This is a genomic window from Pseudomonas sp. BF-R-24 (genome assembly GCF_019947335.1).
Classification (GTDB): Bacteria; Pseudomonadota; Gammaproteobacteria; order Pseudomonadales; family Pseudomonadaceae; genus Aquipseudomonas; species Aquipseudomonas jessenii.
Genome location: NZ_JAGYGG010000037.1, coordinates 1 through 53,572, shown reverse-complemented (window position 1 = coordinate 53,572; position 53,572 = coordinate 1). Strand labels below are relative to the sequence as shown.

The following is a 53,572-nucleotide window of genomic DNA, read 5'->3' as shown; positions in this document are numbered from 1 at the left end:
TACTGTGCTGCCGCCATTCCCCTTGGCGCCGGTTTTCGCTACCCTTCAGACTTTGATCGGTACAGACAAGCTCGCGCGTCGGGTTTCAGCCTCCATTTACGGCATCACAAGCCCTGATCCAGCGTTGCCGCCTCTCGCTCCCGCCCTGCCGGAGCACGTCGCGACCTGCCGCTTGGGGTTTACTGAATTCGCATCCGCAGGCTCGCTCCCGGCAAAACGCCCTCTGGACGTACCGACCGCTCATCGCTTTAGGAATGCTGCATGTCCACCCCCACAGTTCGCGAACAATTCCTTGTTATCAGTGCCCTCGGCGCCAACCCCATGGAGCTGACCAACGTCCTGTGCCGCGCCAGCCATGAAAACCGCTGCGCCGTTGTCACCTCTCGCCTGACCCGCCATGGCGAATGCAGTGCCCTGGTGCTGGAAATCTCCGGTAGCTGGGATGCCCTGGCACGCCTGGAAGGCAGCCTGCCGGTATTGGCCAAGCGGCATGCGTTCACGGTCAACGTGGTGCGCAGCGCGGCCCTGGAAAACCGCCCTCAGGCCCTGCCGTACGTCGCTTATGTCAGCTCGGCCTACCGCTCGGACATCATCAACGAGCTGTGCCAGTTCTTCATGGACCACAATGTCGAGCTGGAAAACCTGACCTGCGACACTTATCAGGCTCCGCAGACCGGCGGCACCATGCTCAACGCCACGTTTACCGTGACCTTGCCGGCCGGCGTGCAAATCAGCTGGCTGCGCGATCAGTTCCTGGATTTTGCCGACGCGCTGAACCTCGATGCCCTGATCGAACCCTGGCGCCCACAGAACCCAATGTAAGGAAGCTTTCATGGCCGTTGCCATCGACCAACCGGTTGCCGATTTCCAAGCCCCCGCCACCAGCGGGCAAACCGTCAGCCTCGCCGGCCTGAAAGGCAAGCAGGTAGTGATCTACTTCTACCCCAAGGACAGCACCCCGGGCTGCACGACCGAGGGGCAGGGCTTTCGTGATCAATACGCTGCGTTCAAGGCCGCCAATACCGAAGTGTTCGGCGTGTCTCGCGACAGCCTCAAATCCCACGAGAACTTCAAGTGCAAACAGGAATTCCCCTTTGAGCTGATCAGCGACAAGGACGAAGCCATCTGCCAACTGTTCGACGTGATCAAGCTGAAAAAGCTCTACGGCAAGGAATACATGGGCGTGGATCGCAGCACGTTCCTGATCGACGCCAACGGCGTGCTGCGCCAGGAATGGCGCGGCGTGAAGGTGCCGGGGCATGTTGATGCGGTTCTGGCGGCTGCCCAGGCCTTGAATAAAGCCTGACTTCCGGGCGTTCTTTCGGACGCCATCGCGAGCAGGCTCGCTCCCACATTGGTTTTGTGTTCAACCCCGTGGGAGCGAGCCTGCTCGCGAAGAGGCCATCAGCCTCACTGAACAATCAAACCCGCCCCTTAAAGCAGCGGCGCCACCTCCGGCTCCTTGCGCGGCCAGGCATCCAGCACGGCCTTGAACAGCGTCGCCAGGGGAATCGCGAAGAACACCCCCCAGAACCCCCACAACCCGCCAAACAACAGCACTGCGCAGATGATTGCCACCGGGTGCAGGTTGACCGCCTCCGAGAACAACAATGGCACCAGCACGTTGCCATCCAGCGTCTGAATGATCCCGTAGACCGCCATCAAGTATATGAACTGATCGCTCCAGCCCCACTGGAACAGCGCAATCAGAAACACGGGCACGGTCACCACCACGGCGCCGACATAAGGCACCACCACCGAAATCCCCACCAGCAGTGCCAGCAGCGCCGCGTAATTGAGTTCCAGGACAACAAAGGCGATGTAGGTCACGCCACCGCAAATGAAGATTTCGATGACCTTGCCGCGAATGTAATTGGCGATCTGCCGGTTCATTTCATGGGCGACCCGGGTGATCAATGCCCGCTCACGGGGCAGGTAACCGCGCACCCACTGGCCGATCATGGCCCGATCCTTGAGGAAGAAAAACACCAGGATCGGCACCAGCACCAGATAGATCATGATGTTCACCAGCAATGGCAGGCTCGACAGCGAGAACGTCAGTGCCCACTGACCAAACTTGCCGATTTCGCCCCGCGCCGCTTCGATGGCCTGCAGTACCTGCTCATCGGACACCAGATGCGGATAGCGTTCGGGCAGCAGCAGCAACAGCGACTGCCACTTGGCGAGCATGCCGGGCAACTCGTTGAACAACGTGATCAGTTGATGCCAGAGCAATGGCACGACAACCACGATAAACACCAGCAACAGCCCCATGAACAATGCAAAGACCAACCCCACCGCGACCCCGCCCGGCACCCGCAGGCGCTCGAGGGTCACCACCAGCCCCTGCATCAGGTACGCCAGCACCATCCCGGCGAGCACCGGCGCCAGCATACCGCCCAGGGTCAGCACGGCGGTGAACGCCAGAAACAGCAGGACAGCCAGCACCACCGCTTCTTCATCGGAGAAATAGCGCTGAATCCAGTCGCGCAACACTTTGAACATCAATAATCCTTAGGAGTAAACGCAGCCGAATTCAGGCTTTTTTCAACCAGTAGCGGTAAACACCCGCCTCATCTTCTTCACGAAGCAGGGTATGACCGGCCAATCGGGCAAAGGTGCGAAAGTCGCGTTGCGAACCCGCATCGGTGGCGATGACCTTGAGCACCGCGCCACTGGCCAGCCGGTTGAGCTCCATCTTGGCCTTGAGCAACGGCAACGGGCAATTCAGGCCGCTGGCGTCCAGTTCAACGTCATGCTCTACAGCGTCGGTCATTGCATCACTCCGGGTCAGGTGGTTGTGTTGCCTAGAATATCTGGTCGCAACGCCGGTGTCCGGCTACAGTAAGGTCTTTGTCGACTAAGGCTTTGTGCATGACTTTTTTGCGCCCCACCCTGCTGACGCTCGCTTGCCTGCTCGCCTCACCGGGCTTTGCCGACGACCTGCCGTCACTCGGCGACGCCAGTTCTGCCATTGTCTCGCCGCAACAGGAATACCAGCTCGGCCGCGCCTGGCTGGCAATGTTGCGCAGCCAGGTTTCGCAACTCAACGATCCGCAGCTCAAGAATTACGTGGAATCCAGCGTTTACCGACTGGTCGAGACCAGCCAGGTCACTGACCGACGCCTGGAATTCATCCTGATCAACAGCCCGCAGCTCAACGCCTTTGCAGCGCCGGGCGGGATCGTCGGGGTGAACGGAGGTTTGTTCCTCAACGCCCAGACCGAGGGCGAATACGCTTCGGTACTGGCGCACGAATTGGCTCACTTGTCGCAGCGCCACTTTGCCCGGGGCGTCGAAGCGCAGCAACGCATGCAAGTACCGATGATGGCTGCATTGCTGGCGGGTATCGTGCTGGCAGCCGCCGGTGGCGGTGACGCCGGGATCGCGGCCATTGCCGGCACACAGGCCGCAGCCATCCAGGAACAGCGGCGATTCTCCCGCCAGAACGAGCAGGAAGCCGACCGTATCGGCATCCTCAATCTGGAAAAGGCCGGTTACGATCCCCGCTCGATGCCAACCATGTTCGAACGACTGGGGCGTCAGTACCGCTACGATGCCAAGCCACCGGAATTTCTGCTGACCCACCCGGTCACCGAATCGCGTATCGCCGACACCCGCAACCGCGCCGAACAGTTTCCAAAGGGCGGTATCGAAGACAGCATGCGCTACCAACTGATCCGCGCACGCGTACAGCTGATCTATGAAGAAACCCCGGGGCTTGGCGCCAAGCGCTTCCGCGCCCAGCTCGACGAGAACCCGAAAAACGACGTGGCACGCTACGGCCTGGCGATCGCCCAGATCAAGGGCGGCCAACTGAACGAAGCACGGGAAAACCTCAAGCAGTTGCTGGCCAAGTCACCCAACGAAATCATCTACAACCTGGCTCAGGTCGATCTGGATATCACCAATAATCGCCTGGCGGATGCCCAGTCCCGGGTTGACCGGTTGATGGGCCAATACTCTGGCAACTACCCGCTGAACCAGATTCGCGTCGACCTGCTGCTCAAGCAAAACCGTACTGCGGATGCGGAGAAAGCCCTCGAAAGCCTGCTCAAATCCCGCCCGGATGACCCGGACGTGTGGTATCAGGTTGCCGAAACGCGCGGCCTGTCGGGCAATATCATCGGCCTGCATCAGGCTCGCGCCGAATACTTTGCGCTGGTCGGGGACTACAAACAGGCCATTCAGCAACTGGACTTCGCCAAGCGCAGGGCTGGCAGCAACTTCCCGCTGTCTTCGCGGATCGACGCGCGGCAACGCGAGCTGATGGAACAAGAGCGCATGATCAAGGACATGATGGGCTGACACCCCGACGACAAAAGGTCCGGACACAAAAAAACCGCCTCTTTCGAGCCGGTTTTTTATGCAACCAACAACCGGGTTATTCAGCCAGCTTGAAGGTGATGAAGCTCGCACGCCCCTGACGCAGTACCCGCATCGACACCGAACGGTTCTTTGGCAGCGCCTTGGCGATGTCCGCGAACTCCTTGGTGGAACCGATGGCCTGGTTGTTCAGATGGGTGATCACATCACCCGGCTGCAAGCCGATCATGGCAGCAGGGCCGTCCTGTACTTCCTTGATCAGCACACCACCCTTGAGGTCGTAGGTTTTCTTCTGCTCGTCAGTCAGCTCGACCACGGAAACACCCAGGCGATTGCTGCTGCGCTCGATGCTGGATTTTGGCAGCGCATCCAGCTCCTTGCCTTCTTCCGGAATCGCGCCGACCGTCAATTCGACATTCTTGCGCTTGCCGTCACGAATCACTTCCAGATCGGCCTTGTTGCCAGCCTTCAACGCGCCAACCAGATGCGGCAGGTCGGCCGACATGACGATTGGCTGACCGTTCATGCTCAGGATCACGTCGCCAACTTGCAGACCGCCCTTGGCAGCCGGACCATCGTCCTGGATTTGGGCAACCAGCGCACCGGCCGGCTTCTCCAGGCCGAACGACTCGGCCAGGTCCTTGCTCACTTCCTGAATCACGACGCCCAGCCAGCCACGGCTGACCTTGCCACCGGATTTCAGCTGATTGGAAACATCCATGGCCACGTCGATCGGGATTGCAAACGACACGCCCATGAAGCCACCGGAGCGGGTATAGATCTGCGAGTTGATCCCGACCACCTCACCGTTGAGGTTGAACAGCGGACCACCGGAGTTACCCGGGTTGATCGGCACGTCGGTCTGGATGAACGGCACATAGTTTTCGTTCGGCAGGCTGCGACCGACGGCGCTGACGATGCCTTGGGTCACCGTGTGGTCAAAGCCGAATGGCGAACCAATCGCGACAACCCATTGGCCAGCCTTCAGGTCCTGGGATTTACCAAGCTTGAGCACTGGCAGATCCTTGCCTTCGATTTTCAGCAGCGCCACGTCGGAACGTGGATCGGTACCGATCAGCTTGGCTTTCATTTCGCTGCGATCGGCCAGGCGGACGAGGATTTCGTCAGCATCGGCGATCACGTGATTATTGGTCAGGATATAGCCATCGGAAGAGATGATGAAACCCGAACCCAGGGAGGTTGCCTCGCGCTGACGGTCACGAGGTGAGCGCGATTGTGGCGGCATGCCCCGTTCGAAGAATTCGCGCAGCATCGGTGGCAAGCCTTCGAGGTCGGGCATCTGCTGGTTGACTTTGCGATCCGGCAGCTTTTGCGTGGTACTGATGTTTACGACCGCAGGCGAGGCCTGTTCGACCAGTTGCGTAAAATCAGGCAATTCGACCGCTTGGGCGGTGACCGCCTGACCGAGCACCAGCACGGTGGCAATAATGGAAAGGTAGGACTTCAAGCGTGGTATCGACATACGGCTCCCGTTACGACGAGCATGGTTAAGCGATATGGAGCAAGGAACACCGGGAACAATACGCCGGTATTTTTGTTCCGGGAACAACAAACAAGGCCAGAGCCGAGGGGCTCTGACCTATAAAAAATTTACGGGATTTTTGCAAACTGAAATGCTCACGAAACATTTCAAATTCAGCTCACTGCTTGGTTGCAGCGGCGTCGGTGCGCATTGAAAGCGCTATCCGTTCAGCAGTACCGACCGGTATCTCGCCAACGACAGTCACCATCATGTCGCCCTGTGCCGTGGCCAAGCGCCGGGAAACCGCAACGGTCGGTCCCAACTGAGTACGGGTGTCGGTGACTGTTGCGCCATTCAACGGCTCGAGGAATACCGAAAAGCGCGTCAGGCCATCGTCATACATCAGGCTATTGACCTGGGTCTTGGTCTGCGGATCCTTGCGAGCGGTGCTGCTGGTCAGCTCGAAGCCGGGCGGCAACCAGTCGGAACGCCAGACCTGGGCAGCCTTGACGGCAGAGGCCTTGTCACTTTCGAGATTGACTGGCTTGCAATCATTACTGGCCTGCAGGTCTTGTTCGGAAGGGACGTCAGCGGTATCCATTTGCGTGAACTGGAAGCGCTCCAACAACCGCCCCTTGTCGTCCAGTAGCAAGGACTTCAGAGGCAGGCCGGTCTCCTTGTCCAGATGCAGTTCAAAACCGTAGCGGTGCTGATCACGGGGTGTCAGCGATACGATCACCGCCGAACGCCCGGCGACACGCGACTTGCCGATGACGGCCAGGTCATACCAATTCTTGAGCTTTTGAGGATCGAGTGCACGGGCGGCGGAGTTCGGGGAGTCCCCAAGCCCTGCTATCAGTGTGCCGCTGACGCATTGGGTTTGCCCATCAATGCGAACGACTTCCTGAGCGGAACCGTCGAGCTGGATCAAACGCTCGCGGACCTTTCCATCCTGGACGCGGTGCCAGATGTTATGGGTAGAAAAACTACCGTTACGCTCGTAGACGAAAGTACCCTGAAAGCTTTGCTGTTGCTCTGCCTGGCCCAGGCGGGTCAACCAGTCCTGGGCTTCACCGGCTTGGGCTGGAACGATGAACCAGCCGCTGAGCAGAAGCGAAAGTAGAGGTATGGCGCGCATGATCCTCCTTAACGGTTTTCCAGACTTGCGGCACGAGCGTAAGGCAGAGCGCTCTCAGTGCCTTTCAATGCAGCCTGTTGTGCGTGTTGGCGCAAGTAACCTGGCAGACGCTGATCGTGCCAGCCTGGCTGACCTTGCAGTACGCCGTTGGCCATTGGGCCAGTAGCATCCGAACTCTCATTGTAGCCTGCCAAAACGGCTGGGCCTTTTACTTGTGGAGCAGCCAGTCCGGGTTGAGCGGATTGCTGGGCCAGTTCGACACCGGCGATCTCATCCTGGTTGTACAGACGCACACCGGCCAGCACCGCCAGGGTCACCGAGGCAGCGACCGCCAGACGACCCAGGCTGCGCCATGGACCACGGGAAGCTTTTGCCGGTACGGCTTCGTCAGCCAGGGCAGCAGAAACAGCCGCGGCGATGTCCAGGCGTGGAAGCAGCAGATCCTTGTGCATCACTGCCCGAGCGATCTGATAACGAGCCCAGGTTTCACGGGTTTCAACATCGTCACAGGCATTCAATACCCGACGCAATTCCAATTCGTCCGCTTCGTTATCCATCACTGCGGACAGCGATTCCTGCAGGGCTTCACGACTCATGGCGTTCCTCTCTTGGCTGTCGCCGCTGTCTTTAGTTTTCCTGCAACAACGGCTGCAGGGCTTTGTCGATGGCCTCCCGGGCGCGGAAAATCCGGGAGCGCACGGTGCCTACCGGACATTGCATGACACTCGCAATGTCCTCGTAACTCAGACCATCAAACTCACGTAAAGTTAAAGCCGTACGCAAATCTTCCGGCAGTTGCTGAATGGTTCGATGGACGGTGCCTTCGATCTCATCCCGCAGCAAAGCCCGTTCTGGCGACTCGAGATCCTTGAGGCCATGATCGCCATCGTAGAACTCTGCATCCTCGGAACTGACATCGCTATCCGGCGGCCGACGGCCGCGTGAAACCAGATAGTTTTTCGCCGTGTTGATGGCGATGCGGTAAAGCCACGTATAAAACGCGCTGTCTCCGCGAAAATTTCCAAGTGCACGGTATGCCTTGATAAAGGCTTCTTGTGCCACATCCTGGGCTTCATGGGTGTCGTGCACGAAACGCACGATCAACCCGAGAATTTTGTGCTGGTATTTCAGCACTAGCAGATCGAAAGCACGCTTGTCGCCGCGCTGAACGCGTTCGACCAGTTGCTGATCCTCTTCCTGGGTTAGCATGAACACTCCTCGATGAGCTCGGAGGAGGCTTGCAGAAGTAAACCACCAGACTTGCAAACATAGACTCGGGCTTTTCGCAAAAGTTCTCCCCCTCCAGGCAAGTTTCCTGCGGGCTCTGATTTGGCACGCACGAAAAGCGCAGCACGAGTTGACCCGGCTGCGCGGATAATCTTGTCATCGGATTCTTCAGCAAGGATCGAACTGCAATCCGGCACTGAAGCCGACACTGTCCCTTGTTTCAGGCAACCGTCTATTGATCTTGGCCCTTTGGCAAAAGTTCCAATTATTTATAGCCGTACCAACCCGACATTGTGCAACCGTGAAGGGAAAAAGACTGTTAAATCGGCGATACAGTCATTCTCGCGCCCAACGGGCAGAAAAACATCCGACGAAGCGACCGATGTTTTGCGTCACGGTAGTTTCACAATGCCATGCTAGCTCGGGTATTGTGCCGCTCCCCCCCTCTATATACTAGTGGGCAGTGCGGCTGCATTGACTCGAAAGTCCAGCTGCACCACCCCCGACCCGGGTCGCTTTGAGCGGAATCCTGAAATGAGCCAACAGTTTCAACACGATGTTCTGGTAATTGGCAGCGGTGCTGCCGGCTTGAGCCTTGCGCTGACCTTGCCCGGTCATTTGCGCATTGCCGTTCTGAGCAAGGGCAACCTCGCCAATGGCTCGACTTTCTGGGCCCAGGGCGGCGTTGCGGCCGTGCTGGACGACACCGATACCGTTGAATCCCATGTCGATGACACCCTCAATGCCGGCGGCGGCTTGTGTCATGAGGACGCCGTGCGCTTTACCGTCGAGCACAGCAGGGAAGCGATTCAATGGCTGATCGACCAGGGCGTGCCCTTTACCCGCGATGAACAATCGAGTAACGAAGACGGCGGGTTCGAGTTCCACCTCACCCGCGAGGGCGGTCACAGCCATCGGCGCATCATCCACGCCGCCGATGCCACCGGCGCTGCCATTTTCACCACCCTGCTCGACCAGGCCCGGAAACGACCGAACATCGAACTGCTGGAGCAGCGGGTTGCGGTTGACCTTATTACCGAGAAACGCCTGGGACTCGAAGGTGATCGCTGCCTCGGCGCCTATGTGCTCAATCGCGGCACCGGCGAAGTCGACACCTACGGCGCCCGCTTTGTGATCCTCGCCTCCGGTGGTGCGGCCAAGGTTTACCTCTACACCAGTAACCCTGACGGCGCCTGCGGCGATGGCATCGCCATGGCCTGGCGCTCGGGCTGCCGGGTGGCGAATCTGGAATTCAACCAGTTCCACCCTACTTGCCTGTATCACCCGCAAGCCAAGAGTTTCCTGGTCACCGAAGCCCTGCGAGGCGAAGGTGCCCACCTGAAGCTGCCCAACGGCGAGCGCTTCATGCAGCGCTTCGATCCACGGGCCGAGTTGGCCCCACGAGACATCGTCGCCCGGGCCATCGACCATGAAATGAAGCGCCTGGGCATCGACTGCGTCTATCTGGACATCAGCCACAAACCCGAAGCCTTCATCAAGACGCACTTCCCGACGGTGTACGAACGCTGCCTGGAATTTTCCATCGACATCACCAAACAACCGATCCCGGTGGTCCCGGCGGCGCACTACACCTGCGGCGGCGTGATGGTCGATCAACAGGGTCGCACCGATGTGCCGGGGCTGTATGCCATCGGCGAAACCAGTTTCACCGGCCTGCACGGCGCCAACCGCATGGCCAGCAACTCGCTGCTGGAATGTTTCGTCTATGCCCGCTCGGCGGCCGCGGACATTCTCGAACAGTTGCCCCGGGTTCCGATGCCAACGCCCCTTCCCGCCTGGGATGCGAGCCAGGTCACCGATTCCGATGAAGACGTGATCATTGCGCACAACTGGGATGAGCTGCGGCGATTCATGTGGGACTACGTTGGCATCGTGCGCACCAACAAGCGTCTGCAACGGGCGCAACATCGCGTGCAGCTGTTGCTGGATGAGATCGACGAGTTCTACAGCAACTACAAGGTCAGCCGGGACTTGATCGAGCTGCGCAACCTGGCCCAGGTTGCCGAACTGATGATTCTGTCAGCCATGGAACGCAAGGAAAGCCGTGGCCTGCATTACACCCTCGACTACCCGGACATGTTGCCGGTCGCGCTGGACACTATTCTGGTACCGCCCACCTACGTCGGCTGAATTTGAGCCGCACCCGCAGGCGTCGGTGCACATCCGCCGCCTGCGCATCCCGGGGTACGCAAATGGCCCTGACCCGGCGCTCGCCCCGTAATCGAAAACGCAGTACCACCACCAACGGCAGCGCCAGGCTGTCCGGACTTAGTTGCACGGGCTGCCAGCCCTTGGCACGACTCCACAACTGCCAGCCATCGGCATCGCGCCGCAAGCCGCAAAATGCCTGCGGGTGCGTCAGCAGGATCTGCCGGGGCAACAGCCAGGCTCCGTGAGCCACGCACAGCACGACGCCGAGCAAGCTGGCCCAGACCGGAATCGACAGTAAAAACAACGAACCCAACGCGAACAGCTGGGCCAGAAGATATGCCGCCAGCAACTGCCGTGAGGCATGCCAGCGGCATTCGAACCCATTACTTGGGCTGGACACGATCCAGGATCATGCGAACCATGCGTTGCAGCTCAGGATCTTCCGATTCGCTGCGTTCCATGAACCAGCCGAACATGTCCTGATCTTCGCATTCGAGCAACCTGACATAGCAGGCGCGATCAACCTCGTTGAGGTGCCGATAAACCTCTTTCACAAACGGCACCAGCAACACATCAAGCTCAAGCATGCCGCGGCGGCTGTGCCAGTAGAGGCGGTTCAGTTCAACATCTTCGACCATGGAGCGCTCCTCAAATAGGCCGCAAGTATACAGGCCCGCGCCCCGTCGAACAGTCGGCTTTGGTCGGCCACCGTCGAGCCTTTGTTAACTACCCATTTCGAAGGCGGCCCCTTATGATGTCCATCAGACTTTTTACCCTGCGATGACCCATGGCCGATTCTGCTTTTTTCTGCACCCTTTCTCATGAAGGTGTTCTCGCGGTCCGCGGCGCGGACGCCAGCAAATTCCTGCAAGGCCAACTGACCTGCAACCTCAACTACCTGAGCGATTCCCGGGCCAGCCTTGGTGCCCGCTGCACGCAAAAAGGCCGGATGCAATCGAGTTTCCGCATCCTGCTCGAAGGTGACGGCGTGGTCCTGGCCATGGCGACCGAATTGCTCGAACCGCAACTGGCGGACCTGAAAAAATACGCGGTGTTTTCCAAGTCGAAACTGACCGACGAAAGTGCCGCCTGGGTCCGCTTCGGCGTTGACCATGGCGACGCCGCACTGGTCAGCCTCGGCCTGGACCTGCCGGCAGAAACCGACAGCGTCGTGCGCAACGATGGGCTGATCGCCATCCGCGTCTCGCCTGAACGTGCCGAACTGTGGGTTGCCGCCGGTCAAGCCGATGCGGTCAAAGGCAAGCTTTCGGCTGTGCTGAGCGAAGGCGATCTGAATCAATGGCTGCTGGGCCAGGTCCGCGCCGGGATCGGCCAGGTCATGCCCGGCACCCGCGAGCTGTTCATCCCCCAGATGCTCAACCTGCAAGCGGTCGGTGGCGTGAGTTTCAAGAAAGGTTGCTACACCGGGCAGGAAATCGTCGCGCGGATGCAGTACCTGGGCAAACTCAAGCGCCGCCTGTATCGCCTGCAACTGGCTGCCGGCGAACTGCCTGAACCGGGTACCCCGCTGTTTTCCCCGACCCACGGCAGCGCCATCGGCGAAGTGGTGCTGGCGGCCCGCGCCGGACAGAACATTGAACTCCTGGCTGTGTTGCAAGCCGAAGCAGCAGAAAGTGGAGACATCCACCTGGGCGCGCTCGAAGGGCCGTCCTTGCAGCTGCTCGACCTGCCTTATGAACTGGACCGCGACCGCGAAATCCAGCAATAACGGCAGTACTTGGCGCGACACCTAGAGAGACTAAATGAGCAAGCTGGCGGAAAAGGTCCAACAGGATTTGGTTGAGGCCATCAATAACGATGACCTGGTTCTGCCAACGTTACCGGAAGTGGCCCTGCAGATTCGCAAGGCCGCGGAAAACCCGGAAGTCAGCGTCAGTACCCTGAGCAAAGTGATCGGCCGTGATACCGCGCTGTCGGCACGCCTGATCAAAGTGGTCAACAGCCCACTGTTGCGCGCAACCCAGGAAGTGACTGATCTGCATACCGCGATCACCCGCCTGGGCATCAACTACAGCTGTAACCTGGCGATCGGCCTGGTCATGGAGCAGATTTTCCATGCCCGCTCCGACGTGGTGGAACAGAAGATGCGCGATGTCTGGCGTAAAAGCCTGGAAATTGCCGGCGTCAGCTACGCCTTGTGCCGCAGTTGCACCCGACTAAAGCCCGATCAGGCGGCCCTTGGCGGCCTGGTGCACCAGATCGGCGTGCTGCCGATCCTGACCTACGCCGAAGATCACTACGAGCTGCTGTCCGACCCGGTCAGTCTCAACCATGTGATCGACCGGATTCATCCGCTAATCGGCGAAAAACTGCTCAGGGTCTGGGAATTTCCCGACATGCTGGTGCAAGTGCCGCGGCTATACCTGAACTTCAAGCGCCAGTCTGCGCAGGTCGACTATGTGGATCTGGTACAGGTGGCCAGCCTGTATTGCCTGCAGGACACCGATCACCCGCTCGCCAGTACCGATGCGTTGAACGTACCGGCCTACAAGGCACTTGGAATCGATTTTGACGACAAGGCGATGTGCGCCGATCTGGAAGAAACACGCACGATGTTTTACTGATCAAAGACCGCGTTGCCCCCTTCGCGAGCAAGCCCGCTCCCACATTGAACCGAGTCGCCGCTGATCCAATGTGGGAGCGGGCTTGCTCGCGAAGGGGCCTGAACAGACGCTGCATCAATCCCCCGCAACAAAACTCACCCGCACCTTCAACCCCGCCCGCTCGCCATCGTGCAGGCTGATCTGGGCCAGATGCGCGCGGCAGATCTCACCGACAATCGCCAACCCCAATCCGGAACCGGCCACTTGCTGATTGCGGCGATAAAAGCGCTCGAATACCCGATCGCGTTCTTCAAGAGGTATGCCGGGGCCATCATCTTCGACTTCCAGCACGGCGGGCGCCGAGACCCGCAGAATCACGTTGCCACCCGGCGGCGTGTGGGCCAGTGCGTTATCCACCAGATTGCTCAGCAGCTCGTTCAATAACGTCGGCTCACCCCGCAGCCAGACCGGCTCATCCGCCTCCAGCGCCAGCGCGATACCACGCTTGTGGGCCAACGGCGCCATGGCCATGCCCAGCTCCCGTGCCAACTGACTCAGGTCGAGTAACTGCGCGCCGCCCTCGGCAATTGCCCGGGCGCCATTTTCGACCCGCGCCAGGGAAAGCAACTGATTGGCCAGATGAGTCAATCGATCAGTGCCCTGGGCGGCGGTCTCCAGCGTGCTGCGCCAGATATCGGGCTCGGCCGAGCGCAGGCCCAGCTCCAGGCGCGCCTTGAGTGCCGCCAGCGGCGTGCGCAGTTCGTGGGCGGCATCGGCGATGAATTGCGCCTGTTTCTCGAACTGACCACGCAAGCGCTCGGTAAAGTGATTGAGTGCGCGCACCAGCGGCCACAATTCGCGCTGCACTTCCACCAAAGGCAAGGGGCGCAGATCGTCCGGCTGGCGCTCTTCCACCGCCGTGCGCAAGCGCTCCAGCGGGCGCAACGCAGCACTCACCGCGAACCACACCAGCATCAACGCACCGATTGCCAGCATGCCCAGGCGCAGCAAAGTATCCGCCGCCAGACTGCGGGCCATGCTGACGCGCGCCTCATCGGTTTCCGCCACGCGAATTTCCGCCATGCCATTCATGTTCGGCTCGCTCACGGGCTTGAGCAGGCTCACCACGCGCACGTTCTGCCCGCGGTACTGGGCGTTGTAGAAACGTGCGAGCGCCGGATAGTCATCGGTGCGCGGCGTTCCCGGCGGTGGCGCGGGCAGGTTTTCGTAACCGGAAATCAGCTTCTGATTGATGTCGTTGACCAGGTAGAAAATTCGCCCGGCACTGTCGTAGGCAAAGGTATCGAGGGCCACATAGGGCACGTCGGCACTCAGGGTGCCGTCGCGCTGAGAGACGCCGGCAGCGATGGTTCGCGCCGACGCCAGCAGGGTCCGGTCATAGGCCGTGTCGGCGGCTTCACGACCGTTCCAGTAGGCGCTCAAACCACTGGCCAGCATCAACACAACCAGCAACAGCGCCAGGTTCCACAGCAACCGCCAGCGCAGGCTGCTGGGCTTATGCATCGCGGCTTTCCAGCAAGTAACCGAGGCCGCGGAAAGTCACGATGGCAACCGGCTGGCCGTCGAGCTTCTTGCGCAGGCGGTGCACGTAGATTTCGATCGCATCGGGGCTGGCCTCTTCATCGAGACCGAACACTTGCGACGCCAGTTGCTCCTTGCTCATCACCCGACCGGGGCGCGCGATCAGGGCTTCGAGCACGGCCTGTTCGCGGGAGGTCAGGGTCAGCAACTCTTCACCGAGGGTGAAGCGCCGGGTTTCCAGGTCATAGGCCAGCACACCACAACGCTGAATGCGTTCACCGCCCAGCACACTGCGGCGCAACAAGGCTTTGACCCGGGCTTCGAGCTCCGTCAGCTCGAACGGCTTGGCCAGGTAGTCGTCGGCGCCCAGGTTCAGGCCGTGGACCCGATCCTTGACGTCGCTGCGGGCGGTCAGCATCAACACCGGCAGGTTCTTGCCCCGCGCCCGCAAACGCGCCAGCACTTCAAAACCATCCATGCGCGGCAAGCCGACGTCGAGGATCGCCATGGCGTATTCCTCGCTGCCCAGCGCCAGGTCGGCTGCCACGCCATCGTGCAGAACGTCCACGGTCAGCCCGGTGCTCTTGAGCGCCTGGGCGACACTTTCGGCGAGCTGCAAATGGTCTTCGACGAGCAGAACACGCATGGATCTTTACCTCATTCCGGGATGGTCAACGCCATTCTCTGGCGCGAAGTTTACAGCCGCAACCGCCGCTGTGAAGCCCGAAAACCGTGAAAGTCAGCTGAAAGGTTAGCGAAAGGTTAGCCCGTTACAGTCCAGCCACGGACAGTTTCGACTGCCGTCGCTGCAGCCACACAGCGATACGAAAAACGCCTCGAAGCGTTTTCGACAAATAAGAACAATAAACGGAGTAAGTCATCCATGCAGTCCCTGCAGACCCAGGCTATCGCGCCTGCCCGCCTCTCCCGTTTCAGCCACACTGCGCTTGCCAGCGCTGCCGCCCTTGCCGGCTTTTCGCCGTTGAGCCAGGCCGCATTCTTCGAAGACAGCTCGGCCACTTTCGAAACCCGCAACATGTACTTCAATCGCGACTTTCGCGACGGCACCAGCGCCCAACAGTCCAAGCGTGACGAGTGGGCCCAGGGGTTCATGCTCAATCTGAAATCAGGCTACACCGACGGCACCGTGGGGTTCGGTGTCGATGCGCTGGGCATGATGGGGGTCAAGCTCGATTCGAGCCCGGACCGTACCGGTACCGGCCTGCTGCCGACCGACGATGGGCGCGCCGTCGACGAATACTCCAAGCTCGGCCTGACCGGCAAAATGAAAATCTCCGCCAGCGAGCTGAAAGTCGGCACCCTGATCCCGGAACTGCCGATCCTCAAGCCCAATGACGGGCGCATCCTGCCGCAGACCTTCGAGGGCGGCATGCTGACCTCCAAAGAGCTCAAGAACCTGACTTTCACCGGCGGGCGTCTGGATAAAGCCAAGGACCGCGACAGCACCGATTTCGAGGACATAGCCCTCAACAACAAGAACGGCCGTTTCGCTGGCACCGTGGCCGGCAAGCACTTTGATTTTGGCGGCCTGGACTACAAGCTCACCGACAAGATCACCGGCAGCTACCACTTCGCGCAACTCGATGAAGTCTACAACCAGCATTTCCTCGGTTTGATCGCTTCGCAGCCATTTGGCCCCGGCACTTTTGGCACCGACCTGCGGTTTGCCATCAGTGATGACCAGGGCGAGGCCCGCGGCGGCAAGATCGACAACAAGTCCCTCAACGGCCTGGTGAGTTACGCCTTGAGCGGCCACAAGTTCAGCGCGGGCTACCAGCACATGTCCGGCGACAGCGCATTCCCGTATGTGGATGGCGCCGACCCGTACCTGGTGAACTTCGTGCAGATCAACGACTTTGCCGGCGCCGAAGAACGCTCCTGGCAAGCGCGTTATGACTTCGACTTCGTCACCCTCGGCGTCCCCGGTCTGACCTTCATGAGCCGTTACGTGAGCGGTGACAACATCAAGCTCAAGAACGGTGACGAAGGCAAAGAGTGGGAACGCAACTCCGAGATTAAATATGTTGTACAAAGCGGCGCGCTCAAGGATGTCGCCGTGCGCCTGCGCAATGCCACCTACCGCTCCAACTACTCTGCTCGCGATGCCGATGAAGTGCGTCTGCTGGTGAGCTATAGCGTTGCCCTTTGGTAATTCAGTGCGTCCATAACAACAACTCCCAAGGAGACTTGAATGAACCTGTCAATGCGTAAAATTGCCCTCGCGGCCAGCGTACTGCTGTTTACCGGCCATGCGCTTGCCGAACCCAAACGCCCGGAATGCATCGCCCCGGCCTCGCCCGGCGGTGGTTTCGACCTGACCTGCAAACTGGCGCAAAGCGCGCTGATCAACGAAAAACTGCTGACCAAACCGATGCGCGTGACCTACATGCCCGGCGGCGTTGGCGCAGTGGCCTACAACGCAGTGGTCGCCCAACGTCCGGCCGATGCCGGCACCCTGGTGGCCTGGTCCAGTGGTTCGCTGCTGAACCTGGCCCAGGGCAAGTTCGGTCGTTTCGATGAAAGCCACGTGCGCTGGCTGGCTGCCGTTGGCACCAGCTATGGCGCCATCGCGGTGAAAAGCGATTCGCCCTACAAGACCCTCGACGATCTGGTCCAGGCACTGAAGAAAGATCCGAGCAAAGTGGTGATCGGCTCCGGCGGCACCGTCGGCAGCCAGGACTGGATGCAAACCGCGCTGATCGCCAAGGCCGCCGGGATCAACCCCCGTGACCTGCGTTACGTTGCCCTCGAAGGTGGCGGCGAGATTGCTACCGCCCTGCTTGGCGGCCACATCCAGGTCGGCAGCACCGACATCTCCGACTCCATGCCGCACATCCAGAGCGGCGACATGCGCCTGCTGGCGGTGTTCTCCGACAAGCGCCTGGACGAGCCGGAAATGAAGGACATTCCGACAGCCCGCGAGCAAGGCTACGACATCGTCTGGCCGGTGGTTCGCGGCTTCTACCTCGGGCCAAAAGTCAGCGATGAAGACTATGCCTGGTGGAAGGACTCCTTCGACAAGCTGCTGGCCTCCCCCGAGTTCGCCAAGCTGCGCGACCAGCGTGAACTGTTCCCGTTCGCCATGACCGGCCCGGAACTGGACACCTACGTGAAGAAGCAGGTTGCGGACTACAAAGTGCTGGCCAAAGAGTTCGGCCTGATCCAGTGATCGCCTCTGTCTAGCGGCCGCGGCTCCGTTTGGCGGAGTCGCGGCACAGGAGTTCCCCATGCTCTTACAACGCATTTTTGCTTCGGTGCTGTTGCTGGCCTGCCTCAGCCTGGTGGCGATGGCCTGGCCCTACCAGGCACCTTTTTCCTACGAACCGATCGGCCCGCGAGCCTTCCCCCTGCTGATGCTGGGACTGATGGGCCTGGCGCTGGTGTACATGGTGTATCGCCCTTCGCCGATCAAGCACACCGATGAAGAGCCACCGCTGGATCGCCAAACCCTGACCAAAATTGGTGTTTGCGTACTGTTGCTGCTGGTCTTCGCCGGGCTGTTCGAACCGCTGGGCTTCATTCTCAGCAGCATGCTGGTTGGCATACCGATGGCTCGCCTGTACGGCGGACGCTGGCTGCCGGGCGCGATAATCATCAGCCTGATGAGCGTCGGTCTGTACCTGCTGTTCGACAAAGTCATGGACGTGCCACTGCCTCTGGGCCTGCTCGACGTTCTGGAGAACTGATATGGATACGCTTGGTTATTTGAGTCACGGCTTCGGCGTCGCACTAACCCCTTACAACCTGGTGACCGCCCTCAGCGGCACGCTGATCGGCACCGTCGTCGGCCTGCTGCCGGGGCTGGGGCCGATCAACGGCGTGGCATTGCTGATCCCGATTGCGTTCGCACTGGGCCTGCCGCCGGAGTCGGCATTGATCCTGCTGGCGGCGGTGTATCTGGGTTGCGAATACGGCGGCCGGATCAGTTCGATCCTGCTGAACATTCCCGGCGAAGCCTCCACTGTGATGACGACCCTCGACGGCTACCCGATGGCCCGTCAAGGCCTGGCCGGTGTTGCCCTGTCGCTGTCGGCCTGGAGTTCGTTCATCGGCGCTTTCATTGCCACCTGCGGGATGGTGGTGTTCGCGCCGATACTGGCGAAATGGGCGATTGCCTTCGGCCCGGCGGAATACTTCGTGCTGATGGTGTTTGCGATTGTCTGTCTCGGCGGCATGGCCGGCGACCGCCCGCTCAAGACCTTCATCGCCGCGCTGATCGGGCTGTTTCTGTCGACGGTCGGCATTGATGCCAACAGCGGCGTGTACCGCTTCACCGGCGATAACATCCACCTCACCGACGGCATTCAATTCGTAGTGCTGGTGCTGGGCCTGTTCTCCATCAGTGAAATCCTGTTGCTGCTGGAAAAAACCCACCGTGGCCAGGAAGCCTTCCAGGCGACCGGGCGCATGCTGTTCAACTTCAAGGAAGCCGCTTCGGTGTTCTGGGTGAACATGCGTTGTGGCGTGCTCGGCTTCATCATGGGCGTACTGCCGGGTGCCGGAGCGACGCTGGCCAGTGCGGTGGCCTACATGACCGAGAAACGCATTGCCGGCCCAAGCGGCAAATTCGGCCAGGGCGACAAACGCGGTCTTGCGGCCCCGGAAACCGCCATCGGTGCCGAAGCCTGCGGCGCGTTGGTGCCGATGCTGACCCTCGGTGTTCCCGGCTCGGGCACCACGGCGGTGATGATCGGTGCGCTGTCGCTGTACAACATCACGCCCGGCCCCCTGCTGTTCCAACAGCAACCGGACATCGTCTGGGGCCTGATTGCGTCATTGTTTATCGCCAACATCATGCTGGTGATCCTCAATATCCCGATGATCCGCATCTTCACCAAAATCCTCGCCGTACCGAACTGGGCGCTGGTGCCGATGATTGCGATCATCACCGCTATCGGCGTGTACGCGGTGCATGCCACCACCTTCGACCTCTTCCTGATGATCGGTATCGGCATCTTCGGCTACATCCTGCGCAAGCTCGACTTCCCGCTGTCGCCGGTCCTACTGGGTTTCATCCTTGGCGGCTTGATGGAGCAGAACCTGCGTCGGGCGCTGTCGATCTCCAACGGTTCGCTGGACATCCTCTGGTCGAGCGGCATCACCGTCGGTGTCTGGGGGTTGATCGTGGTCATGCTGCTGGTGCCGATTGTGCGCATCTGGCGTAAACGCTCAGTGGCGCAACGCGTTGTCGCCGATGTCTGATCGGTCCCCCTTCAAACTCTGGTGGGGAACCCCGCTGGTCGGCCTGCTTGGCGGTTATCTCGCCAGCCAGGTCGGCTGGCCTTTGCCGTGGATGGTCGGCTCGTTGCTGGCGATCATCCTCGTGCGCTGCCTGACACCCTGGCAATTGGCCGAAATCCCTGGCGGACGCAAGTGCGGCCAGTGGATCGTCGGTATCGGCATCGGTCTGCACTTCACCCCGGTGGTGATGGAGCAGGTGCTGAGTCATTTCGGTTTGATTTTCTTTGGTGCGTTGGTCACCAGCCTGTCCGCCGTGGTCGGCGTGTGGCTGATGCGCCGTACCGGAGAAGATCGCGCCACGGCGTTCTTTTCCAGCATGCCCGGCGGTTCCGGGGAGATGGTCAACCTCGGCGCCCGCAATGGGGCGGTACTCAGCCGTGTGGCGGCGGGGCAGAGTTTGCGGGTGTTGGTCGTGGTGCTGTGCGTACCGGCAGCCTTCAAGTATTTGTTGGGGGACGGTGCGCCGACTTTCCACGCTGGCAGCATCGATTGGCGCTGGCTGGCGGTGTTGTTTCCCGCTGGCGCGTTGGCGGCCTGGATCTGGGAGCGCCTGCGTCAACCCAACCCCTGGCTGTTCGGGCCGTTGCTGGTCAGTGCGGCCGTCAGCATCGGCTGGGACCTGCACATCGGCTTGCCCGACGGCGGTAGCCAGATTGGCCAATGGTTGATCGGCAGCGGTCTGGGCTGTCACTTCAACCGGCAGTTTTTCCGGCGTGCGCCGTCGTTCATGGGGCGCACCCTGATCGGCACGGTGTTGACCATGCTGATCGCCACGGCGGCGGCATTGGGTTTGAGTGCGCTGACCCATCTGGATCTGCGTTCACTGACCTTGGGCATGATGCCCGGCGGGATTGCCGAGATGAGCCTGACAGCGGAAACCCTGCAACTGTCGGTGCCGCTGGTGACGGCGATGCAGGTGATGCGGCTGTTGTTTGTGTTGTTTCTGGCGGAGCCGTTGTTCAAGTACTGGAACCGGGGTCCGGATTCAGTCTGATAGACCGAGTTGCCTTCATCGCGAGCAAGCTCGCTCCCACAGGGTTCGCGTGATCCTTGTGGGAGCGAGCTTGCTCGCGATGGGGCCCTCTTGCTCAGCCCATCAAACCGGCGGCAACCGCCACTCGATCGGCGTCTCGCCATTCTGTTCCAGAAATTTATTGGTCCGGCTGAAGTGCCCGCAACCGAGAAAGCCGCGATAGGCCGACAGCGGTGACGGATGCACCGAGGTCAACACCAGATGCTTAGTCGCATCGATCAGCTTCTGCTTGCTCTGGGCATGGGCGCCCCACAGCATGAACACCAGGTGCGGTTGCTGCTGGCTGACCACTTCAATGACCCGATCGGTGAAAAACTGCCAGCCCTTGTCCTTGTGCGCATTGGCGTTGGCACGCTCGACGGTCATGGTGGTGTTGAGCATCAGCACGCCCTGATCGGCCCAGCTTTGCAAGTAGCCATGGTTGGGAATGTCGATGTTCAGGTCGCGTTTGAGCTCTTTGTAAATGTTCACCAGCGACGGCGGCGCCGGCACGCCCGGTTGCACCGAGAAGCACAAGCCATGGGCCTGGCCCGGGCCGTGATAAGGGTCCTGCCCGAGGATCACTACCTTGACCTTGTCCAGCGGCGTGGAATTGAGCGCGTTGAAAATCATCGGCCCCGGCGGATAGATCTCCTTACCGGCCGCCCGCTCCTGTTGCAGGAAGTTTCGCAACTCTGCCATGTAGGGCTGGTCGAATTCGGCACGCAGTGCCTCCTTCCAGCCCGGTTCGAGTTTGATACGGTCGTCAGCAGTCATGGTTACATCCGGAAAAAACAATGGGGCGAACCCTAGGAAAGCGCATCACGCTTGTCAATTGATCTGACGCAGATCCGGCACTTTCCCACACAGCGATCATACTTAACCCTCAAATTCCCGATCGAGGTCACGATGAATCTGCACTTCGAAGAACTCACCGGCACCGACGGCGCGCGCATCGGCATCGCCAGCCTGGATGCCGAAAAGTCCCTGAACGCCCTGTCCCTGCCGATGATAAACGCCCTGCGCGACCGAATGGGGGCCTGGGCCAAGGACCCGCAGATCGTCTGCGTTCTGTTGCGCGGCAATGGTGCCAAGGCCTTTTGCGCCGGCGGCGAAGTGCGCAGCCTGGTGGAAGCCTGTCGCGTCCATCCGGGCGAAGTACCGCCACTGGCCGCGCAGTTCTTTGCTGCGGAATATCGCCTGGACTTCAAACTTCATACCTACCCGAAACCGCTGATCTGCTGGGGCCACGGCTATGTGCTCGGCGGTGGCATGGGACTGTTGCAAGGGGCAGGCATTCGCATCGTCACGCCGAGCAGCCGCTTGGCCATGCCGGAGATCAGCATCGGCCTGTACCCGGACGTTGGCGCCAGTTGGTTTCTGTCGCGCCTGCCCGGCAAGCTCGGGTTGTTCCTGGGCCTGACCGGTGCGCACATGAACGGCCGCGATGCCATTGACCTGGACCTGGCCGATCGTTTCCTGCTCGATGAGCAGCAGCCGGAATTGATCGAAGGCCTGTTGCAATTGAACTGGCAGGAACAGACGCCCATGCAGCTCAACAGCCTGCTCAAGGCCTTGCAGCAGGAAGCCGTGGCGCAGATGCCCGAAGCCCAGTGGCTGCCGCGCCGCCAGCAGATCGACGAACTGCTGGATGTCAGCGACGTGCGTTGCGCCTGGAAGGCCATCAGCGCCTTGCGCGATCACACCGACCTGTTGCTGAGCCGCGCCGCCAGGACCCTGAGCGAAGGCGCTCCGCTGACCGCTCGTCTGGTGTGGGAGCAGATCATTCGAGCCCGACACCTGTCATTGGCCGAAGTCTTCCAGATGGAATACACCCTGAGCCTCAACTGCTGTCGGCATCCGGAATTCAGCGAAGGCGTACGTGCCCGGCTGATCGACAAGGACCAGAAGCCGCACTGGCACTGGCCGGACATCAACAACGTGCCGGACGCGGTGGTAGAGGCGCATTTTCACAAGGCTTGGGAAGGTCGGCATCCGCTGGCGGATTTGTCCGAATACTGAAAACTGCACACAACACTGTGGGAGCGGCGGTGCGACGATTCGACTTGCTCGCGAAAGCGTCATCTCAGCAACATTGATGTTGACTGACACTCCGCCTTCGCGAGCAAGCTCGCTCCCACATTCAGAGTTGTGTTTTGTACAAAGCTATCGGTGGCCGCCCCGCCCGCTGCGATAGCCTCGACCGTTACCGCGATAGTCGTTGTTCCAGTTCCCGCGGTTACGGCCGTCCCAGCCATGGTTGTGATGCGTGCGGTAGTCGCCACGCGACGGCTGATAGTAACGAGGGGCCGACTGGTAATGGCGCGATGGTTGATACATCCGCGGCTGCGAGTAATAGCGCGACGGTTGATAGATCCGTGGCTGTGAGTAATAGCGCGGTGTCGGCTGGTAATACCGCGCTGGCGGCACGTAGTACCGGGGCGGCGGTGTGTAGTAACCGCCACCATTGGAGTAGTAGGAACTCCCCCCGGCGTAATAGGTTGGCGATGGCGAGGTATAGACCTCGGAACTGTAGTAACTGCCTCCTTCATCGTAATAAGGCACGCACCCACCAAGGGACAATCCCAACACAGCTAACAGAAGAATTCGACAGAGCATGGCGGCCTCCTGGACCGCGGGTAAGCCACACCAGCGACGCTGGCAGGCGACAGACAAATGTTCGGTGACTGTCGAAAGATCAGACACCGAATTCGGAATCTGGTGCGCCCTCGAAACAAGTGGAAACATCTGGCCGATGAAAGGTTTTTCATCCATTCGCGCCCTGATTAACGGTGGCCACCTCGATGTCCACCGCCATGATGTCCGCCGCCGTGGCCACGGTAGTAACCATGCCCACCGTAGTAATAGGCGCGATAACCACCGTAATAACGCGGACCGTAGTAACCGTAGTAATAGGGCGAGTAGTAGCCGGGGTAGTAATAAGGTCCCCCGTAGACGTCGGCAGGACCGGCGTAGTAGTAGCAGCCAGACAATCCAAGACCCAGTACCGCACCTAACAATAATCGACGCAACATGGCGGCCTCCGTAAAGACCTGTAACAGCAGTCGGCACGCTCCGACTTACACCTGTTTTGACTGGCAATCCCCTGCCAAGTGCGACGTCACACCCACCGTCTGATCAGCGGCGGACAGGTTCCAATGCGGTGCACACGAGCACCATCAAAGTGCCGCCTCATTCACGCTGGCGGCGGGCGTAACCCTTCGTGGAATGTGGGAACGACCATTCGCGGCACACATAGAGCAGTTATTTCCCCGCAGTGCCATTAGAATGCGACCATCGGATGACTGCCAATGGAACTGCCATGCCGCTTCGCTCGCCGCTGTACTCTCAACGTTCGTTGGTGCTCACGCTGGTCGCGTTGCTGGGCGCAGGTTTCCTCGCCACCTCCTTCCTCAGTTACTACGCCTCCCGGGCCTCGATCCGCGACAACATCGTCAACACCGAACTGCCGCTGACATCGGATACGGTCTACTCGGAAATCCAGAAAGACCTTGTCAGGCCGATCCTGATTTCCTCGATGATGGCCCGCGACACCTTCATGCGCGACTGGGTGGTCAATGGTGAACAGGACTCCGACCAGATGACCCGTTACCTCAACGAGGTCATGACCCACTACGGCGCCTACACCGCGTTCTTCGTCTCCAACACCAGCCTGACCTACTACCACGCCAAGGGTGTGCTCAAGCAGGTCAAGACCACCGAGCCCCGCGATGCCTGGTACTTTCGCGTGCGGGACATGAAGGATCCGTACGAGATCAACGTCGACCCGGATCTCGCCAACAAGGACAACCTGACCTTCTTCATCAACTACAAGGTCTACGACTACAACAGCCGATTCATCGGCGCGGCCGGGGTTGGCCTGACCGTCGACGCCGTGATCAAGCTGATCGACAAGTACCAGCAGCGTTATCAACGCAGTGTGTATTTCGTCGACAACTTCGGGCGCCTGGTACTCACCGGCGCCGAAGGGGGGCCGCAGGGCGCGCACATCGGGCAGAAACTCAGTGAACTCGACAGCATGAAAGACCTGGTCAGCCGGCTGCCCAAACCCCACAGCGGCAGCTATGAATACTCCGTGCAGGGCCAGGGGCATTTCCTCAACGTGCGGTTTATCCCGGAGCTGAACTGGTACCTGTTCGTCGACAAACGCGAAGACAGCGCCCTCGGTGAAATCCGCCAGTCGCTGTACCTCAACCTGCTGATCTGCCTGCTGGTCACCTTGATCGTGCTGGCCCTGCTCAACCGGGTGATCAAACGCTATCAGGACAAGATCCAGGCCCAGGCCATCCTCGACAGCCTGACCGAACTGCCCAACCGTCGCGGCTTCGACCTGCTGGCCGCGCAGGCCATGCACGAAGCCCGGCGCGAGCCCAAGCCGCTGACCGCTTTGCTGCTGGACCTGGACCACTTCAAGGCGCTGAACGACACCTACGGCCACCTGGCCGGCGACCAGGTACTGATCGGTTTCGCCCGGGATCTGGAAAGTTGCCTGCGGCACTCCGACATCGTCTGCCGCTGGGGTGGTGAAGAGTTCATCGTGCTGCTCAAGGACACCGACGGTAAGACAGGTCTGATGATTGCCGAGAAAATTCGTCAGCACGTAGAGGAACAGCGCTATGCCTACAACAGTCAGGCCTTGCATGTGACCGTCAGCATCGGCATCACCACCCAGCAGCCCGATGATACCTTGCACAGCCTGCTGTCACGGGCGGATCATGCGATGTATCGGGCCAAGCAAACTGGCCGTAACCGAACCTGCGTGGAAAAACCTCACTTCAGCTATGAACCAGCCTGACTTCTGCCCGGCCTGCGGTGCACCCAACGACTGCACCCTGGCCGACCCGCGAACCGCCGACCGCGCCTGCTGGTGCTACGGCGTCAGCATCGACCCGGCTGTGCTCCAGGCGCTGCCGGTGGAACTGCGCGACGCCTCGTGCCTGTGCCCGCGCTGCGCTGAGGTCGAGGCGCAGTTGCAAGCAGCGTCCGGGTCGATCAAGTAAGATGCGCGCCCCTGTCCTTACCGATCCTTAAGTCATGCGTGTCGACCGTTTCCTCAGCAACCTGCCGTGCTTCAACCGTAAGCAGGTACGCCTGTTGCTGGTGGAAAAACGCGTCAGGGTTGACGGAAAAGTCGTCAGCGACCCGCACAGCGAAGTCCGCGAATTCAGCCGCGTCGAAGTCGACAACGAGGTGCTGCAAGTCGGTAAACCCCTGCGCCATTTCATGTTGCACAAGCCCGCCGGATGCGTCAGCGCCACCCGGGATCCGCAGCACCCGACCGTGCTCGATTTGATCCATGAACCGGACAAGGACGAACTGCACATCGCCGGACGCCTGGACTTCAACACCACCGGCCTGATGCTGATCACCAACGACGGCAGCTGGTCGCGGCGCCTGACCCAACCGCAGACCAAACTGCCCAAGGTCTATTACGTCGAAACCGAGCAGGACATCGGCCCCGAATACGCGATCAAATTCAACGAAGGGCTGTACTTCGCCTTCGAAGACCTCACCACGCAACCCGCCGGGCTAGAGCTGCTCGGGCCAAAATGCGCACGCCTGAGCATCGTCGAGGGCCGCTATCACCAGGTCAAGCGCATGTTCGGCCACTTCGACAACAAGGTGATGCGCCTGCATCGCGAACGCATGGGGTCACTGGTGCTCGACGACACCTTGAAACCGGGCGAATACCGCCCGCTGACCGACGAAGAGATCGGATCGATCTAAGCGCGCGACCGCTCAGCAGAAAGTTGTCGAACAATTTACCAACGGCACTTGCGCAATGATGTGACCCCTGCTTGAATCAGGACGTCGGCCGAAATGTGACCGACGAGTCACCCCATACTTCTAAGAAACTTTTTGCCGGTAGGAACCCAAGGGTTCCGGCCTCATCCGGCAGACTGCCCGCCAATAACAATACCCGTCGACCGGACTGCAATGGATCGACATGGGCCTCTCAAATTCCAGGCGTATGCCTACCTGTCACAAAGCTCGTGCAATCTCATTTGCGCGCATACCCGCTTGCCAGGAGTCTTATGACATGAGGCCAGAAATCGCTGTGCTGGATATACAGGGTCAGTATCGGGTTTACACGGAGTTCTATCGCGCAGACGCCGCAGAGAAGACCATTATCTTGGTCAACGGCTCGATGGCCACGACTGCGTCGTTTGCACAAACCGTGAAAAACCTCCATCCGCAGTTCAACGTCGTCTGCTACGACCAGCCCTACGCGGGCCGGTCAAAAGCCCACAACCTGCATGAAAAAATGCTCACCAAGGAAATCGAAGGACAGATCCTGCTTGAGCTGATCGACCACTTCGCCGCCGAGCACGTGCTGTCGTTTTCCTGGGGCGGTGCCGCGACCATGATGGCATTGTCGCAACGGCCACGGCGCATCGAAAAAGCCGTGATCAGCTCGTTCTCCCCGGTGATCAACGCGCACATGCTCGACTACCTCGAGCGCGGCGTCGAACACCTCGGCAACCTGGATCGCGACCGGGTCGGGCACCTGGTGAACGACACCATCGGCAAACACCTGCCGTCGTTGTTCAAGCGCTTCAACTATCGCCACGTCAGCTCTCTGGCCGAACATGAGTACGGGCAGATGCACTTCCACATCAGCGACGTGCTGCACAGCGATCGCCAGTGCTACCTGCACGCGGCGAAGAAAATCGACGTGCCGGTGCTGTTCCTAAACGGCGAATGGGACGAATACACCGCCGCCGACGACGCCCGGTTGTTCGCCGGCCACGTGCAACACAGCACGTTCAGCACCATTCAGGCCACTGGCCACTTTCTCGACATGGAGCACAAAGCCGCCTGCCGAGACAGCCGCAACGCACTGATGGGCTTCCTGAAACCAGCGCAACTCGAAAGCCGACCGCGTTACCACAACGTCCAGGAACACCATGCATTGGCAGGCTGAAGTAGCGTCATCGCGAGCAAGCCCCGCCCTGCTGCGTTAAACGTATTGCGCAGGCGCGAGGCTTGCCCGCGATCGACCGTCATGCGGTCCGGGCTTTTTTGTCACTTCTGCGTTAAACCCGCTCCACGTAAAGAAAAACTTCAAATCCGCAGCCGTATCTGGTACAAAGTCAGCGCTCTGAGCGGGTGTCGTATAATGGCATTACTCCAGCTTCCCAAGCTGATAACGAGGGTTCGATTCCCTTCACCCGCTCCAATCGAATTTTGATCTCACGTCAGGGTGGTTTTGACGGGGGATGCAGAGACAGAAAAAACCGGCCTTGATGGCCGGTTTTTTTGTGTCCGGGATTTGGTGGATTTTGCTTCTTCAGCCATTCCGCCATTTTCCCTGATCGATTAGCAAGTGCCCTTGGGCGATAGCGTCTATCCTGAGACCTGTTAGCGTTTTTTTCGAAAAGCACGGATTTGTTATCAAATTCAATCCGATATTAGTGTTTTCACCGTTTCGAAATTAGCGTTTTCGCATAAGATCAAGGTTCTGTTAGCGTTTTTCTTGCCCCAGTAAAGGATTTCGTCAATGCAAGTCGGTTTCAAGACCCTCGCGACCCGTTACGACATCGCACTGGCACAGCCTCTGCGCGTCGAATCCATGATCGGCACTGTACGTGTCAATCGCGAAACCGACGGCAATGTGGAGAACCGATACCCGACAAGCTATCGGCCCGCAGACGATTTCGCAGGACATTTCGAATTCGGCCTCAAGTACGAAGAGATTCACCTCGAGTTCTTCGCCCGCCTGTTTGCAGCCATAGGCCCGCAGCCTGTCGAAGAGTGGTGTCGACGGGAGCCTTTCGGTCAATACGCCCGCCGCACGGGGTTCCTCTACGAGTGGCTGACAGGCGAACGCCTGGATGTGCCTGACGTGACCAATGGCGGCTATGTTGATGTACTTTCGCCCCAAGATTATCTGACTCGTCGCGAAGCTCTGCGAACTCGTCGTTGGCGCATCAACAACAACCTGCCGGGGACGGCTGAGTTCTGCCCCTTGGTTCGTCGTACGGTGCCAGTGCGAGAAGCTCTGCAATTCAATCTGCGCGAAGCATTGGGTGAATTGGATCAGGCCTTTGGTGCCGACATCCTGATGCGTACGGCCAGTTGGCTGACGTTCAAGGAATCGCGCGCGAGTTTTCTCATCGAAAAGGAAGCCGACCAGGCGGATCGCATCCAGCGGTTTGCCCATGTCATTGCCCAGTACTGCGGTCATATCAAAGACCCGTTGAGCAACGACAGCCTGCATTCCCTGCAAGCTGGCATTCTTGGACACGACGCCATCGGACTGGGCTTGCGGCGCTCTCCCGTATTTGTGGGGCAAGCCACGATGCGCGAGGACATCGTGCATTACATTGCCCCCCATTTCGCAGACCTCGTTCAGCTCTTGGCAGGCCTCAACGAGTTTGAGGTCGCAACCCGTGGCGCTGAGTCAGTGGCACGTGCCGCAGTGTTGGCATTTGGCTTCGTGTACATCCATCCCATGCGCGACGGAAATGGCCGGATTCACCGCTTCCTGATCAACGACACCCTGGTTCGGGACAAGGCTGTGCCCGACGGCGTGATATTGCCGGTCTCTGCCACAATCACAAGCTCGATCGACTTCAGGGCCGGCTACGATCGTACGCTCGAAGTATTCTCGCGACCGTTCATGCGACGTTACGCGACGGCCCATCGGTTCGGCGAACTCGTGACCTACGAGGACGGTACTCGCAGCAACTTCATCTTCGATGAATATGAGGACGCGCGTTTTGCCTGGCGCTATCCCGATCTGACCGAACACGTCCTGTACACCGCACGCGTTATCGAGCACACGATTAAAAAGGAAATGGCGGATGAAGCCAGAGTACTGGTGATCTTTCAGCGAGCGCAGGAACAGTTGAAAGAGGTATTGGAAATGCCAGACCAGGACGCGAATCGCATCATTCGCTCTATCAAGGAGAATGGCTGGACGGTGTCGGGCAAGCTGAAGAAAGGGTATCCGCAACTTGAAGATGAGCGCGTGGCAGAGCGCGTTGTGGAGGCTGTGCGTTCTGCGTTTGAGGATTGAGAGATGGGAGGTGGATTAAGTAAAAAAAGGCACTTTTAGCCGTTTTTTGTACCCGGAATTTGGTCGAATCATGACCGATCCAGCTCTACGTTGATAAACAAATCCGTCACCTTTTCCCGGGGATGTAGAGACAGAAAAAACCGGCCCAAGTGGCCGGTTTTTTTATGGGCTGGACTTGGGTTGTTCCCCTCATTGAATGCTTCAGCGGAATTGAAAAGACACAAAAAATCTTCCTCCCTCTGTTGTCGCAGTTGCGGCTGGGCTGTAATCAACGCTCGTATCCATGCCCAGTACGATCAGATCAACGCGGAGACCGTGAAATGAGCACTAATCCTATTCGGAGCCAAGAAGACCTCACCGCTGCATTTGCTCGCGTTAAGCAGTTGTGGGGGGCTGAAATCGGCTCGCCTGAAGGCGATGAGCTGGAAATTCTGGCGCTGCTTATCGAAAAATATGAAGACCAGCATTATCCGATGCCGCCCTCAGAACAGGTTGCCTGACGGGAGATGCCAAGAAAGAAAAAACCGGCCCAAGTGGCCGGTTTTTTGTGCGCGGGATTTGGTGATGCGCCTGCCAACGCTAATGTTAAGGCCCCGGTTTTAAAGGCCGAACGGAGATCAACGTTAGAAAAAGCAACGTCCTACACGACACTGGGAAATGTCCGTAGACTTGCGCATTGCTGTGCCTTTGTCATGAGACCTATAGTCCGAGCGCGTCCAAATGGCGTATCGGGTTTGGCGACTCGATGACAAAGCATAGGAACCTCCGAGCAATCTCGGAGCGTTTCTGAACGCACTTGGCTACCTGTTTATGGTGGCTGTGCGTGGGAGACCTTTGGGTCTACCGGTTTGCCTTGTCCCGGTTCGCCAACCTGCGTACAGCTACCACCTTTTGTTTGGCGACACTGAGTGGTAGTTCACTTCAATTCAAGGAATCACTCATGAATGAATATATGGCTTTAACCAGTAACGCCGACGACCTCCCCTCTCTCTACGTCAACACCACCCAACCCCTGCATTCCCTGCTCAGCACCGCCAGCTACAGAATTCGCGCCGTGACGCAGCTCCTTGAAAACCTCGCGATGCGTGGCGACCTGACCTCCGACACAGTGGTCCTCAGCGACTTCGCATTGCTCTGCTGCGTGCCATTGCGCGATGGTTGCGATGTGCTGGACGTTATCGCTCGACGCATGGATGCAGAACCATCCTGACAGTCCACCCGGCGCCTTTCGGGGGCGCCCTTTGGGGTTCATAACCTCACCCGCTGTGTTCACGGAGGACCATGAACATGTTTTACCCGATTGCGATTTTCATGGACGACGAACATGCGTGGGGCGTTGAAGTCCCGGATGTGCCAGGTTGTTTTAGCGCCGGTGAAGATCTGGAAGATGCAATAGCCATGGTTCAACAAGCCATTGAGGGGTATTTCGAGATGCTCGCCGAGAACGGTGCACCCTTCCCCTCAGCCAGCAGCGTTACCCTGCACACATCTAATCCAAAGTACGCTGGCTGTACGTGGGCACTGGTGGAAATCGACGTGATCGAGTAACTGATTGGAGCCCCTGATATGACTCAAAACAGTGGGTTGGTGTTCAGCGCTGAATGTGACCCTGCCACCTGGACGCTCATATCTTTTGCGTATAGATCACCGCAAGCGAGTAAAGAAGCCGTAGAGCTGCGTTGAGCCCAGCAACAGTTCCCTTATTCTCCCGGCTCATCCTTCGCCTGGAGATCAACATGCACAATTCAGAGTTGGGAATCATGATCATTTCATTGATCGGGTTGTTCGGCTTTGCGTCCTTTGCCTTTGAGTACTTGAGTGCCCGGCGCTCAAAAAAGAACAAGCCACAGTGATTTTTCAAAACCATAAAAAGGGGCAGATGACGCTCGTCAACTGTCCCTGTTTTGCTTCAGCGGGTCGCGACGATAAACAGTCGCGGAAATGGTAACAGCACCGAACCATCGGCCATGGCCGGGTACGCCCGCTCGATAGCAGTCTGATATTGCTTCAGATACTGCGCCCGTTCCGCCTCGTCCAACGGATCGAGAAACGGTCGCAAGCCACTGCCCTTGAACCACTCCACCACGCCAGACGCACCGCCCGCGAGCGGATGATGGTAAGTGGTGCGCCACACATCGACGCGGGTGCAACAGGCTTTCAAAATCGAATAGTAGCCACTGGCATCGGCCATTTCGGTCCTCTGCCCGGCGGCACCTGCCAGCTTGCCGACCCATGGGCCATCAGCGGCGACTTCACGCATCAAGCGGTGCGAGTGTTCATTCAGGTTGTCAGGCATCTGGACGGCCAGGCTGCCACCCGGCGCCAGTTTGCTCACCAGCGATGGTAGCAAGGTGGCGTGATCAGGCACCCACTGCAACACCGCGTTGGCGAAAATCACATCGAACGGGCCACTGTCATTCCAGGTGTCGATGTCGGCGATGTCGAACTGCACCTGCGGCAAGCGCTTGCGCGCGGCGTCGATCATGTCGCTGGAACTGTCCAGCCCACGCACCGTGGCATCGGCAAAGCGCTCCACCAGCAACTCGGTGGAGTTGCCGGGCCCGCAACCGATATCGATGGCCAAGCGCACGTCCCCGGCAGGGACGGCCGCCAGCAGGTCACGGGCGGGACGGGTGCGTTCATCTTCAAAAGCGACGTACTGTTTGGCGGACCAACTCATTGCGTTCTCCTGTCGGTACGTTGTCCTCGGGACGGTACGATACCGCGGCGAGCACCGCTAAAGGTTTCAGAAAATAACCTTTTCGATCACGTCGAGTGTTTGACCTCAATGGCCTGAATCCAACGCATAACCCCAAGCCGCATCTGGACCAATGCTGAACAGAAAAACGGCGCGTGACTGAAGCCCCGCGCCGTTTGTGTTCAAACCTTCAGGTCAACGACTGGCTTGCAACGCCTTGGCCATTTCCAGGTGATTTTGCAATTTAGGCAGGGTTTCTTCGGCGAACGCCTTGATTTGCGGCACGTCGGTGGTCTGCGCCTCCTGCTGCAGCTGTTCGATGGCTTCCTGCGTGGTCTTCACCTGACTGGCGGTATAGGCCTCGTCGTAGGTCGCCCCATCCAGGACTTGTGGCATCAGGGTTTTGGCCTTTTCGACAATCTCTTCCCGGGGGGCGACCGGTATATCCAGTTGTTTGGCGATTTTCGCCAGGTGCTGGTTCGCCTTGGTGCGGTCGTTGATGACGATAATGGTGTAGTCCTTGACCTCTTTGGACTCGGCTTTCTGGTGCGCCAGGCGACTTGCTTCAATATCGGCAATACCTTTTGCCGAGGCCTCGTCGATGAACTCGGCAGTCGACTGGGCAAAGACGCCGCTGGCAAACAGGCCCAGTAACGTGGCAAGACTGGTACTACATAATCGGGTGGCCATCCGGTTCATGGTCGCGCCCTCCTCTTCAAATTCAAACGGGAGCTTTCGCCCCCGCTTCTCAATCAAAACCACCATCATCCATTACTTGGATTTCTGTCCGGGCTTGCGGCCCATGTCGGGTTTCGCAGGCTCTTTGTCGACAGTCGTCGTGGTGGTTTTCCCACCCTTGCGACCGGCTTCAGAGGCCTTCGTTCGATCGTTGGCGAAGTTCCCCGAGTTCGAGTTTCTTGAATTAGGCATGATTCTCTTCCTCTTGGTGGTAGTCGCAGCGAGCTGTAGCCCGCATAGAATCTGAATTTGCGCGCCCCAAAAGGTTTAGAAAATTACGTGGATACCACGACGAACGGTGCGCGGTTTTTCAGACCAGTCGCAGGTGATGCTCGCGTTTGGCGCAGTACATCGCCTCGTCGGCATGCCGGAACAATTGCTTCTCTTCGGTGCCGTGATCGGGGTATCGGGCGACGCCGATGCTGGGCTGGATATTCAGGCTGTGCCCGTCCAGGCGCAGGGGCTGAGCCAGGACCTGACGGACTTTCTCGACCACAAGGTCGGTATCGTCCGCCGCGTGAATGCTGTGCAGCAACACCACGAACTCATCGCCGCCGATGCGGGCCACGGTGTCGATTTCCCGCACGCAGCCCTTGAGCCTGTTGGCCACCGCTTGCAACAGCATGTCGCCGACCGCGTGCCCATGGGTGTCGTTGACTTGCTTGAAGCGGTCAAGGTCGACGTACAGCAGCGCCATGCGCCCGCCGCCCTCCCGGGCCACTTGCAGTGACGCCTTGAGCCGTTCGCGCAGCAGCTCGCGGTTGGGTAACTGGGTCAGTTGGTCGTACTGGGCCATGTGTTGCAGGCGGGCGTGCAATTGCTTGCGCTCGATGGCGGTGGCGACCTGGGCGCAGACGTATTGCAGCAGCTCCTTGTCTTGCTCGGTGTAGCGTTCGCCGCCCGGAATGCTTTTGACGATCAGCGCGCCGATGGTGCCGTTTTGCGAACTCAGCGGCACACCCAGCCAACAGGGTGCGTTCTGTTCGGTCTGCAGCATTTCGAAGCCGGCAAGAGGTGGGCACTGGCCCGGAGTCAACAGGATCGGCTGCCCCGTGCAGATCACCTCGACACACAGGCGCCCGGTCATGGTTCCAGGCTGTTCGGGCTGTGGCTCGTGGTCATCGACGTGATAGGGAAAGTTCAGCTGTGCGCAGTGCTGGTCGTACAGCGCCACGGAAAAACTCAATGCCGGCAGCCATTCGCCGATGATCATGTGGATGCGCTTGAACAACGCCAGCAGATCCTCTGCCGCATGGGCCGCTTCGGAAATCGCATACAACGCTGCCTGCCGGGACTCGGCCTGCTTACGCTCGGTGATGTCACGAGCAACGGCGATGCGCAGTTGATCGTCCTCGGACCAACGTGCCGACCAGAGGATGTGCACCACACTGCCATCCTTGCGCAGGTAGCGGTTTTCGAAGTTGAGCTTGGGCTCACCGCCCATGATTTCCCGGGCGGCGTCGAGGGTGCGCTGGCGATCGCCCGGGTGCACCATGTCGATCATCGCCTCGCCGATCATCTCATCGGCGCTGTAGCCAAAAATGCGCTCGCATGCCGCGCTGACAAAGACGAAGCGGCCCTGCTTATCCACCGCACAGACGGCGTCCAGCAACAGATCGATATAACTCGCCAGCGGCGCGGAATTCCGGTTTTCCATGGTTCAGCGTGGGTGCCCCGATAATGCAGCGCTCTTCAATCATCCCTGCCCCGTCAGCCTTGCATCCCTGTGATTACATTCAAGCCTTTTCCGGCATCAGCCCCGGCAACGCATGGACCAGCGCATTGATGGCGAAACCGATGAACATTACCCCGCACAACCGGGTGATTGCCAGTTCATGACGCTGGTACAAGGTGCGCACTCGCCGTGCACCGACGATGCCGATGAGAATAGCGTAGGCGAGCAACCCGCCGACGAAACTCAGGGCGATCAGCGCCGGCAGCATTGACCAGTTGAGCAGTTCCGCGCGACTCGACAGCAATGCCGTGAACGTCGCCACCGCCACCGGATAGGCCTTGGGATTGGTCAGGCCAAACAGGATACCGTGCCAGAACGGCTGCCGTGCCGGGCCCTGCGGCGCATCAGCGCTGCTACGCCGGGCGCGCACCGCACGCCAGCCGAGCCAGAACAGGTACAGGCCGCTGAGCACACCGAGCACGTCGAACGCCGTACTGCCGATCTCCCGCGCACCGACAATCGCAATCAGCGCCGTGCTGCACCAGACCACATCACCGAGCAAATGCCCGCACAGAAACCCCGCCCCGGCCCGTCGCCCATGGGCCGCGCCAATGCCGAACACCGCCAGCACACCCGGTCCCGGGGTGATGCCGTAGATAAAACCCGAGGCAAGCACGGCCATTAGCAACGATGGGGTCATGGGGAGTCCTTTTGAAGGGCTTGGTGAATGGTGGCCAGTTTATATCAGGTCATTGCCTGTCGACTGAAACATCTCGACAGACGAACGGGCTGGCCCCGCTTCACTGATGACGGTGTAGTATGTTGTATTACAAACCACTACATCGAGACCACCATGTCAGTTATGTCCCTGCGCATACCAGACGAAATCGCCGATACTCTCGCGAGTCTTTCCAAAGCAACGGGCCGCAGCAAATCATTTCTGGCCGTGGATGCGCTGCGTGAGTACCTGGCCCGTGAAGCGTGGCAAATCGAGGAAATTCAGAAAGCCTTGAAAGAAGCCGATGACGGTGACTTCGCGACACAAGAAGACGTGAACGCAATTGCAGACAAGTGGACGGCGAATGCGCGTTGAGTGGTTGCGTACGGCGTTAAAGAATCTGGATGACGAAGCCGCGTACATTGCCATCGAGCATCCAAAAGCTGCAGCAGATTTTGTCCAGGCAATTCTCGCCAGTGTCGATCACCTTGCCCGATTTCCAGCGACGGGCCGCGAAGGACGCCTACCCGGTACCCGGGAATGGGTCATGCCTGATCGCCCCTATTTGATTCCCTACCGGGTTCGCCAAGGTCGGCTTCAGGTACTACGGATTTTTCATACGCGTCGCCTGCCACCTTCCAATTGGTAAAGGCCATTTGGAAAAGCCTCTAGCGTTCGATCCCCTCCCCAACCCTGCGATTCAACCAGTTCAACGCCTGATCCCCACCCCGCCGTTTATGCCACGCCAACACAAAGGTGAACGACGGAATGTGAAACGGCGGTGGCACGACAACCAATGAAGACTGATCGATATCGCGCAAGCCACGCGACGCGACGGTGAGAATCAGGTCGGTGCCGCTGATGAGCTGCGGGGCGACGCTCCAGTGCGGCAGGCTGACAGCCACACGCCGGCGTTCGCGCAACGCAGTCAATGCACGCTCGATTTCCGGGGTGCCGCTGCCGCGCATTTCCAGCAGGACGTGAGGCCGAGCCAGGTAAGTGGGCAGGTCGAGGCCACCATCGGCGGGCAGGCTGTTGCGGTCCACCAGGCAGGCATAGTGCTCTTCGAACAGGGGCGTGCTGCGCAACTCATGGGGCATTTCCGGGAATACACCGGCGGCGACATCAATGTCACCGTTGAGCACCCCTTCGAGCATGCTTTCGCGGCTTCCATGGCTGATTTGCAGGTCGATGCCCGGCGCTTCGCGGCGCAACGTTCGGATCAGTCCCGGCAAGACAATGGCGGCGCCGTAGTCGGACATCGCCAGACGGAAGGTGCGCTGGGTGGTCGCGGGATCGAAGGCGTTCGGCGCCAGCAGCGCTTGCACCTGGGCCAGGGTTGCGGCCAGCGGTACCACGAGTTCCAGCGCTCGCGGAGTCGGCACAAGACCGGCACCGGCGCGCACCAGCAGCGGATCGCCGAGCAGGTCACGCAAGCGCGCCAGCGCATGGCTGACCGCTGGCTGGCTCAAGTGCAGACGCTCGGCCGCCCGGGTCACGTGTTGCTCGCTGAGCAAGGCGTCGAGGATCACCAGCAAGTTGAGGTCGATACGGCGAAGATTATTCATCTGCTGCATGTTCTGGATAACAAAACGGAATTTAAATCTGCTCGACGAATACCCTAGAGTCCAGCAAAACCTGTTGGAGATCGATCATGAGTACGTTGCATTGGGCCGGTCTGATTGGACTGGCGATGATCGCCGGGGCGGTGGTGCCGTTTCAGAGCGCGATCAACGTCAATCTCGGGCGCGGGTTGGGCCATCCGCTGTGGGCGACACTCGCCTCGTTGCTGGTGAGCGTCGTGGTGCTGTTGCCGATCATCGTTGCGATGCGTTTGCCGTTGCCATCACTGGCATTCATCAGCAAGGCGCCGCTCTGGATGTGGGCCGGTGGCGCTTTTGGGGTGATATTCATTTCCCTGGCATTGGTGCTGCTGCCCAAGCTGGGTGCCGCGGGGTTCATGGCATTGGCGCTGGCGGGGCAAGTGGTGGGGTCGTTGTTGCTGGATCACTTCGGCTGGTTTGGGTTGGTGGAGCGGCAGATCAACCTGCCCAAGCTGGTGGGAGTGATGTTGTTGATGGCCGGGGTGGTGTTGATCCAGTTTTTTGATGCGCCGGCCAAAGGGTTGGTGACGGCGGGTTGATGGGATAACCGACGATGCGAGGGTGTTCTCCTGGCCGCCTTCGCGAGCAAGCCCGCTCCCACAGGGAGGTACGCGGTTCCTGTGGGAGCGGGCTTGCTCGCGAAAGCGGTCTATGGCATCAGGCCTTGTCGAGTGTGCGCAACTTCTGCGGCAACCCCCACAACAACAGCGCCACGGCGATCAGTGCGCAGACACCAATGACATACAGCGCCGGCGTGGTGCTGCCGGTCAGGTCCTTGATTCGGCCGACCATCACCGGGCTGACGATGCCGCCGAACTGGCCCAGGGTGTTGATCACCGCAATCCCGCCGGCCGCGCCCGCTCCGGCACCGGCCAGCAGTTTCGGCGGCAGGGTCCAGAAGCTCGGGATGGAGGCGATGATCCCGGCACCGAGCAGGCCCAACGCGACAATCAGGAAGGTCGTGTGACTGGCGAAGATCCCCGCACAGAAGAACCCGACCGCACCGACCGCCACCAGTCCGGCGACAAACTTGCGCCGCTCGCCAGTAGCATCGGACAGCCGTCCGATCACCACCATGCTGATGGCGCCGCAGATGTACGGGATAGCCGTCAGCAAGCCGATCATCACCGGACTCTCGGTACCTGCGCTGCGGATCAGTTGCGGCGCCCAGAAATTCAAGCCGTAGGACGCCACCTGAATCAGGAAATAGATCAGCCCCAAAGTCAGGAAGCCCGGAATCCGCAGCGCGGCGAGCAGCGAACCACCGCTCTTGTGCGGCTCATGCTGAGCGATGCGGCTGGCCAGCAAAGTCTTCTCCGAAGGCGTCAGCCAATGGGCGTCTTCGATGCGGTCCTTGAGCAGGGTCAGCACCAGCAAACCGAGGCCGATACACGGAACGCCACCGAGCAGGAACAGCCAGTGCCAGCCACGCATTTGCAGCACACCGTCAAGGTGTTGCAGCACCAGGCCGGAGAACGGCGCGCCCACCAGGCCGGCGAACGCCGACGCCAGGAACAGCATCGAGGTGATTCGCCCGCGATAGTGCTGCGGGAACCACAGGGTCAGGTAATACAGCACGCCCGGAGCGAAACCCGCCTCCATCGCGCCGATCACGAAGCGCAGCACGTAGAACTGCCATTCGCTGTTGACGAACACCATGGCGGCCGTGGCCAGGCCCCAGGACATCATGATCCGGGCGATCCAGCGCCGGGCGCCGACCTTGTACAGCATCATGTTGCTGGGCACTTCGAAAATCACATAACCGACCACGAACAACCCGGCGCCGAGGCCGTAAGCGGTGTCGCTCAGGCTCAGGTCGGCCTGCAGCTGAAACTTGGCGAAGCTGATGTTGATGCGATCGAAAAAGGCGAACAGGTAGCAGACCATGATCAGCGGCATCAGGCGCCAGGCGACTTTGCTGACCAGGGCTTTTTCTTCGTCGTGGCTAACGGCCGGGCTCGCGCCGGCCTCCAGTGCATTAAGGCTCATTGCATTTCTCCAGGCGGACTTCCCGTGGGTGTCCGATTGTTTTTGTTGTCTGGTTGAGGTGCTTTTTTTGTGGGAGCGGGCTTGCTCGCGAAAGCGGTCTGACATTCAGCAAAGATGTCGACTGACACTCCGTCTTCGCGAGCAAGCCCGCTCCCACAGGGTTTCGTGTTTGGTCAGGAGGGTATCGGGTGCAAATCACAATTGCGCCCGGCCTTGGCCAGTTGACCGGGCACTTCATGGCCGAGCAGCGCCGGCAGTCCCCGGGACAGTTTCAGCAGCAGCGGCAGATCGATGCCGGTGTGAATGCCGACTTCATCGCACAGGTTCACCAGATCCTCGGTGCAGATGTTTCCCGATGCCCCCGGTGCGAACGGGCAGCCGCCGAGGCCGCCGAGGGCCGCGTCGAAGCGACGGGCACCGGCCTCGTAAGCGGCCAGCACGTTGCACAGGCCAAGACCGCGAGTGTTGTGAAAATGCAGGGTCAGGTCCGATGGGGAAACCCTTTGCAGCACCCGGCGCACCAGCCGGTCGACCTGACGCGGGTTGGCCATGCCCGTGGTATCGGCCAGGGTGATGCCCTGGATGCCAAGCTCCTGATAGGCGTCGACGATTTGCAGTACCCGGTCCTCATCGATCTTGCCTTCAAACGGGCAGCCGAAGGTGGTGGCGATGCTGGCGTTGAGTCGCACCGGGCTGTCGCCGACGAACTGCACAATCTCGCCGAACGCGGCCAACGAATCTTCACAGCGCATGCGCATGTTCGCCAGGTTGTGGGTCTGGCTCGCGGACATCACCAGGTTCAGCTCATCGACACTGCACGCCAATGCCCGTTGCGCGCCTTTGAGGTTGGGGATCAGCGCGACATAGATCACCCCCGGTTGCCGGCTAATGCCCTTGAACACCAGTTCACCATCGCGCAGCGCAGGAATCGCCTTGGGCGACACGAACGAACCGGCTTCGATGCGGCTGAACCCGGCCAGCGACAGTTGATCGATCAGAGCGATCTTGTCGTGGGTTTCAACCCAGGTCGGCTCGATTTGCAAACCGTCGCGCGGGGACACTTCCTGCACGATCAGGCTGTTGGAATAATCGCTGATCATTGCACCACTCCTTCGACTTTCAGGCGTTCGATGTCTGTTGCAGTCAGGCCCAATTGCGCGAGGATGCCATCGGTGTGCTGGCCCAGCCCGGGGCCGGACCAGTTCACGCCGCCGGGCGTCTCGGAGAGTTTCGGCACGATGCCTGGCATCTTCACCGTGGCGCCACCGGGCAACTCGGCATTGAGCAGCATGTCCCGCGCCTGATAGTGCGGATCGGCGACGATGTCGGCCACCGAGTAGATGCGTCCGGCCGGGACTTCGGCGGCTTCCAGCGCGGCCAGCACTTCGTCGATGGGCAGGCTGCTGGTCCAGTGGGTGATGGCGGCGTCGAGCAGGTTGCTCTTGGCTGCACGCCCGTCGTTGTGGGCGAACTCCGGGGCCTCGGCCAGATCGGCGCGGCCGATGGTTTGCATCAGGCGTTTGTAGATCGGATCGCTGTTGCCGGCGATCACCACGTAGGCACCGTCGGCCGTCAGGTAGGTGTTGGACGGCGCGATGCCCGGCAAGGCACCGCCGCTGCGTTCGCGCACATGGCCAAGCATGTCGTATTCCGGCACCAGGCTTTCCATGACGTTAAACACGCTTTCGGCCAGGGACACATCAACGATTTGCCCGCCGCCCTGCCCGGTCTTGACCCTTAGCAGCGACATCAGCGCACCGATCACCGCATGCAGCGAAGCCAGGGAATCGCCAAGGCTCACGCCGACCCGCGCCGGCGGCGAACCGGGTGTGCCGGTGGTGTAGCGAATCCCGCCCATGGCTTCGCCTATGGCACCAAAACCTGGACGGTCGCGGTAAGGACCGGTCTGGCCGTAACCGGAAATCCGCACCAGCGTCAGGTTGGGGTTGAGCGCATGCAACACGTCCCAACCGAGGCCGAGTTTTTCCAGGGCGCCGGGGCGCAGGTTCTCGATCAGCACATCGGCGCTGGTCGCCAGTTGCTTGACCAGTTCGATGCCTTCAGGGGATTTGAGGTTCAGCGCCAGGGACTTCTTGTTGCGTGATTGCAGGTACCACCACAACGAGGTGCCTTCGTGCAGCTTGCGCCATTTGCGCAGGGGATCGCCCTGGCCTATGGCTTCGATCTTGATCACCTCGGCGCCGAACTCGGCCAGCATGCGCGCCGCAAACGGCGCGGCGATCAGCGTGCCGATCTCGATCACTTTGATCGCACTCAAAGGGGCTGTCATCACGGGGTACCTCTTGTTCTTGGAATATGTGCCAAGGCTAGAGGACAGGTAGCTCGGGAATCCAACCTTCAGTTGGCAACGGGTGTTCGCGAAATGCGAACGCTCTGGGAAATTGTCGTGGCCTCAGGTCCGCCTTCGCGAGCAAGCCCGCTCCCACAGGGGAACGCATTCCAATGTGGGAGCGGGCTTGCTCGCGAAGAGGCCGGCCTAGTCAGCGAAGAGTTATCAGGCTGGCCCGCGCAGATGCTCAAACAACATCCGGCTCACCGGCGACAACAAAGCTTCATCGCGCACCACCAGAATCAACGCCCGGTCCGACCATTCGTCCGTCAGCGGCACCGCGTGCAAACCCAGTGCCCGGCCAAACAATTCATAAGCCTTGTGCGGCAAAATGCCGATGCCCATGTTGGCCTGGATCATCCGACACATCGCATCAAACCCCGGCACATGAATACGAACCCGCAGTACCTTGCCGGCCTGGCGCGCCGCCGCGTGGGTACGCATGTTGATCGAACTGGCGGCATGCAACCCAACGTAATCACTGTCCAGCGTATCGGCGAACGCCACGCTGGACCGACTCGCCAATGGATGGTGCGGCGGCATCAACACCACCAGTTTGTCCTGGCGATACAGCACGCTGTGCAGGTCCTTGATGTCACTGTCGATGGAACAGATCCCGAGGTCGGCCACGCCGTCGAGCACGCCCTGAATCACCCCGGCGCTGGGGCGTTCTTCGAGGTCGGTCTTGACCTGTGGGTGACGCTCGGAAAAATCCCGCAGGTCCTCGGGCAAAAACTGAATGATCGCCGACAGGTTGGCGAGCATCCGCACGTAGCCGCGCACACCGTGGCTGTGCTCGCCCAGTTCAAGTCCCATTTTCTCGACGTTGAACAACATCTGCCGGGCATGGTGCAGCAGGGTTTCACCGGCCGGCGTCAGGGACATGCCCTTGGCCTGGCGCACGAACAGGCTGATGCCCAACGCCTCCTCCAGCTCCATCAAACGCTTGCTCGCCGCCGAGACGGCAATCGCTTCGCGCGCCGCTGCACGGGTCAGCGTGCCCTCCTCGTGCACGGCGACGAACAGTTGCAGGGTGATCAGGTCGAGACGGCGGATCAGGCTTTTTTGCAGCATCGGGTACTCGGCGAAGTCGGCTCAGGCGAAGTCGCAGCATAGCGTTCTTCGCCCACGTCGTGCCGTGGTCCAGGCACCGGTCGTGATAAAGTCGCCGCCCACAGACCTTTTGCCGTGAGACGAAGAACGCAATGACCGATTTCCAGGATGTCGATGCTCAACTTGAAGACTGGAACGCCTTGCGCAGCACCACTTCGTTCAGTGGCTTGCTGGTGGGCAACGGTGCCAGTCGCGCGGTGTGGGACGATTTCGGCTACGAGTCGCTGTTCGAAAACGCCCGCACCGTTGAAGAAAAGCCCCTGAGCCCGTCCGAGTTGAGCGTGTTCGATGCGATGCAGACCCGCAGTTTCGAGCAGGTACTGAGCGCCTTGAAAACCACCAGCCGGGTCAACAAGGCCCTGGCTGTCAGCTCCGCCGCCCCGCGCAATCGCTACTACGCGATCAAGGAAGCGCTGATCAACACCGTGCATGCGGTGCATATCCCGTGGCGGCTGGTAGTGCCTTCGACGCTGGCGACCATCAATCAGGAACTGGCCAGCTACCGCACGGTGTTCACCACCAATTACGACCTGCTCAACTACTGGGCGGTGCAACACCAGCCTGAGGCGATCAGCGATTTGTTCCAGGGCGCCGAGCCCGGTTTCGACCTGAGCGACACGGCCACCGATAAAACCCGTTTGCTGTACCTGCACGGCGGTCTGCATCTGGTGCGCAACCAGGACGGTACGGCGCGCAAGCTGATGTCGACCGAGGGCACGTTGCTGGGCAATTTCGCCATCAACAACACGATCAAGACCCTCGACGACGTGCCGCTGTTCGTCAATGAAGGCCCGAGTGCGGACAAGCTCAAGACCATTCGCAGTTCGGATTACCTGTCGTTCTGCTACGAGCAATTACTCGGTCACGGCCAGGCGCTGTGCATCTTCGGCCAAGCGTTGGGGGAGCAGGACAGCCACATCATCCATGCCTTGCGCCTGGCGAAACCGCAGGTGGTGGCAATCTCGATTTACCCGCGCAGCAAGGCCTTCATTCAGCACCAGAAGCGGCATTACGCGAAGGTGTTTGAGGGGACGGGTGTGGATTTGAGGTTTTTTGATTCGAAGAGCCATGCGTTGGGTGGCACGAAGCTGGCGGTTCCGGTCGAGGTTTAGTACTGGCCGACCTGGCGCTTTCGCGAGCAAGCCCGCTCCCACAGGTGACCGGGTTTCTACAGGAGAAATGCAGTCAAATGTGGGAGCGGGCTTGCTCGCGAAGCTTTTGCAGTCAACTCACTCCTCAGTGCTGTGCACCACCACCAGCAACTGCGCCTGCTCCTCGCCCACCGAACGAATCCGGTGCGGCTTTTGCGCATTGAAGTGCAACGCATCGCCACGATCGAGCAGCACGCGCTCGTTCATGAAGTCCACTTCCACCCGCCCTTCGTGGACGAATAAAAACTCCTCGCCCAAATGCTCCTTGAAGGTCTTGTCGGTGAACTCGGCCGGCGGGTAGATGATGAACGGCAACAAGCTGCGTTCGCTGACCTGATGGGCCAGCACCGCGTAACCCGAATTGTTGTCACTGACGCCCAAGGGTTGCCGTTCGTGGCTACGCACCAGGCTGTAGCTGTCGAGGCTGACGTTGTCTTCAGAGAACAATTCCTCGACCTTCACATTCAGCGCCCTGGCCAGTTTCAGGGCCGCAGCAATCGACGGCGTGTTCAACCCGCGCTCGACTTTCGACAGGTAACTCTTGGTCATGCCGGATTGTTCGGCCAGAGCTTCCAACGTCACGCCAAGTTTTTTTCTGAGTAATTTCAAACGGATAGACATGTAGAGCGATTTATCCATCAAGGAGGCAACGATTTGTCCTTGCCAATGACACACTGTGTCATATAGCCTCTTTAGTGTCATTTGCACTCACCGACGACTTTGCGAGGAACCGGTGAACGGCAAACCCGACGTCCATTGAATCACCCAAAGGACACCGATATGGCCAAGACATTAGCGCTGCCCAAAGAGCAACTGGTCAAGCACGCGCTGAGCCAAATGCAAAATACCCTGGCGGATAATACGTGGACCGCCCGGCAAAAGCTGGCCCTGACCTGCCGCATCCTGTTCGAGCATGGTCACGATTCCGGCCTTGCCGGACAAATCACCGCCCGTGGTCCGCAATCCGGCACTTACTACACTCAACAACTGGGCCTGGGTTTCGACGAAATCACCGCGGGCAACCTGCTGCTGGTCAACGAGGACCTGGAGGTGCTCGAAGGCCACGGCATGCCCAACCCGGCCAATCGTTTTCACAGTTGGGTGTACCGCGCCCGAGCGGATGTGAACTGCATCATTCACACCCATCCGACCCACGTTGCAGCCTTGTCGATGCTGGAAGTGCCGTTGCAGATTTCCCACATGGACCTCTGCCCGCTCTATGACGACTGCGCGTTTCTCGAAGGCTGGCCGGGCGTGCCGGTGGGCAACGAGGAAGGCGAGCTGATTGCCGGGGCACTGGGCGACAAACGGGCGATCCTGCTTTCGCACCATGGCCAATTGTCCACCGGCGGTACCATCGAGGAAGCCTGTGTCATCGCGCAACTGATCGAACGCGCCGCGAAACTGCAACTGCTGGCGATGAGCGCCGGGACCATCAAGCCGATCATTCCCGAACTGGGCCGCGAAGCCCACGACTGGATTGCCCGGCCCAAGCGGCATGCCGCCGCTTTCAACTACTACGCCCGGCAGATCCTGCGCCAACACGCCGATTGCCTGAACTGAACCCATCGATCGAACGGAGAGACACCATGTCCACCGCAAACATTCACGGCATCATCGGCTACACCATCACCCCTTTCACCCCCCACGGCGAGGGCGTTGACCTGGATGCCCTCGGGCGCTCCATCGACCGACTGATCGAGGGCGGCGTACACGCCATCGCACCGCTGGGCAGCACCGGTGAAGGTGCCTATTTGAGCGACGCAGAGTGGGATCAAGTCAGCGAGTTCAGCATCAGGCACGTGGCCAGGCGCGTGCCGACCGTCGTCAGCGTGTCCGACCTGACCACCGCTAAAGCGGTGCGCCGCGCGCGTTTCGCCGAAGCTCAAGGCGCCGATGTGGTGATGGTGCTGCCCACGTCCTACTGGAAACTCAGCGAAGCGGAGATCCTCGCCCATTACCGCGCCATCGGCGACAGCATCGGCGTGCCGATCATGCTCTACAACAACCCGGCCACCAGCGGCACCGACATGTCGGTGGACCTGATCCTGCGCATCGTCAACGCCGTGGAAAACGTGACCATGGTCAAGGAGAGCACCGGCGACATCCAGCGCATGCATCAACTGCAACGTCTCGGCGAAGGCCAGGTGCCGTTCTACAACGGCTGCAATCCGTTGGCCCTGGAGGCCTTCGCCGCCGGCGCAAAAGGCTGGTGCACCGCTGCGCCGAACCTGATCCCGCAGCTCAACCTGGATTTGTACGAAGCAGTGCTGGCCAACGATTTGCGCAAGGCTCGCGAGCTGTTCTATCGCCAGTTGCCGCTGCTGGATTTCATCCTCAAGGGTGGCTTGCCGGCGACGATCAAGGCGGGTTTGCGGGCGACGGGTCTGGAGGTGGGGGATCCGCGGCTGCCGGTGTTTGCGTTGAGTGAGGCAGGTTGTGGTCAGTTGCAAGGGCTGCTGAACGCCTTGCGCTGATCTCCAACCACACACAAAAACATTGTGGGAGCGAGCCTGCTCGCGATTACGGTCTATCAGTCAACATCACTGCTGAATGTGCTGACCTCATCGCGAGCAGGCTCGCTCCCACAGGGATACTCAGTAAAGTTGAAACTGTGATTCAAAGCACCGGCAACGTCTTGTCCTTGACCAACTTGGACGAACCGTTGGCCTTCACGCTGGCGATGCCTTTCTCCATGGCGGCATCGGAGGAATAGGTCTCGCTGCTGCCGATGATCTCGTGGTTGCCCGCCTTCAGGTTGAAATACGGGTGGCCATCCTTGGTGATTTTCTTCTCGTAACGCTCATCCAGCGGGCTGTTGGCCTGGACCGAGGCAATGCCTTTGTCGGCGGCGGCGTGGGTGGTGTACAGCTCGCTGGTCAGAATGGTCTCGGCGTTGGCCGCCTTGAGGACAAACCTGAACTGGCCATTGCTGCTTTTGCTCACTTCATACCATCCGGACATGCTCTTTCTCCTTGGCGATTGAAAGGTTGTGCGCTTCACAGTAAAGACCAGCCTAGGGTTTCTGTCGCCTGCTCTGGCCCCTTCGCGAGCAAGCTCGCTCCCACAGTAGATTTGTGTACACCAGACCATTGTGGGAGTGAGCTTGCTCGCGATGGCGTCGACACGATCTTCCTTACTTCACCGCAGCCCGCACCACCGACAACTCCGGTGCTGACGTCCGCCGCTGGCTCAGATACCGCGTACAACTCACCCGCAGGAACGAAGCGAAATTGACCACTTCGCCGCGATAGTCCATCACCTCTTCATACAGCTTGGCGATCAACTGATTGGTGGTCATGCCGTCGACCTCGGCGATTTCGCTGAGGATGTCCCAGAACTGATTCTCCAGCCGCAAGGTGGTGACCACCCCGCAGATGCGCAGCGAGCGGGAGCGCGATTCGTAGAGTATCGGGTCGGCTTTGACGTACAGCTCGCACATGGGCATGCCCCTCTTTACAGCGTGATTTTAGTACCCAGCAACCCCAGGAAACCGGCCAGCCAGTTCGGATGCGCAGGCCAGGCCGGAGCCGTGGCCAGATTGCCCTGGACATGGCCGTCCGTCACCGGAATATCGATATACGTACCGCCCGCCAGCCGCACCTCCGGAGCGCAGGCCGGATAAGCGCTGCATTCGCGACCTTCGAGAACACCCGCTGCCGCCAGCAACTGCGCGCCATGGCACACGGCAGCGATCGGCTTGCCAGCCTTGTCGAACGCACGCACCAGTTCCAGGACTTTTTCGTTCAGGCGCAGGTACTCCGGCGCACGGCCGCCCGGAATCAGCACCGCGTCATAATCGGCGGCGTTGACCTTGGCGAAATCGAAGTTCAGGGCAAACAGGTGACCGGGTTTTTCACTGTAGGTCTGGTCTCCTTCAAAGTCATGGATCGCCGTGCGCACGGTCTGGCCGGCAGCCTTGTCCGGGCAAACGGCGTGCACCGTGTGACCGACCATCAGCAACGCCTGGAACGGCACCATCACTTCATAGTCTTCGACGTAATCACCGACCAGCATCAGAATTTTTTTCGCAGCCATGGGGAGGACTCCTCTGGAAGTGGGCGTGCAGGAGTATTCAAGGTAGTCCTTATCCGTGGGGGTGGGTAATAACCTGCTACTACGGCGTTATCGTTCTTCGCGAGCAAGTCGGATCGCCGCACCGCCGCTCCCACATTGGAATGCGTTTCCCCTGTGGGAGCGGGCTTGCTCGCGAAGAGGCCCGCAAACTGTACGGATAAGTCTGTGCCTAGCTGTAACAGCGAAAAACCCAAGGTTTATGGCTATATGGAGCCTTACCCCATCACCCCATATTCTGGTTGCCATCATGTCTTCGCGCGAAAACACCGGCATGGCCCTGGGCCTGCTCGGCGTTGTGATATTCAGCCTCACCCTGCCCTTCACGCGGATCGTCGTGCAGGAACTTCACCCGCTGCTCAATGGCCTGGGCCGGGCACTGTTTGCAGCAGTTCCGGCGGCGTTGCTGTTGCTGTGGCACCGGGAAAAATGGCCGACCTGGAAGCAGGTCAAAGGCCTGACGCTGGTGATGGCCGGGGTGATCCTCGGTTTCCCGGTGTTGTCGGCCTGGGCCATGCAAACCTTGCCGGCGTCCCACGGTGCGCTGGTCAACGGCTTGCAGCCGCTGTGCGTGGCGCTGTACGCCGCGTGGTTGTCCCATGAGCGACCTTCGAAAGCCTTCTGGGCCTGCGCTGCATTGGGCAGTGCGCTGGTGCTCGGTTATGCACTGATCAGCGGTGCCGGCAGCATTCAGGCCGGTGACTTGCTGATGCTTGGCGCCATTGCAGTGGGCGGATTGGGTTACGCCGAGGGAGGCCGGCTGGCCAGGGAGATGGGCGGCTGGCAGGTGATCTGCTGGGCGCTGGTGCTGTCGACGCCGCTGCTGATCGGCCCGGTGGTGTATCTGGCACTGCAACATCAGGGCGAGATTTCCGCCAAGACCTGGTGGGCCTTCGGATATGTCTCGCTGTTTTCGCAGTTCATCGGTTTCTTTGCCTGGTACGCCGGACTGGCCATGGGTGGCATCGCCCGGGTCAGTCAGATCCAGTTGCTGCAGATCTTTTTCACCATCGCCTTCTCGGCGCTGTTCTTCGGTGAACATGTGGAGCCGATTACCTGGCTGTTTGCTGGCGGGGTGATCGTGACGGTGATGCTCGGGCGCAAGACAGCGATCAAACCCAATCCTGTGGGAGCGAGCTTGCTCGCGAAGGACTTGAAACCGACGCGTTGATTCAGAAAGCACGCGTTATCGTTGACGTCCATCGCGAGCTAGCTCGCTCCTACAACAGGATCAGAGGTAACCGTCGGAGCGCAGCAGGGTTTCCAGGCAATGCTCGCTGATGTGATAGAAATCCTTCAGCTCCTGAATCTTCGCCAGCAACTGGGCCGGGTCCATCGGCTCTGCGCGTTTGACCGCCAGGATCATCTTATTCTTGTTGGTGTGGTCCAGTGAGATGAACTCGAACACCTTGGTCTCGTAACCGCAGGCCTCAAGGAACAACGCGCGCAAACTGTCGGTGACCATCTCCGCCTGCTGGCCCAGGTGCAAGCCGTATTGCAGCATCGGCTTGAGCAGCGCCGGGCTCTGGATTTGCAGGCGGATCTGTTTGTGGCAGCACGGCGAGCACATGATGATCGCCGCTCCGGAACGGATGCCGGTGTGGATCGCATAGTCGGTGGCGATATCGCAGGCATGCAGGGCGATCATCACGTCCAGCTCGCTCGGCGCCACGCTGCGCACGTCACCGCACTTGAACACCAGCCCGGGGTGTTCAAGCTTGGCGGCGGCGGCGTTGCACAGGGTGACCATATCTTCACGCAGCTCGACGCCGGTCACCTCGCCTTCGGCCTTCAAGGTGTTGCGCAGGTAATCGTGGATGGCGAAGGTCAGGTAGCCCTTGCCCGATCCGAAGTCCGCCACACGCACCGGCTTGTCCAGCGCCAGGGGGGACGACGTCAGCGCATGGCTGAACACTTCGATGAACTTGTTGATCTGCTTCCACTTGCGCGACATCGCCGGGATCAGCTCGTGCTTGCTGTTGGTCACACCGAGGTCGGCGAGAAACGGCCGACTCAGGTCAAGAAAACGGTTTTTCTCACGGTTGTGCTCGGCCGATGGCACTTCGCGCAATTGCTGAGGTTGGCTCTTGAACAGCGATGACTTGCCTTTTTTGCTGTATTCGAGCTGGGCTTCGTCGGTCAACGACAACAAATGCGCATTTTTGAACGACTCCGGTAGCAGCCCGGCAATGCTCGCCACACCTTCGACCAGCGGCAGGTTCTTGGTGATATCGCGGGTCTTGTAGCGGTAGACAAAAGACAGGCAAGGCTGCGCCTTGACCGTCACCGGTTTGATGATGATCCGCTGCAGGTCCGTTTCATCACCCACGTATTTGGCCAGCACCAGTTTGATGAATGCGTTGTGCTCGAGGCTCGATTGCAACAGGTCGATGAACTGGGCGTGATGATCCGGCGCGAGGCTGGCGGGAGTGGCGGTGACGGACATGGAAAAACGGCCTCGGCAATACGAATCGGGGAATGCCGGGTATTTTAGGGGGGACGAGGGTTTTGGGCACGGGGTAATTTTGCGCCAGGTCCCGTTCCCGCCGATCGGGACCTGAATCCAACCGTCGCTACCTCATGGCTCCACCAGTCGAAGTTTGCGATTGGTCGGCGAGTTGATGACGAACTTGACGATCAACCCTACCGGCACCGCCCACGTCAGACCGTTGACCGGATCAGTGACCACGGCGACAGTTTCGGAACTTGCAGCCAGATCCAGACGTCGGCGATCGTTGCTGGATTTGAGTAATCCATATGCATGGCTGACCAGCCGCTCCGCCTGGTGCATCGGCATATCCAGACTCTGCAAATGCCTCACCGCACGGCAGAACAGCACTTGATCATCAATCACACCCTCGCCTTCATGACGGGTCAGAAACGCCTGCGCTATGGCCAATAGCTCCTCATTCAAATGGGCCTGTTCATCAACCTCCTTCATGCTCAAGACTCCTGTTGCGCTTGCGCCGCCGGAGCACTCTCGACGACAGGCCGTGCGGCGCGGCGCAAGTCAGGTCCGGCGCACGGCAGGTGCACGGCCGGATTGGGCATGCCACTGGGGGAAAGCTCATGGGTCATTTCGAACTCGGCCCGTACCGACCAGCCACAGGCCTCCGACGTACATTGCAGGTATGCCACCCGCAGGAAGATATGCCGCCCTTCGCTGGTACGTATGCGCATCCGGCTCAAGCAGTGCGGGCACACCATCTTGTAAGTACTCATACATGCTTCCCTTGGGCCATCCGGTGGTAATCGAATTGATCAAACGCAATACTGTTTGAAACACAATTGGTGAAAGACAGGTGCTGCAAATAACGTCCGCCAGACAAAAGGAAGTGCAACGGGTGGACACGTAATAGATACGAGCCAAGCTCGTAGGAAATCACCCTGATACCATTAGGAAGTTTCGACATCGTATTCTTCTGATTCATAGTTGACGATTGATTACTTACAAGAAAAAAAGTACTCATTACGCATACGTTAAGCACTCAAAAAGCATATGTCAAAAGGAAGAGGCTCAAATTGCGTAGCAAAAAATCACAAGCTGTTTTGGCCCGCCTGAAGCAAATCACGGGTACAAAAACTGACGCATCCCTGTCTTCTGCGCTACAGATCAGCCCCCAGACACTCAGTAGCTGGAAAGGCCGCGACAGCACGCCATACTCATTATGCGTAGATATTGCACAGGCTCGCGGCATCTCCCTTGACTGGTTGCTGCTGGGCGAGGGCCCCATGCTGCGGCAGCCCCATGTCAACGCTCCTGCAAATGTTGCGGAAACTGCAACAACGCAGGAAAGCACCATCCTTTCGCTGTGGCGATTGCTTGATGAGGATGACCGCTGTGCAATACAAAACGCATTGGAGGAAAAGCGACGCCTGCGGGATCTGGAAACACAACTTTCGGAAATGGCCGCTATCCTGGCCTCACTTGGACACTCAAACAAAACCTGACTTGAAGTCCGACGCTTCAATGCTTGAAGGCATGCCACAAAACAATAATGTTGCCACTACTGCGAACAATCATTACGCATGAAAAAACACTCACCACTGCATGCCATGGGCTCACCGGCAGGAATGTCAGCAGTACATCGATGCCGGCAAAGCAGAACACTGCGCCAAGCAAGCTGATCAATATCCTGTCGCACCAGTGGTAACGTTGTTCGTCGCGCTGGTAACACGCCAGCCTGAACGCACTGACCAGGTGAGCCACGCCCGCCACCCACACCAGAGCCGCCATCTCAAAGGTCATTGCCCTCGCCCTCTGAGATGACGAAGGATGTCACCGAGGCCGGCGCCATCGATCCACTGCATGAGCTTGATGCTGATGGGAATGACCAGCAACGCGCACAGAAAGGCCGTCACACCGGCTGTCAGAAAAGGCGCCAGTGGCTGGGCGACCGGGGCAAACAGGTAACCGACACCCGCCGACAACAGCCAGGAACCGATGCGTTGCCAGGCCTTGAAGTTGCCGCGAGTGGTCGTGACCAGCCACGCGCCAAGCGTCGCGCCGAACAGGGCTTCTCCATCGATAGCCGGCAACGTCGCAATACCCAACCCCACCATGAGCCCGCTGATACTGTTGTAGGTAGAATCAGTCAGGCTCATGGGTCTCTCGCGACTGCAATGGCTCAACAGTGATGGCTCCCGACTTCAGCGCCTTGAACACGGCAGCGTTGCGAGATCTGACGGCGAACTTGCGGCGGATATTGGAAAAGTGGAAGTTGATGGTGGATTCCGAGCAACTCTGAATCCTGGCGATCTCCCAGGACGTCTTGCCTTTGAGGCACCACTCCAGGGCTTGTGTCTCTTTCGTTGTCAGTTGCACCAGCGGAGTAAGCATTGCGCTACCGGGTGCATCCTCCACCAAGGTTTCCAGCGTTTGTTGCGTTTTCATAAGAACTCCCTCTACACAGAACGCCCATCGCAGGGCGTGCACCATGAGAGAGATGTTGAAGACAAGCTCCCCGCCGGACAACGTTCGGGAACTGTGTCGCGGCGCATTACAAAAGCAGATGAAGCCCTGGCTTAACCCAGCACCACCAGACGATTTGGCAGCTCGTTGCGCACATGGGTCACCGGCACATGTACCTTGAGCAACTCGCCACAGGCCTCGACGCAACTGACAAAGCCCTGCAGCGTCTGCCCCTGTTTCACCTGCTGGGTGAATGTCGCGACGATCGCGTCCCAGTTCTTGTTGTCCAGGCGACTGGAAATCCCTTCATCCACCAGGATCTCCACGTAACGCTCGGCCTCGGAAACGAAAATCAGCATGCCGGTGCTGCCCTCGGTGTGGTGCAGGTTCTGCTCCAGGAACTGCCGGCGCGCCAGGTTCGAGGCACGCCAGTGGCGCACCGAGCGCGGGATCAGATGGGTGGTGACTTTCGGCAGGCGGAACACCAGGCACAGCACGATGAAGATGGCCCACTGCACCATCAGCAGGCTGTGCATGGTCAGCCAGCCGGTGAGGTAATGCACGATGCCCGGCACCAGCAGCGCCAGCAGGCTGGCCCACAGTAACGGGATGTACGCATAGTCGTCGGCGCGGGCTGCGAGTACTGTCACCAGCTCTGCATCTGTCTCGCGCTCGACCCGGGCAATGGCCTCGGCCACCTTGCGTTGTTCGTGTTCCGTCAGTAATGCCATGTCGTGAAGTGCCTGCTCGTTTTTATTATCACCAGCCGCCGGACGAACCG

General features: G+C 59.6%; 60 protein-coding genes, 1 tRNA gene and 2 pseudogenes. 29 read left to right on the top strand and 34 right to left on the bottom strand.

Going from position 1 to position 53,572, the window contains the following annotated elements; genetic code table 11:
* The first annotated feature begins 261 nt into the window (after window positions 1–261).
* Together KGA98_RS23405 and KGA98_RS23400 are read left to right on the top strand one after the other, a co-directional pair.
* Window positions 262–822, top strand: coding sequence for a glycine cleavage system protein R (locus tag KGA98_RS23405; protein WP_007979776.1), 561 nt, complete (start codon window positions 262–264; stop codon window positions 820–822).
* Window positions 823–832: 10 nt separating this feature from the next.
* Window positions 833–1,306, top strand: a complete 474-nt coding sequence (locus tag KGA98_RS23400) for a peroxiredoxin (RefSeq protein ID WP_057716018.1) — start codon at window positions 833–835, stop codon at window positions 1,304–1,306.
* 128 nt (window positions 1,307–1,434) lie between these two features.
* Here KGA98_RS23400 and KGA98_RS23395 read toward each other — a convergent pair whose 3' ends face one another.
* Both KGA98_RS23395 and KGA98_RS23390 read right to left on the bottom strand, forming a co-directional pair.
* On the bottom strand, window positions 1,435–2,505 hold the full coding sequence (locus KGA98_RS23395; protein WP_057716019.1) for an AI-2E family transporter: 1,071 nt from the start codon (window positions 2,503–2,505) through the stop codon (window positions 1,435–1,437).
* A 31-nt stretch (window positions 2,506–2,536) separates the two neighbouring features.
* Complete coding sequence (locus KGA98_RS23390; protein ID WP_007979782.1) at window positions 2,537–2,776, bottom strand: sulfurtransferase TusA family protein; 240 nt, start codon at window positions 2,774–2,776, stop codon at window positions 2,537–2,539.
* A gap of 98 nt (window positions 2,777–2,874) precedes the next feature.
* On the opposite strand from KGA98_RS23390, the gene KGA98_RS23385 reads away from it, so the two are divergent.
* The gene (locus KGA98_RS23385) at window positions 2,875–4,308 is read left to right on the top strand and encodes a M48 family metalloprotease (protein WP_057716020.1); all 1,434 of its coding nucleotides are present in this window, start codon (window positions 2,875–2,877) and stop codon (window positions 4,306–4,308) included.
* Window positions 4,309–4,384: 76 nt separating this feature from the next.
* Here the strand turns inward: KGA98_RS23385 and KGA98_RS23380 are convergent, their stop codons facing one another.
* The 4 genes from KGA98_RS23380 to rpoE all read right to left on the bottom strand — a co-directional run bounded on the left by KGA98_RS23380 (window position 4,385) and on the right by rpoE (window position 8,156).
* A complete protein-coding gene (locus tag KGA98_RS23380) occupies window positions 4,385–5,809 on the bottom strand; it encodes a DegQ family serine endoprotease (RefSeq protein ID WP_090453675.1) in 1,425 nt (474 codons plus the stop codon).
* 178 nt (window positions 5,810–5,987) lie between these two features.
* A complete protein-coding gene (locus KGA98_RS23375; RefSeq protein WP_057716022.1) occupies window positions 5,988–6,947 on the bottom strand; it encodes a MucB/RseB C-terminal domain-containing protein in 960 nt (319 codons plus the stop codon).
* An 8-nt stretch (window positions 6,948–6,955) separates the two neighbouring features.
* Window positions 6,956–7,543 carry a sigma-E factor negative regulatory protein gene (locus KGA98_RS23370; protein ID WP_057716023.1) on the bottom strand — a complete coding sequence of 196 codons (588 nt, stop codon included), beginning with the start codon at window positions 7,541–7,543 and terminating at the stop codon, window positions 6,956–6,958.
* A 31-nt stretch (window positions 7,544–7,574) separates the two neighbouring features.
* Window positions 7,575–8,156 (bottom strand): RNA polymerase sigma factor RpoE, encoded by a 582-nt coding sequence (gene rpoE / locus KGA98_RS23365; protein ID WP_003172477.1) that lies wholly within the window; start codon window positions 8,154–8,156, stop codon window positions 7,575–7,577.
* A gap of 552 nt (window positions 8,157–8,708) precedes the next feature.
* Here rpoE and nadB point away from each other — a divergent pair.
* A complete protein-coding gene (nadB, locus tag KGA98_RS23360) occupies window positions 8,709–10,325 on the top strand; it encodes an L-aspartate oxidase (protein ID WP_057716024.1) in 1,617 nt (538 codons plus the stop codon).
* On the opposite strand, the gene KGA98_RS23355 is transcribed toward nadB, so the two are convergent.
* Together KGA98_RS23355 and KGA98_RS23350 are read right to left on the bottom strand one after the other, a co-directional pair.
* Window positions 10,294–10,746, bottom strand: a complete 453-nt coding sequence (locus tag KGA98_RS23355; RefSeq protein ID WP_223504050.1) for a protein YgfX — start codon at window positions 10,744–10,746, stop codon at window positions 10,294–10,296. The genes nadB and KGA98_RS23355 overlap by 32 nt on opposite strands.
* Window positions 10,730–10,984 carry a succinate dehydrogenase assembly factor 2 gene (locus tag KGA98_RS23350; protein WP_057716026.1) on the bottom strand — a complete coding sequence of 85 codons (255 nt, stop codon included), beginning with the start codon at window positions 10,982–10,984 and terminating at the stop codon, window positions 10,730–10,732. Before KGA98_RS23350 ends, KGA98_RS23355 begins: the two co-directional genes overlap by 17 nt.
* Window positions 10,985–11,133: 149 nt before the next feature.
* Between KGA98_RS23350 and KGA98_RS23345 the strand changes: the two genes are divergently transcribed.
* Both KGA98_RS23345 and KGA98_RS23340 read left to right on the top strand, forming a co-directional pair.
* The gene (locus KGA98_RS23345) at window positions 11,134–12,075 is read left to right on the top strand and encodes a YgfZ/GcvT domain-containing protein (protein WP_223504048.1); all 942 of its coding nucleotides are present in this window, start codon (window positions 11,134–11,136) and stop codon (window positions 12,073–12,075) included.
* A 34-nt stretch (window positions 12,076–12,109) separates the two neighbouring features.
* Window positions 12,110–12,931 (top strand): HDOD domain-containing protein, encoded by an 822-nt coding sequence (locus KGA98_RS23340; protein ID WP_057716028.1) that lies wholly within the window; start codon window positions 12,110–12,112, stop codon window positions 12,929–12,931.
* 114 nt (window positions 12,932–13,045) lie between these two features.
* On the opposite strand, the gene KGA98_RS23335 is transcribed toward KGA98_RS23340, so the two are convergent.
* Together KGA98_RS23335 and KGA98_RS23330 are read right to left on the bottom strand one after the other, a co-directional pair.
* Complete coding sequence (locus KGA98_RS23335) at window positions 13,046–14,434, bottom strand: sensor histidine kinase (protein WP_223504045.1); 1,389 nt, start codon at window positions 14,432–14,434, stop codon at window positions 13,046–13,048.
* Complete coding sequence (locus KGA98_RS23330) at window positions 14,427–15,098, bottom strand: response regulator (protein ID WP_007979804.1); 672 nt, start codon at window positions 15,096–15,098, stop codon at window positions 14,427–14,429. Before KGA98_RS23330 ends, KGA98_RS23335 begins: the two co-directional genes overlap by 8 nt.
* 237 nt (window positions 15,099–15,335) lie before the next feature.
* Here KGA98_RS23330 and KGA98_RS23325 point away from each other — a divergent pair, with 237 nt between their 5' ends.
* The 5 genes from KGA98_RS23325 to KGA98_RS23305 are packed head-to-tail and all read left to right on the top strand — an operon-like array spanning window position 15,336 to window position 20,708.
* Window positions 15,336–16,625, top strand: a complete 1,290-nt coding sequence (locus KGA98_RS23325) for an OprD family porin (RefSeq protein ID WP_102672046.1) — start codon at window positions 15,336–15,338, stop codon at window positions 16,623–16,625.
* A gap of 39 nt (window positions 16,626–16,664) precedes the next feature.
* On the top strand, window positions 16,665–17,642 hold the full coding sequence (locus tag KGA98_RS23320; RefSeq protein WP_090453661.1) for a Bug family tripartite tricarboxylate transporter substrate binding protein: 978 nt from the start codon (window positions 16,665–16,667) through the stop codon (window positions 17,640–17,642).
* 58 nt (window positions 17,643–17,700) lie between these two features.
* On the top strand, window positions 17,701–18,159 hold the full coding sequence (locus tag KGA98_RS23315; protein WP_090453659.1) for a tripartite tricarboxylate transporter TctB family protein: 459 nt from the start codon (window positions 17,701–17,703) through the stop codon (window positions 18,157–18,159).
* A 1-nt stretch (window position 18,160) separates the two neighbouring features.
* Entirely contained in the window at window positions 18,161–19,675 is a 1,515-nt protein-coding gene (locus KGA98_RS23310; RefSeq protein ID WP_057716033.1) for a tripartite tricarboxylate transporter permease, read from the top strand.
* Window positions 19,668–20,708, top strand: coding sequence for an AbrB family transcriptional regulator (locus tag KGA98_RS23305; RefSeq protein ID WP_154861750.1), 1,041 nt, complete (start codon window positions 19,668–19,670; stop codon window positions 20,706–20,708). Before KGA98_RS23310 ends, KGA98_RS23305 begins: the two co-directional genes overlap by 8 nt.
* 102 nt (window positions 20,709–20,810) lie before the next feature.
* Here the strand turns inward: KGA98_RS23305 and ung are convergent, their stop codons facing one another.
* On the bottom strand, window positions 20,811–21,503 hold the full coding sequence (ung, locus tag KGA98_RS23300) for a uracil-DNA glycosylase (protein WP_008050720.1): 693 nt from the start codon (window positions 21,501–21,503) through the stop codon (window positions 20,811–20,813).
* A gap of 132 nt (window positions 21,504–21,635) precedes the next feature.
* Between ung and KGA98_RS23295 the strand changes: the two genes are divergently transcribed.
* Entirely contained in the window at window positions 21,636–22,748 is a 1,113-nt protein-coding gene (locus KGA98_RS23295) for an enoyl-CoA hydratase/isomerase family protein (RefSeq protein ID WP_057716035.1), read from the top strand.
* Between the two features lie 144 nt (window positions 22,749–22,892).
* On the opposite strand, the gene KGA98_RS23290 is transcribed toward KGA98_RS23295, so the two are convergent.
* Both KGA98_RS23290 and KGA98_RS23285 read right to left on the bottom strand, forming a co-directional pair.
* Window positions 22,893–23,345: a DUF1517 domain-containing protein gene (locus tag KGA98_RS23290; RefSeq protein ID WP_150814277.1), complete on the bottom strand. Its 453-nt coding sequence runs from the start codon at window positions 23,343–23,345 to the stop codon at window positions 22,893–22,895.
* A 167-nt stretch (window positions 23,346–23,512) separates the two neighbouring features.
* Window positions 23,513–23,761: a hypothetical protein gene (locus KGA98_RS23285; protein WP_102672051.1), complete on the bottom strand. Its 249-nt coding sequence runs from the start codon at window positions 23,759–23,761 to the stop codon at window positions 23,513–23,515.
* Window positions 23,762–24,048: 287 nt separating this feature from the next.
* On the opposite strand from KGA98_RS23285, the gene KGA98_RS23280 reads away from it, so the two are divergent.
* The 9 genes and pseudogenes from KGA98_RS23280 to KGA98_RS23240 all read left to right on the top strand — a co-directional run.
* On the top strand, window positions 24,049–25,542 hold the full coding sequence (locus KGA98_RS23280; RefSeq protein WP_223504043.1) for a sensor domain-containing diguanylate cyclase: 1,494 nt from the start codon (window positions 24,049–24,051) through the stop codon (window positions 25,540–25,542).
* Window positions 25,529–25,747, top strand: a complete 219-nt coding sequence (locus KGA98_RS23275; protein ID WP_154947601.1) for a cysteine-rich CWC family protein — start codon at window positions 25,529–25,531, stop codon at window positions 25,745–25,747. The genes KGA98_RS23280 and KGA98_RS23275 overlap by 14 nt, the downstream gene beginning before the upstream one ends.
* Window positions 25,748–25,781: 34 nt before the next feature.
* Window positions 25,782–26,474 (top strand): pseudouridine synthase, encoded by a 693-nt coding sequence (locus tag KGA98_RS23270; protein ID WP_102672061.1) that lies wholly within the window; start codon window positions 25,782–25,784, stop codon window positions 26,472–26,474.
* A gap of 313 nt (window positions 26,475–26,787) precedes the next feature.
* A complete protein-coding gene (locus tag KGA98_RS23265; protein ID WP_090453634.1) occupies window positions 26,788–27,672 on the top strand; it encodes an alpha/beta fold hydrolase in 885 nt (294 codons plus the stop codon).
* A 181-nt stretch (window positions 27,673–27,853) separates the two neighbouring features.
* Window positions 27,854–27,927, top strand: a tRNA-Gly gene (locus tag KGA98_RS23260).
* A gap of 321 nt (window positions 27,928–28,248) precedes the next feature.
* On the top strand, window positions 28,249–29,769 hold the full coding sequence (locus KGA98_RS23255) for a Fic family protein (protein ID WP_223504041.1): 1,521 nt from the start codon (window positions 28,249–28,251) through the stop codon (window positions 29,767–29,769).
* A 320-nt stretch (window positions 29,770–30,089) separates the two neighbouring features.
* A pseudogene (locus KGA98_RS23250) lies at window positions 30,090–30,263 on the top strand (transcriptional regulator); the annotation flags it as partial.
* A 446-nt stretch (window positions 30,264–30,709) separates the two neighbouring features.
* Complete coding sequence (locus tag KGA98_RS23245) at window positions 30,710–30,979, top strand: hypothetical protein (protein WP_057716042.1); 270 nt, start codon at window positions 30,710–30,712, stop codon at window positions 30,977–30,979.
* A gap of 77 nt (window positions 30,980–31,056) precedes the next feature.
* Window positions 31,057–31,308 (top strand): annotated as a pseudogene (locus KGA98_RS23240) (type II toxin-antitoxin system HicB family antitoxin); the annotation flags it as partial.
* 370 nt (window positions 31,309–31,678) lie between these two features.
* Here the strand turns inward: KGA98_RS23240 and tam are convergent.
* The 5 genes from tam to KGA98_RS23215 form a co-directional block, all read right to left on the bottom strand.
* Window positions 31,679–32,449 (bottom strand): trans-aconitate 2-methyltransferase, encoded by a 771-nt coding sequence (tam, locus tag KGA98_RS23235; protein WP_090453628.1) that lies wholly within the window; start codon window positions 32,447–32,449, stop codon window positions 31,679–31,681.
* Window positions 32,450–32,662: 213 nt separating this feature from the next.
* A complete protein-coding gene (locus KGA98_RS23230) occupies window positions 32,663–33,166 on the bottom strand; it encodes a DUF4142 domain-containing protein (RefSeq protein WP_223504039.1) in 504 nt (167 codons plus the stop codon).
* Between the two features lie 72 nt (window positions 33,167–33,238).
* Window positions 33,239–33,397: a KGG domain-containing protein gene (locus tag KGA98_RS23225; protein WP_007976786.1), complete on the bottom strand. Its 159-nt coding sequence runs from the start codon at window positions 33,395–33,397 to the stop codon at window positions 33,239–33,241.
* A gap of 118 nt (window positions 33,398–33,515) precedes the next feature.
* Window positions 33,516–34,862 (bottom strand): bifunctional diguanylate cyclase/phosphodiesterase, encoded by a 1,347-nt coding sequence (locus tag KGA98_RS23220; RefSeq protein ID WP_154861760.1) that lies wholly within the window; start codon window positions 34,860–34,862, stop codon window positions 33,516–33,518.
* 79 nt (window positions 34,863–34,941) lie between these two features.
* A complete protein-coding gene (locus tag KGA98_RS23215) occupies window positions 34,942–35,580 on the bottom strand; it encodes a LysE family translocator (RefSeq protein WP_090453620.1) in 639 nt (212 codons plus the stop codon).
* A 153-nt stretch (window positions 35,581–35,733) separates the two neighbouring features.
* Here KGA98_RS23215 and KGA98_RS23210 point away from each other — a divergent pair, with 153 nt between their 5' ends.
* Both KGA98_RS23210 and KGA98_RS23205 read left to right on the top strand, forming a co-directional pair.
* Window positions 35,734–35,973 carry a CopG family ribbon-helix-helix protein gene (locus tag KGA98_RS23210; protein ID WP_154861762.1) on the top strand — a complete coding sequence of 80 codons (240 nt, stop codon included), beginning with the start codon at window positions 35,734–35,736 and terminating at the stop codon, window positions 35,971–35,973.
* Window positions 35,963–36,247, top strand: a complete 285-nt coding sequence (locus KGA98_RS23205; RefSeq protein ID WP_223504037.1) for a type II toxin-antitoxin system RelE/ParE family toxin — start codon at window positions 35,963–35,965, stop codon at window positions 36,245–36,247. The genes KGA98_RS23210 and KGA98_RS23205 overlap by 11 nt, the downstream gene beginning before the upstream one ends.
* A gap of 19 nt (window positions 36,248–36,266) precedes the next feature.
* Here KGA98_RS23205 and KGA98_RS23200 read toward each other — a convergent pair whose 3' ends face one another.
* Window positions 36,267–37,175, bottom strand: a complete 909-nt coding sequence (locus KGA98_RS23200) for a LysR family transcriptional regulator (protein WP_223504035.1) — start codon at window positions 37,173–37,175, stop codon at window positions 36,267–36,269.
* 77 nt (window positions 37,176–37,252) lie between these two features.
* Here KGA98_RS23200 and KGA98_RS23195 point away from each other — a divergent pair, with 77 nt between their 5' ends.
* A complete protein-coding gene (locus tag KGA98_RS23195) occupies window positions 37,253–37,741 on the top strand; it encodes a DMT family transporter (RefSeq protein WP_150814264.1) in 489 nt (162 codons plus the stop codon).
* 118 nt (window positions 37,742–37,859) lie between these two features.
* Here the strand turns inward: KGA98_RS23195 and KGA98_RS23190 are convergent, their stop codons facing one another.
* From KGA98_RS23190 to KGA98_RS23175, 4 genes are all read right to left on the bottom strand, one after another.
* Window positions 37,860–39,191: an MFS transporter gene (locus KGA98_RS23190; RefSeq protein ID WP_154861768.1), complete on the bottom strand. Its 1,332-nt coding sequence runs from the start codon at window positions 39,189–39,191 to the stop codon at window positions 37,860–37,862.
* Window positions 39,192–39,364: 173 nt separating this feature from the next.
* Window positions 39,365–40,291, bottom strand: coding sequence for a hydroxymethylglutaryl-CoA lyase (locus KGA98_RS23185; protein WP_223504033.1), 927 nt, complete (start codon window positions 40,289–40,291; stop codon window positions 39,365–39,367).
* Window positions 40,288–41,481, bottom strand: coding sequence for a CaiB/BaiF CoA transferase family protein (locus tag KGA98_RS23180; protein ID WP_223504031.1), 1,194 nt, complete (start codon window positions 41,479–41,481; stop codon window positions 40,288–40,290). Before KGA98_RS23180 ends, KGA98_RS23185 begins: the two co-directional genes overlap by 4 nt.
* Window positions 41,482–41,706: 225 nt before the next feature.
* Window positions 41,707–42,615 (bottom strand): LysR family transcriptional regulator, encoded by a 909-nt coding sequence (locus KGA98_RS23175; RefSeq protein ID WP_223504029.1) that lies wholly within the window; start codon window positions 42,613–42,615, stop codon window positions 41,707–41,709.
* Window positions 42,616–42,746: 131 nt separating this feature from the next.
* Between KGA98_RS23175 and KGA98_RS23170 the strand changes: the two genes are divergently transcribed.
* Window positions 42,747–43,766 (top strand): DUF4917 family protein, encoded by a 1,020-nt coding sequence (locus KGA98_RS23170; RefSeq protein ID WP_223504027.1) that lies wholly within the window; start codon window positions 42,747–42,749, stop codon window positions 43,764–43,766.
* Between the two features lie 117 nt (window positions 43,767–43,883).
* Here the strand turns inward: KGA98_RS23170 and KGA98_RS23165 are convergent, their stop codons facing one another.
* Complete coding sequence (locus tag KGA98_RS23165; RefSeq protein WP_223504025.1) at window positions 43,884–44,426, bottom strand: helix-turn-helix domain-containing protein; 543 nt, start codon at window positions 44,424–44,426, stop codon at window positions 43,884–43,886.
* Between the two features lie 159 nt (window positions 44,427–44,585).
* Between KGA98_RS23165 and KGA98_RS23160 the strand changes: the two genes are divergently transcribed.
* Window positions 44,586–45,368, top strand: coding sequence for an aldolase (locus tag KGA98_RS23160; RefSeq protein WP_223504023.1), 783 nt, complete (start codon window positions 44,586–44,588; stop codon window positions 45,366–45,368).
* Between the two features lie 26 nt (window positions 45,369–45,394).
* Window positions 45,395–46,282, top strand: coding sequence for a dihydrodipicolinate synthase family protein (locus tag KGA98_RS23155; protein WP_154946606.1), 888 nt, complete (start codon window positions 45,395–45,397; stop codon window positions 46,280–46,282).
* 142 nt (window positions 46,283–46,424) lie between these two features.
* Here the strand turns inward: KGA98_RS23155 and KGA98_RS23150 are convergent, their stop codons facing one another.
* From KGA98_RS23150 to KGA98_RS23140, 3 genes are all read right to left on the bottom strand, one after another.
* On the bottom strand, window positions 46,425–46,769 hold the full coding sequence (locus KGA98_RS23150) for a YegP family protein (protein ID WP_223504020.1): 345 nt from the start codon (window positions 46,767–46,769) through the stop codon (window positions 46,425–46,427).
* Window positions 46,770–46,941: 172 nt separating this feature from the next.
* Entirely contained in the window at window positions 46,942–47,247 is a 306-nt protein-coding gene (locus KGA98_RS23145; protein ID WP_090453597.1) for a ribbon-helix-helix domain-containing protein, read from the bottom strand.
* Window positions 47,248–47,261: 14 nt separating this feature from the next.
* Entirely contained in the window at window positions 47,262–47,843 is a 582-nt protein-coding gene (locus KGA98_RS23140; RefSeq protein ID WP_008051822.1) for a DJ-1/PfpI family protein, read from the bottom strand.
* Window positions 47,844–48,129: 286 nt separating this feature from the next.
* On the opposite strand from KGA98_RS23140, the gene KGA98_RS23135 reads away from it, so the two are divergent.
* Window positions 48,130–49,050, top strand: coding sequence for a DMT family transporter (locus KGA98_RS23135; RefSeq protein ID WP_057716057.1), 921 nt, complete (start codon window positions 48,130–48,132; stop codon window positions 49,048–49,050).
* A 60-nt stretch (window positions 49,051–49,110) separates the two neighbouring features.
* On the opposite strand, the gene KGA98_RS23130 is transcribed toward KGA98_RS23135, so the two are convergent.
* The 3 genes from KGA98_RS23130 to KGA98_RS23120 form a co-directional block, all read right to left on the bottom strand.
* Window positions 49,111–50,325, bottom strand: a complete 1,215-nt coding sequence (locus tag KGA98_RS23130) for a class I SAM-dependent methyltransferase (RefSeq protein WP_223504017.1) — start codon at window positions 50,323–50,325, stop codon at window positions 49,111–49,113.
* Between the two features lie 132 nt (window positions 50,326–50,457).
* Entirely contained in the window at window positions 50,458–50,820 is a 363-nt protein-coding gene (locus KGA98_RS23125) for a hypothetical protein (protein WP_057716059.1), read from the bottom strand.
* A 2-nt stretch (window positions 50,821–50,822) separates the two neighbouring features.
* Entirely contained in the window at window positions 50,823–51,101 is a 279-nt protein-coding gene (locus KGA98_RS23120; RefSeq protein WP_223504015.1) for an ogr/Delta-like zinc finger family protein, read from the bottom strand.
* A gap of 300 nt (window positions 51,102–51,401) precedes the next feature.
* Here KGA98_RS23120 and KGA98_RS23115 point away from each other — a divergent pair, with 300 nt between their 5' ends.
* On the top strand, window positions 51,402–51,830 hold the full coding sequence (locus KGA98_RS23115) for a helix-turn-helix domain-containing protein (protein WP_223504012.1): 429 nt from the start codon (window positions 51,402–51,404) through the stop codon (window positions 51,828–51,830).
* A gap of 16 nt (window positions 51,831–51,846) precedes the next feature.
* Here the strand turns inward: KGA98_RS23115 and KGA98_RS23110 are convergent, their stop codons facing one another.
* The 4 genes from KGA98_RS23110 to KGA98_RS23095 all read right to left on the bottom strand — a co-directional run bounded on the left by KGA98_RS23110 (window position 51,847) and on the right by KGA98_RS23095 (window position 53,522).
* The gene (locus tag KGA98_RS23110; protein WP_223504011.1) at window positions 51,847–52,128 is read right to left on the bottom strand and encodes a phage holin family protein; all 282 of its coding nucleotides are present in this window, start codon (window positions 52,126–52,128) and stop codon (window positions 51,847–51,849) included.
* Entirely contained in the window at window positions 52,125–52,484 is a 360-nt protein-coding gene (locus tag KGA98_RS23105; RefSeq protein ID WP_223504009.1) for a putative holin, read from the bottom strand. The genes KGA98_RS23110 and KGA98_RS23105 overlap by 4 nt, the downstream gene beginning before the upstream one ends.
* Complete coding sequence (locus tag KGA98_RS23100) at window positions 52,471–52,773, bottom strand: helix-turn-helix domain-containing protein (RefSeq protein ID WP_223504007.1); 303 nt, start codon at window positions 52,771–52,773, stop codon at window positions 52,471–52,473. The genes KGA98_RS23105 and KGA98_RS23100 overlap by 14 nt, the downstream gene beginning before the upstream one ends.
* Window positions 52,774–52,904: 131 nt before the next feature.
* Entirely contained in the window at window positions 52,905–53,522 is a 618-nt protein-coding gene (locus KGA98_RS23095) for a TPM domain-containing protein (protein WP_057716065.1), read from the bottom strand.
* Between the last annotated feature and the right edge of the window lie 50 nt (window positions 53,523–53,572).

Excerpts from the sequence above, each read along its gene's own strand:
- KGA98_RS23405 (WP_007979776.1), top strand. The coding sequence starts at position 262 with ATGTCCACCCCCACAGTTCGCGAACAATTCCTTGTTATCAGTGCCCTC.
- KGA98_RS23400 (WP_057716018.1), top strand. The coding sequence starts at position 833 with ATGGCCGTTGCCATCGACCAACCGGTTGCCGATTTCCAAGCCCCCGCC.
- KGA98_RS23395 (WP_057716019.1), bottom strand. The coding sequence starts at position 2,505 with ATGTTCAAAGTGTTGCGCGACTGGATTCAGCGCTATTTCTCCGATGAA.
- KGA98_RS23390 (WP_007979782.1), bottom strand. The coding sequence starts at position 2,776 with ATGACCGACGCTGTAGAGCATGACGTTGAACTGGACGCCAGCGGCCTG.
- KGA98_RS23385 (WP_057716020.1), top strand. The coding sequence starts at position 2,875 with ATGACTTTTTTGCGCCCCACCCTGCTGACGCTCGCTTGCCTGCTCGCC.
- KGA98_RS23380 (WP_090453675.1), bottom strand. The coding sequence starts at position 5,809 with ATGTCGATACCACGCTTGAAGTCCTACCTTTCCATTATTGCCACCGTG.
- KGA98_RS23375 (WP_057716022.1), bottom strand. The coding sequence starts at position 6,947 with ATGCGCGCCATACCTCTACTTTCGCTTCTGCTCAGCGGCTGGTTCATC.
- KGA98_RS23370 (WP_057716023.1), bottom strand. The coding sequence starts at position 7,543 with ATGAGTCGTGAAGCCCTGCAGGAATCGCTGTCCGCAGTGATGGATAAC.
- rpoE (WP_003172477.1), bottom strand. The coding sequence starts at position 8,156 with ATGCTAACCCAGGAAGAGGATCAGCAACTGGTCGAACGCGTTCAGCGC.
- nadB (WP_057716024.1), top strand. The coding sequence starts at position 8,709 with ATGAGCCAACAGTTTCAACACGATGTTCTGGTAATTGGCAGCGGTGCT.
- KGA98_RS23350 (WP_057716026.1), bottom strand. The coding sequence starts at position 10,984 with ATGGTCGAAGATGTTGAACTGAACCGCCTCTACTGGCACAGCCGCCGC.
- KGA98_RS23345 (WP_223504048.1), top strand. The coding sequence starts at position 11,134 with ATGGCCGATTCTGCTTTTTTCTGCACCCTTTCTCATGAAGGTGTTCTC.
- KGA98_RS23340 (WP_057716028.1), top strand. The coding sequence starts at position 12,110 with ATGAGCAAGCTGGCGGAAAAGGTCCAACAGGATTTGGTTGAGGCCATC.
- KGA98_RS23335 (WP_223504045.1), bottom strand. The coding sequence starts at position 14,434 with ATGCATAAGCCCAGCAGCCTGCGCTGGCGGTTGCTGTGGAACCTGGCG.
- KGA98_RS23330 (WP_007979804.1), bottom strand. The coding sequence starts at position 15,098 with ATGCGTGTTCTGCTCGTCGAAGACCATTTGCAGCTCGCCGAAAGTGTC.
- KGA98_RS23325 (WP_102672046.1), top strand. The coding sequence starts at position 15,336 with ATGCAGTCCCTGCAGACCCAGGCTATCGCGCCTGCCCGCCTCTCCCGT.
- KGA98_RS23320 (WP_090453661.1), top strand. The coding sequence starts at position 16,665 with ATGAACCTGTCAATGCGTAAAATTGCCCTCGCGGCCAGCGTACTGCTG.
- KGA98_RS23315 (WP_090453659.1), top strand. The coding sequence starts at position 17,701 with ATGCTCTTACAACGCATTTTTGCTTCGGTGCTGTTGCTGGCCTGCCTC.
- KGA98_RS23310 (WP_057716033.1), top strand. The coding sequence starts at position 18,161 with ATGGATACGCTTGGTTATTTGAGTCACGGCTTCGGCGTCGCACTAACC.
- KGA98_RS23305 (WP_154861750.1), top strand. The coding sequence starts at position 19,668 with ATGTCTGATCGGTCCCCCTTCAAACTCTGGTGGGGAACCCCGCTGGTC.
- ung (WP_008050720.1), bottom strand. The coding sequence starts at position 21,503 with ATGACTGCTGACGACCGTATCAAACTCGAACCGGGCTGGAAGGAGGCA.
- KGA98_RS23295 (WP_057716035.1), top strand. The coding sequence starts at position 21,636 with ATGAATCTGCACTTCGAAGAACTCACCGGCACCGACGGCGCGCGCATC.
- KGA98_RS23290 (WP_150814277.1), bottom strand. The coding sequence starts at position 23,345 with ATGCTCTGTCGAATTCTTCTGTTAGCTGTGTTGGGATTGTCCCTTGGT.
- KGA98_RS23285 (WP_102672051.1), bottom strand. The coding sequence starts at position 23,761 with ATGTTGCGTCGATTATTGTTAGGTGCGGTACTGGGTCTTGGATTGTCT.
- KGA98_RS23280 (WP_223504043.1), top strand. The coding sequence starts at position 24,049 with ATGCCGCTTCGCTCGCCGCTGTACTCTCAACGTTCGTTGGTGCTCACG.
- KGA98_RS23275 (WP_154947601.1), top strand. The coding sequence starts at position 25,529 with ATGAACCAGCCTGACTTCTGCCCGGCCTGCGGTGCACCCAACGACTGC.
- KGA98_RS23270 (WP_102672061.1), top strand. The coding sequence starts at position 25,782 with ATGCGTGTCGACCGTTTCCTCAGCAACCTGCCGTGCTTCAACCGTAAG.
- KGA98_RS23265 (WP_090453634.1), top strand. The coding sequence starts at position 26,788 with ATGAGGCCAGAAATCGCTGTGCTGGATATACAGGGTCAGTATCGGGTT.
- KGA98_RS23255 (WP_223504041.1), top strand. The coding sequence starts at position 28,249 with ATGCAAGTCGGTTTCAAGACCCTCGCGACCCGTTACGACATCGCACTG.
- KGA98_RS23245 (WP_057716042.1), top strand. The coding sequence starts at position 30,710 with ATGAATGAATATATGGCTTTAACCAGTAACGCCGACGACCTCCCCTCT.
- tam (WP_090453628.1), bottom strand. The coding sequence starts at position 32,449 with ATGAGTTGGTCCGCCAAACAGTACGTCGCTTTTGAAGATGAACGCACC.
- KGA98_RS23230 (WP_223504039.1), bottom strand. The coding sequence starts at position 33,166 with ATGAACCGGATGGCCACCCGATTATGTAGTACCAGTCTTGCCACGTTA.
- KGA98_RS23225 (WP_007976786.1), bottom strand. The coding sequence starts at position 33,397 with ATGCCTAATTCAAGAAACTCGAACTCGGGGAACTTCGCCAACGATCGA.
- KGA98_RS23220 (WP_154861760.1), bottom strand. The coding sequence starts at position 34,862 with ATGGAAAACCGGAATTCCGCGCCGCTGGCGAGTTATATCGATCTGTTG.
- KGA98_RS23215 (WP_090453620.1), bottom strand. The coding sequence starts at position 35,580 with ATGACCCCATCGTTGCTAATGGCCGTGCTTGCCTCGGGTTTTATCTAC.
- KGA98_RS23210 (WP_154861762.1), top strand. The coding sequence starts at position 35,734 with ATGTCAGTTATGTCCCTGCGCATACCAGACGAAATCGCCGATACTCTC.
- KGA98_RS23205 (WP_223504037.1), top strand. The coding sequence starts at position 35,963 with ATGCGCGTTGAGTGGTTGCGTACGGCGTTAAAGAATCTGGATGACGAA.
- KGA98_RS23200 (WP_223504035.1), bottom strand. The coding sequence starts at position 37,175 with ATGCAGCAGATGAATAATCTTCGCCGTATCGACCTCAACTTGCTGGTG.
- KGA98_RS23195 (WP_150814264.1), top strand. The coding sequence starts at position 37,253 with ATGAGTACGTTGCATTGGGCCGGTCTGATTGGACTGGCGATGATCGCC.
- KGA98_RS23190 (WP_154861768.1), bottom strand. The coding sequence starts at position 39,191 with ATGAGCCTTAATGCACTGGAGGCCGGCGCGAGCCCGGCCGTTAGCCAC.
- KGA98_RS23185 (WP_223504033.1), bottom strand. The coding sequence starts at position 40,291 with ATGATCAGCGATTATTCCAACAGCCTGATCGTGCAGGAAGTGTCCCCG.
- KGA98_RS23180 (WP_223504031.1), bottom strand. The coding sequence starts at position 41,481 with ATGACAGCCCCTTTGAGTGCGATCAAAGTGATCGAGATCGGCACGCTG.
- KGA98_RS23175 (WP_223504029.1), bottom strand. The coding sequence starts at position 42,615 with ATGCTGCAAAAAAGCCTGATCCGCCGTCTCGACCTGATCACCCTGCAA.
- KGA98_RS23170 (WP_223504027.1), top strand. The coding sequence starts at position 42,747 with ATGACCGATTTCCAGGATGTCGATGCTCAACTTGAAGACTGGAACGCC.
- KGA98_RS23165 (WP_223504025.1), bottom strand. The coding sequence starts at position 44,426 with ATGTCTATCCGTTTGAAATTACTCAGAAAAAAACTTGGCGTGACGTTG.
- KGA98_RS23160 (WP_223504023.1), top strand. The coding sequence starts at position 44,586 with ATGGCCAAGACATTAGCGCTGCCCAAAGAGCAACTGGTCAAGCACGCG.
- KGA98_RS23155 (WP_154946606.1), top strand. The coding sequence starts at position 45,395 with ATGTCCACCGCAAACATTCACGGCATCATCGGCTACACCATCACCCCT.
- KGA98_RS23150 (WP_223504020.1), bottom strand. The coding sequence starts at position 46,769 with ATGTCCGGATGGTATGAAGTGAGCAAAAGCAGCAATGGCCAGTTCAGG.
- KGA98_RS23145 (WP_090453597.1), bottom strand. The coding sequence starts at position 47,247 with ATGTGCGAGCTGTACGTCAAAGCCGACCCGATACTCTACGAATCGCGC.
- KGA98_RS23140 (WP_008051822.1), bottom strand. The coding sequence starts at position 47,843 with ATGGCTGCGAAAAAAATTCTGATGCTGGTCGGTGATTACGTCGAAGAC.
- KGA98_RS23135 (WP_057716057.1), top strand. The coding sequence starts at position 48,130 with ATGTCTTCGCGCGAAAACACCGGCATGGCCCTGGGCCTGCTCGGCGTT.
- KGA98_RS23130 (WP_223504017.1), bottom strand. The coding sequence starts at position 50,325 with ATGTCCGTCACCGCCACTCCCGCCAGCCTCGCGCCGGATCATCACGCC.
- KGA98_RS23125 (WP_057716059.1), bottom strand. The coding sequence starts at position 50,820 with ATGAAGGAGGTTGATGAACAGGCCCATTTGAATGAGGAGCTATTGGCC.
- KGA98_RS23120 (WP_223504015.1), bottom strand. The coding sequence starts at position 51,101 with ATGAGTACTTACAAGATGGTGTGCCCGCACTGCTTGAGCCGGATGCGC.
- KGA98_RS23110 (WP_223504011.1), bottom strand. The coding sequence starts at position 52,128 with ATGACCTTTGAGATGGCGGCTCTGGTGTGGGTGGCGGGCGTGGCTCAC.
- KGA98_RS23105 (WP_223504009.1), bottom strand. The coding sequence starts at position 52,484 with ATGAGCCTGACTGATTCTACCTACAACAGTATCAGCGGGCTCATGGTG.
- KGA98_RS23100 (WP_223504007.1), bottom strand. The coding sequence starts at position 52,773 with ATGAAAACGCAACAAACGCTGGAAACCTTGGTGGAGGATGCACCCGGT.
- KGA98_RS23095 (WP_057716065.1), bottom strand. The coding sequence starts at position 53,522 with ATGGCATTACTGACGGAACACGAACAACGCAAGGTGGCCGAGGCCATT.